47 protein-coding genes and 1 tRNA gene (2 of these 48 cut by a window edge) are annotated in these 57,671 nt (G+C 51.3%); 18 read left to right on the plus strand and 30 right to left on the minus strand.

Going from position 1 to position 57,671, the window contains the following annotated elements; all coding sequences use genetic code 11:
* A protein-coding gene (gene smrB, locus AC5JPW_RS19220; protein ID WP_494242717.1) for an endonuclease SmrB crosses the window boundary here: on the plus strand, nucleotides 1–348 show its 3' portion. 204 nt of this gene lie to the left of the window's left edge; the window shows 348 of its 552 coding nt (coding positions 205–552); its start codon lies beyond the left edge, outside the window; its stop codon occupies nucleotides 346–348.
* 61 nt (nucleotides 349–409) lie between these two features.
* Here smrB and sixA read toward each other — a convergent pair whose 3' ends face one another.
* The 4 genes from sixA to AC5JPW_RS19240 form a co-directional block, all read right to left on the minus strand.
* Entirely contained in the window at nucleotides 410–895 is a 486-nt protein-coding gene (gene sixA / locus AC5JPW_RS19225; RefSeq protein ID WP_494242718.1) for a phosphohistidine phosphatase SixA, read from the minus strand.
* 209 nt (nucleotides 896–1,104) lie between these two features.
* On the minus strand, nucleotides 1,105–3,252 hold the full coding sequence (fadJ, locus tag AC5JPW_RS19230) for a fatty acid oxidation complex subunit alpha FadJ (RefSeq protein ID WP_494242719.1): 2,148 nt from the start codon (nucleotides 3,250–3,252) through the stop codon (nucleotides 1,105–1,107).
* Nucleotides 3,252–4,562: an acetyl-CoA C-acyltransferase FadI gene (gene fadI / locus AC5JPW_RS19235; RefSeq protein ID WP_494242720.1), complete on the minus strand. Its 1,311-nt coding sequence runs from the start codon at nucleotides 4,560–4,562 to the stop codon at nucleotides 3,252–3,254. Before fadI ends, fadJ begins: the two co-directional genes overlap by 1 nt.
* Nucleotides 4,563–4,725: 163 nt before the next feature.
* A complete protein-coding gene (locus AC5JPW_RS19240; protein WP_485888904.1) occupies nucleotides 4,726–5,010 on the minus strand; it encodes a YfcZ/YiiS family protein in 285 nt (94 codons plus the stop codon).
* Nucleotides 5,011–5,376: 366 nt separating this feature from the next.
* Here AC5JPW_RS19240 and fadL point away from each other — a divergent pair, with 366 nt between their 5' ends.
* Nucleotides 5,377–6,738, plus strand: a complete 1,362-nt coding sequence (fadL, locus tag AC5JPW_RS19245; protein WP_494242721.1) for a long-chain fatty acid transporter FadL — start codon at nucleotides 5,377–5,379, stop codon at nucleotides 6,736–6,738.
* A 67-nt stretch (nucleotides 6,739–6,805) separates the two neighbouring features.
* On the opposite strand, the gene mlaA is transcribed toward fadL, so the two are convergent.
* Complete coding sequence (mlaA, locus tag AC5JPW_RS19250; protein WP_494242722.1) at nucleotides 6,806–7,558, minus strand: phospholipid-binding lipoprotein MlaA; 753 nt, start codon at nucleotides 7,556–7,558, stop codon at nucleotides 6,806–6,808.
* Nucleotides 7,559–7,865: 307 nt separating this feature from the next.
* Here mlaA and AC5JPW_RS19255 point away from each other — a divergent pair, with 307 nt between their 5' ends.
* Both AC5JPW_RS19255 and AC5JPW_RS19260 read left to right on the plus strand, forming a co-directional pair.
* Nucleotides 7,866–8,813, plus strand: a complete 948-nt coding sequence (locus AC5JPW_RS19255) for a formate/nitrite transporter family protein (protein WP_494242723.1) — start codon at nucleotides 7,866–7,868, stop codon at nucleotides 8,811–8,813.
* A gap of 68 nt (nucleotides 8,814–8,881) precedes the next feature.
* Nucleotides 8,882–8,956 (plus strand) — tRNA-Arg (locus tag AC5JPW_RS19260).
* A gap of 738 nt (nucleotides 8,957–9,694) precedes the next feature.
* Here the strand turns inward: AC5JPW_RS19260 and AC5JPW_RS19265 are convergent.
* The 9 genes from AC5JPW_RS19265 to AC5JPW_RS19305 form a co-directional block, all read right to left on the minus strand.
* Entirely contained in the window at nucleotides 9,695–10,555 is an 861-nt protein-coding gene (locus tag AC5JPW_RS19265) for a ribokinase (protein WP_494242724.1), read from the minus strand.
* Nucleotide 10,556: 1 nt separating this feature from the next.
* Complete coding sequence (locus tag AC5JPW_RS19270; protein ID WP_494242725.1) at nucleotides 10,557–11,414, minus strand: MurR/RpiR family transcriptional regulator; 858 nt, start codon at nucleotides 11,412–11,414, stop codon at nucleotides 10,557–10,559.
* A complete protein-coding gene (locus AC5JPW_RS19275; RefSeq protein ID WP_494242726.1) occupies nucleotides 11,414–12,385 on the minus strand; it encodes an ABC transporter permease in 972 nt (323 codons plus the stop codon). Before AC5JPW_RS19275 ends, AC5JPW_RS19270 begins: the two co-directional genes overlap by 1 nt.
* Before the next feature lie 30 nt (nucleotides 12,386–12,415).
* Nucleotides 12,416–13,918: a sugar ABC transporter ATP-binding protein gene (locus AC5JPW_RS19280; protein ID WP_494242727.1), complete on the minus strand. Its 1,503-nt coding sequence runs from the start codon at nucleotides 13,916–13,918 to the stop codon at nucleotides 12,416–12,418.
* A 20-nt stretch (nucleotides 13,919–13,938) separates the two neighbouring features.
* Nucleotides 13,939–14,979, minus strand: coding sequence for a sugar ABC transporter substrate-binding protein (locus AC5JPW_RS19285; RefSeq protein ID WP_494242728.1), 1,041 nt, complete (start codon nucleotides 14,977–14,979; stop codon nucleotides 13,939–13,941).
* 49 nt (nucleotides 14,980–15,028) lie between these two features.
* Nucleotides 15,029–16,009 carry a TIM barrel protein gene (locus AC5JPW_RS19290; RefSeq protein WP_494242729.1) on the minus strand — a complete coding sequence of 327 codons (981 nt, stop codon included), beginning with the start codon at nucleotides 16,007–16,009 and terminating at the stop codon, nucleotides 15,029–15,031.
* A gap of 884 nt (nucleotides 16,010–16,893) precedes the next feature.
* Nucleotides 16,894–17,784, minus strand: coding sequence for a GNAT family protein (locus tag AC5JPW_RS19295; RefSeq protein ID WP_494242730.1), 891 nt, complete (start codon nucleotides 17,782–17,784; stop codon nucleotides 16,894–16,896).
* A 376-nt stretch (nucleotides 17,785–18,160) separates the two neighbouring features.
* Nucleotides 18,161–21,268 (minus strand): multidrug efflux RND transporter permease subunit, encoded by a 3,108-nt coding sequence (locus AC5JPW_RS19300; RefSeq protein ID WP_494242731.1) that lies wholly within the window; start codon nucleotides 21,266–21,268, stop codon nucleotides 18,161–18,163.
* Between the two features lie 111 nt (nucleotides 21,269–21,379).
* Nucleotides 21,380–22,417: an efflux RND transporter periplasmic adaptor subunit gene (locus tag AC5JPW_RS19305; protein ID WP_494242732.1), complete on the minus strand. Its 1,038-nt coding sequence runs from the start codon at nucleotides 22,415–22,417 to the stop codon at nucleotides 21,380–21,382.
* Nucleotides 22,418–22,575: 158 nt separating this feature from the next.
* Here AC5JPW_RS19305 and AC5JPW_RS19310 point away from each other — a divergent pair, with 158 nt between their 5' ends.
* The 3 genes from AC5JPW_RS19310 (at nucleotide 22,576) to AC5JPW_RS19320 (ending at nucleotide 26,245) form a co-directional block, all read left to right on the plus strand.
* A complete protein-coding gene (locus AC5JPW_RS19310; protein WP_494242733.1) occupies nucleotides 22,576–23,274 on the plus strand; it encodes a response regulator in 699 nt (232 codons plus the stop codon).
* A complete protein-coding gene (locus AC5JPW_RS19315) occupies nucleotides 23,275–24,354 on the plus strand; it encodes an ATP-binding protein (protein ID WP_494242734.1) in 1,080 nt (359 codons plus the stop codon). It abuts the gene before it with no gap.
* Nucleotides 24,355–24,661: 307 nt separating this feature from the next.
* Nucleotides 24,662–26,245 carry a sensor domain-containing diguanylate cyclase gene (locus AC5JPW_RS19320; RefSeq protein ID WP_494242735.1) on the plus strand — a complete coding sequence of 528 codons (1,584 nt, stop codon included), beginning with the start codon at nucleotides 24,662–24,664 and terminating at the stop codon, nucleotides 26,243–26,245.
* A gap of 139 nt (nucleotides 26,246–26,384) precedes the next feature.
* On the opposite strand, the gene AC5JPW_RS19325 is transcribed toward AC5JPW_RS19320, so the two are convergent.
* Together AC5JPW_RS19325 and AC5JPW_RS19330 are read right to left on the minus strand one after the other, a co-directional pair.
* A complete protein-coding gene (locus tag AC5JPW_RS19325; protein ID WP_494242736.1) occupies nucleotides 26,385–26,777 on the minus strand; it encodes a VOC family protein in 393 nt (130 codons plus the stop codon).
* A gap of 163 nt (nucleotides 26,778–26,940) precedes the next feature.
* Nucleotides 26,941–27,693 (minus strand): type 1 glutamine amidotransferase, encoded by a 753-nt coding sequence (locus AC5JPW_RS19330; protein ID WP_494242737.1) that lies wholly within the window; start codon nucleotides 27,691–27,693, stop codon nucleotides 26,941–26,943.
* A gap of 117 nt (nucleotides 27,694–27,810) precedes the next feature.
* Here AC5JPW_RS19330 and AC5JPW_RS19335 point away from each other — a divergent pair, with 117 nt between their 5' ends.
* Entirely contained in the window at nucleotides 27,811–28,584 is a 774-nt protein-coding gene (locus tag AC5JPW_RS19335) for an AraC family transcriptional regulator (RefSeq protein WP_494242738.1), read from the plus strand.
* Between the two features lie 28 nt (nucleotides 28,585–28,612).
* Here the strand turns inward: AC5JPW_RS19335 and AC5JPW_RS19340 are convergent, their stop codons facing one another.
* Entirely contained in the window at nucleotides 28,613–29,530 is a 918-nt protein-coding gene (locus AC5JPW_RS19340; protein ID WP_494242739.1) for an alpha/beta fold hydrolase, read from the minus strand.
* Nucleotides 29,531–29,622: 92 nt separating this feature from the next.
* Between AC5JPW_RS19340 and AC5JPW_RS19345 the strand changes: the two genes are divergently transcribed.
* The 4 genes from AC5JPW_RS19345 (at nucleotide 29,623) to AC5JPW_RS19360 (ending at nucleotide 33,453) form a co-directional block, all read left to right on the plus strand.
* Entirely contained in the window at nucleotides 29,623–30,198 is a 576-nt protein-coding gene (locus AC5JPW_RS19345; protein WP_494242740.1) for a CGNR zinc finger domain-containing protein, read from the plus strand.
* A 498-nt stretch (nucleotides 30,199–30,696) separates the two neighbouring features.
* Complete coding sequence (locus AC5JPW_RS19350) at nucleotides 30,697–31,266, plus strand: TetR/AcrR family transcriptional regulator (RefSeq protein WP_494242741.1); 570 nt, start codon at nucleotides 30,697–30,699, stop codon at nucleotides 31,264–31,266.
* Nucleotides 31,267–31,780: 514 nt separating this feature from the next.
* Nucleotides 31,781–32,257, plus strand: coding sequence for a nuclear transport factor 2 family protein (locus AC5JPW_RS19355; protein ID WP_494242742.1), 477 nt, complete (start codon nucleotides 31,781–31,783; stop codon nucleotides 32,255–32,257).
* 188 nt (nucleotides 32,258–32,445) lie between these two features.
* Nucleotides 32,446–33,453 (plus strand): alpha/beta hydrolase, encoded by a 1,008-nt coding sequence (locus tag AC5JPW_RS19360; RefSeq protein ID WP_494242743.1) that lies wholly within the window; start codon nucleotides 32,446–32,448, stop codon nucleotides 33,451–33,453.
* A gap of 213 nt (nucleotides 33,454–33,666) precedes the next feature.
* On the opposite strand, the gene cynR is transcribed toward AC5JPW_RS19360, so the two are convergent.
* On the minus strand, nucleotides 33,667–34,554 hold the full coding sequence (cynR, locus tag AC5JPW_RS19365) for a transcriptional regulator CynR (RefSeq protein ID WP_494243878.1): 888 nt from the start codon (nucleotides 34,552–34,554) through the stop codon (nucleotides 33,667–33,669).
* A 109-nt stretch (nucleotides 34,555–34,663) separates the two neighbouring features.
* Between cynR and AC5JPW_RS19370 the strand changes: the two genes are divergently transcribed.
* Complete coding sequence (locus tag AC5JPW_RS19370) at nucleotides 34,664–35,323, plus strand: carbonic anhydrase (protein WP_494242744.1); 660 nt, start codon at nucleotides 34,664–34,666, stop codon at nucleotides 35,321–35,323.
* Nucleotides 35,324–35,351: 28 nt separating this feature from the next.
* Nucleotides 35,352–35,822: a cyanase gene (gene cynS, locus AC5JPW_RS19375; RefSeq protein ID WP_494242745.1), complete on the plus strand. Its 471-nt coding sequence runs from the start codon at nucleotides 35,352–35,354 to the stop codon at nucleotides 35,820–35,822.
* A 94-nt stretch (nucleotides 35,823–35,916) separates the two neighbouring features.
* Here the strand turns inward: cynS and AC5JPW_RS19380 are convergent, their stop codons facing one another.
* The 4 genes from AC5JPW_RS19380 to AC5JPW_RS19395 form a co-directional block, all read right to left on the minus strand.
* Nucleotides 35,917–36,774, minus strand: coding sequence for an ABC transporter permease (locus AC5JPW_RS19380; protein WP_494243880.1), 858 nt, complete (start codon nucleotides 36,772–36,774; stop codon nucleotides 35,917–35,919).
* Nucleotides 36,774–37,604, minus strand: coding sequence for an ABC transporter permease (locus tag AC5JPW_RS19385; RefSeq protein WP_494242746.1), 831 nt, complete (start codon nucleotides 37,602–37,604; stop codon nucleotides 36,774–36,776). Before AC5JPW_RS19385 ends, AC5JPW_RS19380 begins: the two co-directional genes overlap by 1 nt.
* 68 nt (nucleotides 37,605–37,672) lie before the next feature.
* Nucleotides 37,673–38,812 carry an ABC transporter substrate-binding protein gene (locus AC5JPW_RS19390; RefSeq protein WP_494242747.1) on the minus strand — a complete coding sequence of 380 codons (1,140 nt, stop codon included), beginning with the start codon at nucleotides 38,810–38,812 and terminating at the stop codon, nucleotides 37,673–37,675.
* A 29-nt stretch (nucleotides 38,813–38,841) separates the two neighbouring features.
* Entirely contained in the window at nucleotides 38,842–39,891 is a 1,050-nt protein-coding gene (locus tag AC5JPW_RS19395) for an ABC transporter ATP-binding protein (RefSeq protein WP_494242748.1), read from the minus strand.
* Nucleotides 39,892–40,053: 162 nt separating this feature from the next.
* Between AC5JPW_RS19395 and AC5JPW_RS19400 the strand changes: the two genes are divergently transcribed.
* From AC5JPW_RS19400 to AC5JPW_RS19410, 3 genes are read left to right on the plus strand one after another with little or no spacing between them, the layout of a single operon-like run.
* Nucleotides 40,054–40,824 carry an MBL fold metallo-hydrolase gene (locus AC5JPW_RS19400; RefSeq protein ID WP_494242749.1) on the plus strand — a complete coding sequence of 257 codons (771 nt, stop codon included), beginning with the start codon at nucleotides 40,054–40,056 and terminating at the stop codon, nucleotides 40,822–40,824.
* Nucleotides 40,821–41,840 (plus strand): LacI family DNA-binding transcriptional regulator, encoded by a 1,020-nt coding sequence (locus tag AC5JPW_RS19405; protein ID WP_494242750.1) that lies wholly within the window; start codon nucleotides 40,821–40,823, stop codon nucleotides 41,838–41,840. Before AC5JPW_RS19400 ends, AC5JPW_RS19405 begins: the two co-directional genes overlap by 4 nt.
* A gap of 9 nt (nucleotides 41,841–41,849) precedes the next feature.
* Nucleotides 41,850–42,614, plus strand: coding sequence for an inositol monophosphatase family protein (locus tag AC5JPW_RS19410; RefSeq protein WP_494242751.1), 765 nt, complete (start codon nucleotides 41,850–41,852; stop codon nucleotides 42,612–42,614).
* A gap of 460 nt (nucleotides 42,615–43,074) precedes the next feature.
* Here the strand turns inward: AC5JPW_RS19410 and AC5JPW_RS19415 are convergent, their stop codons facing one another.
* The 8 genes from AC5JPW_RS19415 to AC5JPW_RS19450 all read right to left on the minus strand — a co-directional run bounded on the left by AC5JPW_RS19415 (nucleotide 43,075) and on the right by AC5JPW_RS19450 (nucleotide 57,198).
* The gene (locus AC5JPW_RS19415; RefSeq protein WP_494243882.1) at nucleotides 43,075–44,412 is read right to left on the minus strand and encodes an HlyD family type I secretion periplasmic adaptor subunit; all 1,338 of its coding nucleotides are present in this window, start codon (nucleotides 44,410–44,412) and stop codon (nucleotides 43,075–43,077) included.
* A 13-nt stretch (nucleotides 44,413–44,425) separates the two neighbouring features.
* Nucleotides 44,426–46,609, minus strand: a complete 2,184-nt coding sequence (locus tag AC5JPW_RS19420; RefSeq protein WP_494242752.1) for a type I secretion system permease/ATPase — start codon at nucleotides 46,607–46,609, stop codon at nucleotides 44,426–44,428.
* Nucleotides 46,610–46,711: 102 nt separating this feature from the next.
* Complete coding sequence (locus AC5JPW_RS19425) at nucleotides 46,712–48,061, minus strand: TolC family outer membrane protein (protein WP_494242753.1); 1,350 nt, start codon at nucleotides 48,059–48,061, stop codon at nucleotides 46,712–46,714.
* 177 nt (nucleotides 48,062–48,238) lie between these two features.
* The gene (locus AC5JPW_RS19430) at nucleotides 48,239–52,174 is read right to left on the minus strand and encodes a retention module-containing protein (RefSeq protein WP_494242754.1); all 3,936 of its coding nucleotides are present in this window, start codon (nucleotides 52,172–52,174) and stop codon (nucleotides 48,239–48,241) included.
* A gap of 280 nt (nucleotides 52,175–52,454) precedes the next feature.
* A complete protein-coding gene (locus AC5JPW_RS19435; RefSeq protein ID WP_494242755.1) occupies nucleotides 52,455–52,796 on the minus strand; it encodes a tryptophan synthase subunit beta in 342 nt (113 codons plus the stop codon).
* Between the two features lie 26 nt (nucleotides 52,797–52,822).
* Entirely contained in the window at nucleotides 52,823–54,769 is a 1,947-nt protein-coding gene (lapD, locus tag AC5JPW_RS19440; protein ID WP_494242756.1) for a cyclic di-GMP receptor LapD, read from the minus strand.
* 9 nt (nucleotides 54,770–54,778) lie between these two features.
* Nucleotides 54,779–55,480 (minus strand): cysteine protease LapG, encoded by a 702-nt coding sequence (gene lapG / locus AC5JPW_RS19445; protein ID WP_494242757.1) that lies wholly within the window; start codon nucleotides 55,478–55,480, stop codon nucleotides 54,779–54,781.
* Between the two features lie 38 nt (nucleotides 55,481–55,518).
* Complete coding sequence (locus tag AC5JPW_RS19450; protein ID WP_494242758.1) at nucleotides 55,519–57,198, minus strand: Mur ligase; 1,680 nt, start codon at nucleotides 57,196–57,198, stop codon at nucleotides 55,519–55,521.
* Nucleotides 57,199–57,316: 118 nt separating this feature from the next.
* On the opposite strand from AC5JPW_RS19450, the gene AC5JPW_RS19455 reads away from it, so the two are divergent.
* Nucleotides 57,317–57,671, plus strand: the start of a protein-coding gene (locus AC5JPW_RS19455; protein ID WP_494242759.1) for an alpha/beta hydrolase family protein. It continues 539 nt past the right edge of the window; 355 of the gene's 894 nt are visible here — the first part of the coding sequence; the start codon lies at nucleotides 57,317–57,319; the stop codon falls past the right edge of the window.

Genomic DNA, 57,671 nt, shown 5'->3' on the forward strand with positions numbered 1-57,671 from the left:
GAAGGGCCGGTGAAATATGTTCGTGACGACGTCAGCCACTTTGAGCTGAAAAAAATTCGCCGTGGTGACTACTCCCCGGAGCTGTTTTTAGATTTGCACGGTCTGACGCAGATGCAGGCCAAACAGGAACTGGGCGCGCTGATTGCCGCATGCCGCCGCGAGCATGTATTTTGCGCCTGTGTGATGCACGGGCACGGTAAACACATCCTGAAGCAACAAACACCCCTATGGCTGGCGCAGCATCCACACGTGATGGCCTTCCATCAGGCACCTAAAGAGTACGGCGGAGATGCCGCAGTGCTGGTGTTGATTGAAGTGGAAGAGTGGCAGCCGCCAGAGCTCCCCTGAGTGAGCGTCAGAAAGTAAAAAAGCCGCACTTAATGGCGGCTTTTATTCACGGTCCGGCGAATCAGATAGCTTTAGCCATCTTCAGGTTGCAGGGACTCATTTGCCAGTTAAAGACACCTTTACCGCTTTCATCCAGCGTGACGCTGGCAATGGCGGAAGTGGTAAACATTGGCGGTGCTTCACCCGGACAGAGCTCGGACACCAGGTAGCCTACCAGCGGCAGGTGAGAAATCACCAGCACCGCAGCGGTACCTTCATTGGCCAGAGCCTGCAAATAGGCACTAACCAGACCAATATCACCGCACGGAGTCAGTTCCGGCAGGACATCCACGTTGTCAGGCAGGTTCATACATCCCCCCACCTCTTTCAGTGTTTGCTCAGCGCGCAAGAACGGGCTGACCAGAACACGGTCGACATCCACTTTTTGGCCTTTCAACCAGGTTGCCATTTGACGCGATTCGTCACAACCACACGGGGTTAAGGGACGAACAGAGTCGCTGGCTGCATCGAGGGCTGCATCGCCGTGACGCATGATAAAAACTTGCATATTGCACCGCTTTTGTTAACCAGAAGCATCAATATTCCCGCGTGAAACAGTTCCATTACGACGGAAATTATCAATGGCCGGGCATTGTGCCTTATCCATTCACTGAATGAAACGCTGTCTTTTACCCTAATGCCGTAAGTATAGTCAATCACTGTTTACTAATTGACCACGACAATTTCATTCAAAGCTGGATTTACCCTTTTTTGACCTTAACTTACAAAATCAGTTTCCTTTTTGACCCAAAAAGTTTCGCCCTGCTCAGCCATTTGTAACAAATGCTGACAAGGGGAGAAACGCGCCCCATAAAGCGCGGTCAGGCGCTGGAGGACAGCAACCACTTCACCCGCGCCAAGGGAATCCATATAGCGGAACGGGCCACCCAGAAACGGTGGAAAACCAATGCCAAATACGGCGCCAATATCGCCATCTCGCGGCGAACGAATGATCTTCTCGGCATGACAGCGTGCGGCCTCGTTAAGCATCATCATCACGCAGCGTTCAGCCATGCTTTCAGCTGACAATTTGCCTGCCCCGGGCGCCCCTACGAGCGAGTAAATTGCCGGGTCAGGCTGTTTGTTGCTTTTACGCCCTTTCTTACCGTAAAGATAGAAACCGCGACCATTTTTTCTGCCTTTGCGATCGTCATTCAGGATTGCCGAAACGACACTTGCAGGGGCACCAAATCGCTCGCCGTATGCGGCTTCGAGTACAGGGATAATTTTAGTCCCGGTATCAATTCCCACTTCATCCAAAAGTTGGATGGGGCCAACCGGGAAACCAAACTTCACCAGAGCTTTATCAATCTGTTCAATGCGTTCACCTTCACTGAGCAAACGCATAGCCTCGCTTATATAAGGTGCGAGAATACGGTTTACGTAAAAACCGGCTTTGTCAGCCACCACAATCGGTGTTTTGCCCTGCTTCTTCGCCAGCTTCACGACCGTCGAGATAGTCTGCTCTGACGTCCCGGCATGTGGAATGACTTCCACCAGTGGCATCTTCTCGACCGGACTGAAAAAATGTAATCCGATAACCTGTCCCGGCCGACTCGCTTTTGCGGCGATATCGCCGATAGGCAACGAAGAGGTGTTGGAGGCAAAGATGGTCGTAGGATCACACTGCGCTTCGACCTCAGCCACCATCTGCTGCTTGAGGGCTAAATCCTCAAACACCGCTTCTATTACAACGTCGCGATGGGCGAAGCCACGGTAATCCGTCGTGCCAGAAATGCGTGCTATCTGCGCATCACGTTCTGCAGGTTTAAGATGGCGGCGACGGACCTTTTTATCAAGCTCCTGCCAGCTATATTGCAGGGCATGATTGATCCCTTTCGGATTAATATCTTTTATGCGAACCGGCAGGCCGCCTTTCACGGCGGTGACATAGGCAATTCCCCCGCCCATCAGCCCGCCGCCCAGAATACCGACCGTGCGCAATGGGCCTGCTTCAACCTCGCCACCAGGGTCTTTTTTCACCTCGGTGCTGGCGAAGAAAATATGGCGCAGAGCGCGAGATTCTGGCGTCATCGCCAGTTCACCAAAAGCACGGGCCTCAGCCTCATAACCACTGCTGCTGCCCTGACCCAGGCCGGTTTCTATCACGCTCAGAATGTGTGAAGTGGCGGGATAATTTCCCTGCGTTTTTTGTTCGGTCTTTTTGCCAACCATACGAAATAGCACGGCCCGTCCCAGTGGGCTGGCAAGCACGCGTTCACGCACCGGCAGATGACGACTGGCAGGACGTCCCTGAGTGGCAAGTTCGACCGCCGCCTCAAGCAGAATTGACGCAGGTACCACCTCATCCACCAACCCGGCTTTAAGGGCCTGGCGGGCGCGCAATTGCTTACCGGTCAGAATCATCTCCAGCGCAGTACTCACCCCTATCAGGCGCGGCAAGCGTTGTGTGCCGCCGGAACCGGGCAGCAACCCCAGTTGCACTTCCGGCAAACCCAACACGGTTTTGGCATCATCAGTACAAACACGGCGATGACAGGCCAACGCCAGTTCCAGACCGCCGCCGAGACAGGGTCCATGAATGGCCGCGATCACCGGGATCGACAACCCATGAATCTCCGACATAATCTTTTGCCCCTGTCGGGCAAGATCTTCAGCCTCTTTCGCGTTCTGGCAGCGATCGATCATGTGGATGTCTGCCCCGGCTATAAAGTTGTCAGGTTTGCCAGAGATAAACACCACGCCACGGAGACTTTTATTCTCACGAATTTGCTTGAGAATAGCGCGCACCTGGGTGCCAAACTCGGCCTTCAGGGTATTCATTTTCTCGCCAGGCACGTCAACGGTGACGACAGCGACAAAATCAGGGCGAACGGTCAGGGTAAATGCCGACATCATTTCCATTATTCAGCCTCCAGAACCATAGCCGCACCCAGCCCACCTGCCGCACAGGCGGTGACAAGACCAAATCCTCCGCCACGGCGGCGAAGTTCATTGAGCGTTTGGGTGATCATACGTGCGCCGGTGGCAGCAAACGGATGACCGTAAGCAATCGAGCCCCCCAGCACGTTGAATTTGCTGTCATCCACATCCCCGGTTGCCTGCGAACGCCCCAGCACATCGCGGGCAAAACGTTCGCTTGCCATCAGCTTCAGGTTGGTCAGCGTCTGAGCAGCAAAGGCTTCATGCATATCAAACAGGGTCAGATCCGCAAGAGTCAGCCCGGCCCGATCAAGCGCCAGCGGTGTCGCCCAGGCTGGCCCCAACAACATGTCCTGCTGTACATCAATGGCAGTAAAAGCATAGCTGCGCAGATAGCCCAGCGGCTTCAGCCCCAGTTCGCGGGCACGGGATTCAGTCATCAGGATCACTGCCGCTGCACCGTCGGTCAGCGGCGTACTGTTCGCAGCGGTGACTGTGCCATGTTTGCGATCAAACGCCGGGCGCAGCTTCGCGTAGTCTGCCAGGCTGGAGTTTTGGCGCACATTATTATCCTGCACCAGCGGTTCGCGATAAGGCGGTGAATAGGCGGTCATCACCTCGTCGTTTAGCTTGCCCTCGGCCCAGGCCTGGGCGGCAAACTGGTGTGAGCGGTGAGCCAGTGCATCCTGCTCTTCGCGGGTAATAGAATAGCTTTTTGCCATCTGTTCGGCGGTATCGCCCATACGAAGACCCGTCGAGTATTCGACCACAGCGGGTGGTACGGGGAGCAGGTCATGTAAACGCAGACGAGAGAAAAGTTTGAGTTTTTGCCCCAACGTTCGTGCTTTATTAGCATCAACTAATGTGCGGGCCAGATTTTTACTGACGCCGATAGGCAGAACAGAAGAGGAATCAGCCCCACCGGCAATACCCGCTCTTATCGTTCCTGCCATCAGACTTTCGGCCACATTCGCCACTGCCTGAAAACTGGTCGCACAGGCACGGCTCACACTGTAGGCATCGGTGTGCACACTCATCCCGGTTCCCAGCACTATCTCACGGGCAATGTTAGGCGCTTCAGGCATTTGAACCACCTGACCAAACACCAGTTGTTCAATAATGTCTGGCGGAATTTCACTGCGAGCGAGCAGCTCTCCCACCACCATTTTTCCAAGCTCAATGGCCGGAACACCATGGAATGCTGTCGCCTGACGAGCAAATGGCGTGCGCAATCCACTGACAATAGCGATGCGGTCCCCCTGACGGGTGACAAGCGATAATGCCTGACTCATAACACTCCCCTGTTAACAGCATAACTCACAAAGTGGTCTGACCTGATAACAGTCTTAACTATTTTTTTACATTTAGCCAATCAGAGGGGAGAAAAATTGGGAGCTAAGCCACAGAGATTATTGAGAATAACGCTCCCGCAGGATGCAGGAGCGTAGGGGGAAATTAACGCAGGCCCAACTGGAAGATCAGGGTTTCAGCTTCACAGGCGAAGACAAAGTCAATGTCCAGACGCACACCCTGTGCTTCTTCTGTCCAGGTCGCGGTAATCTGGCAAGGATCAGATTCCACACCACGGGCTTTTGCGGTCAGTGCAGCCAGAGTTTCTTCCGCTTCAGCGCGGTTAGCAAAAACACGGCTATAGGAGGCGGTGCAGTCGGAGTTGTCCATGATGGTACCAACATCCATACAGCAGCAAACCGGGGTTTCATCAGCACTGCATTTACTCATTGTGATTTCCTCTGAATTCGCACCCAAGGTGCCAGATAACGTTGGACATATTTTACCCCCCGCATGGGTGCCTCTCCAGTTGATAATTTGCAGAAGGCCTTCAAGTGACCGAAATCACACTTAAAAATGATCTAAAACAAAAATCACCCGTTTTGATTAGCGACCCTGGCCGCAATTTTGCCACGCAGATCCCGTTTCGAAGATCATACTTGAAAATTTTTATATACAACCTTGCAACATTTCCTCTGGTCAGACCTATACTCTCGCCACTGGTCTGATTTCTAAGATGTACCGCAGACCCTACACTTGCGCCCCTGTTACGCCATGTAACATATTTAAATAAATATAATTGATGAGGTTTTGGTCATGAGCCAGAAAACCCTGTTTACGAAGTCTGCTCTCGCTGTTGCAGTGGCAATCGTCTCAACTCAAGCCTGGTCAGCAGGCTTTCAGCTCAACGAATTTTCTTCTTCTGGCCTTGGCCGTGCCTATTCTGGTGAAGGTGCAATTGCTGATGATGCAGGTAACGTCAGCCGTAACCCTGCATTGATCATGATGTTTGATCGTCCGACTTTCTCGGGCGGTGCTATTTTCGTTGATCCGGATGTAAATGTGTCTGGTCGTTCCTCTATAGGTAACGATGCAAGTCAGGACAATATCGCTCCAACGGCCTGGGTGCCTAACCTGCACTTTGTGACACCGATTAACGATCAGTTCGGTATGGGTGCGTCACTAACCTCCAACTACGGCCTGGCGACTGAATTTAACAACAGTTATGCAGCAGGTTCGATGGGCGGTAAAACCGACCTGGAAACCATTAACCTGAACCTGAGCGGTGCCTACCGCCTGGACAGCCACTGGAGCTTCGGTCTGGGCTTTGATGCCGTTTACGCGAAAGCAAAACTGGAGCGTTATGCAGGTGACCTGCCGCAAATCATCGGTTCTAACATCCCGGCATTGGTTCGCTCAGGCCAGTTGACTCCAGCTCAGGCTGCAGCCATTGGTTCGCAAGCAGGCGGTATCAGCCGTGATACCCAGATTGCTTACCTGAAAGGTGATGAGTGGGGCTTTGGCTGGAACGCCGGTATCCTGTATGAACTTGATAAAGACAACCGTTATGGTTTGACCTACCGCTCTGAAATTAAAGTCGACTTCGACGGCGATTATAAGAGCAGCCTGCCTACGTCATTGAACCCAATTAACGCCGCACTGGGCCTGGGTTTACCGTATGGAACAGGCGGCCAAACCACCAATGGTGCGTTGACCCTGAACCTGCCAGAAATGTGGGAAATTTCAGGTTACAACCGAGTGGCACCGCAGTGGGCGATTCACTACAGCCTGGCATACACCAGTTGGAGCCAGTTCCAGGAGCTGAAAGCCACCAGCAGCAACGGTCAGACACTTTTTAAGAAAGAAGAAGGCTTCAAAGATTCTTACCGCATTGCATTGGGTACCACCTACTATATGGATGATAACTGGACCTTCCGTACCGGTATTGCCTTCGATGACAGCCCGGTTCCGGCAGACAAACGTTCTATCTCCATTCCGGATCAGGACCGCTTCTGGCTGAGTGCAGGTACCACGTACGCCTTCAACAAAGATGCGTCAGTTGATCTGGGTGTTTCTTACATGCACGGTCAGAAAGTGGAATTCACCGAAGGCCCATACACCTTTAAATCTGAAGGTCGTGCCTGGCTGTATGGTGCGAACTTTAACTACGCGTTCTGATTTTTATCTGACATAAAAAAAGGTGAGCCAGATAATGCGCTCACCTTTTTTATTGCTCTGCATTTACTTATTCAGAGTCGATATCTTTTAAATCACCTTCGATCGCTTTCGCGTTCGGGTTTTCATCCGGCTTTAGCTTACCGCCGTTGGCGATGAAGTCGTGGCGCTGGAAGTAAGCTTCACGCACCAGGATGTACGGGTCAGAAGACTGACGCAGCAGGCCATCGGAATCCAGAAGTTGCGCACGTGACTCGATCCCTTCCACTGTCCATTTACCTACGGACAATGGCCAGGTCAGCCAGGAAAGCACCGGATAGAGCGTATCAGCCATATCGCCACCATCTTCACGCAGCGTAAAGCTGCCATAGAACGGCAGCTGCACGTATGGACCGTAACCGATCCCGTAATGACCCAGCGTGCTACCAAAGCGGTGTGGATCAACCCGTTGCAGTTTGTCATTTGACATGCCGGCGACATCCATAAAGCCGCCCATCCCCAGTAGGGTGTTCAGGAAGAAGCGCGTGAAGTGCACCATGCCCTGGTAGGGATCGCCCTGCAGGAAGAAGTTCACCATGATGGCTGGCTCTTCAAGGTTACTGGTAAAGTTGCTCAGGCCATTTCTCGCCGGTTGCGGCACATAGTCACGCCAGGCAACGGCAACAGGCCGCAAAACATACGGATCCAGTACGTTGAAGTTGAAGCTGTACATCGTGCGGTTAAACCCTTCAAGCGGATCAGAACGCCCCTGCTGATCCCCGGAACTGGCGCAGCCAGCCAGAAGGGTTGTCGCCAGCGCGAGCGCTGACAGGCGAAAATTCATAGATGTCTCCCTGAAGAAAATGGCTTTCGCGAAACGCCATCCCTTTGCGCGCAAATGCAGGCCGTGGTGAGTAGCGTCATAAGCATGCAACGCATTGTATCAGTACACGTTGTGATGTCTACGAAACGGGAAATCCTCATTTCAGCATAGCTGTAGTTTGGCCCCGTGTTTGCCGCCATAGTATATAAACTTTGCGCATTCGGTATCACCATAGCTGCCATTAACAATAAATTCGGACTGAACCGCCCTGAAGGGCTGATAAAAGCCGCTACGCTTATGGAATAAAACAATTTTTGGTAGAGCTATCATGGGCGACGTCGTGGAAGAAAAAATCGATAAACACACTGAAGAGATTCAAGTAGAGAGCGATGAGAAGCAGCGTGGCGAGAAGATTGAAGTCGATGAAGACCGGCTTCCCTCTCGTGCGATGGCGATTCATGAACACATCCGGCAGGATGGTGAGAAGGAGCTGGAACGCGACGCCATGGCGCTCTTCTGGTCTGCCATTGCCGCCGGCTTATCCATGAGCGCATCGCTGCTGGCAAAAGGGATTTTTCACGTTCAGCTTGACGGTATTCCGGGCGCGTTTGTGCTGGAAAACCTCGGTTATACCTTTGGCTTTATTATTGTCATTATGGCCCGTCAGCAACTCTTTACCGAAAATACCGTGACCGCTGTACTGCCCGTGATGCAGACCCCTTCGTGGGTGAATTTCGGCCTGATGATACGTCTCTGGAGCGTGGTGTTGTTGGGGAATCTGGTTGGCACAGGGGTTGCTGCCTGGGCGTTCGAATATATGCCCATTTTTGATGAAGAGACGCGGGGTGCGTTTGTAAAAATCGGTATGGACGTGATGAAAAATAGCCCTGCGGAGATGTTTTCCAACGCCATCATCTCCGGCTGGATTATTGCCACTATGGTCTGGATGTTCCCTTCTGCGGGTGCAGCGAAAATCGTAGTCATTATTCTGATGACCTGGCTTATTGCCCTCGCCGACACCACCCATATTGTCGTGGGCGCAGTCGAAATCTTTTATCTGATCTTTAATGGGACTATTCACTGGAGCGAATTCTTCTGGCCCTTCGCCCTTCCCACCCTCGCGGGTAACATTTGCGGCGGAACGCTCATCTTTGCCCTGCTGAGCCATGCGCAGATCCGCAACGATATGATTAATGCCCGCAAGGCGGAGGCTAAAGCCAAAGCAAAGGAACAGCAATCCCCCCAGGATTTTGCAGAAAAAGAGGCGAAACGGTGACACTTTAACCACTTGGGCGCAGGTACGCTTAACGCGCAGCCGGAATAACGTTATACTCCTGCCGCCTTGTCCCCTTAGTTAAATGGATATAACGAGCCCCTCCTAAGGGCTAGTTGCAGGTTCGATTCCTGCAGGGGACACCATTTCTTAATTACCCATCATTTCCCTCAATTACCAAAACACTAGATATCAATGCCGTTTAACCACGCCATCATTCCCGCACAGTAACTAACATGATTTAACTGCACCGAACTTTTGCGGGTATATTGTGGGCATACGGCAAAATGGCCACGGATTTATGCCCATATGCTCACGGTAAAGCAAATTGACACAGCCAAGCCTGCAAAAATTCTTCTCGCCTCGCTACTGCAGGAGGCCTTTTAGCGGCGATTAGTGCAACCTGAGTGAATGTGATGTGGCTGCAATGAATTTCCTTTGTCATGGATATCGTGATTTGTCGAAGCACTTAGTTCCGAGCTAACCCTGGACATTGTCAGTGCGCAAGCTAATGAATTGTCCGCTTCGTGCCATGAGTTCAACGGGTCGATGGAACACTGAGCTTCACATCTGCAAGATAGGTTAGATCTACAATATAACAAGATAAATTATATTTGGTTTGAAAAAGGCCGAATGGTGATTAATTTGTAAAACACTCTGCAGGCGGAAGTAGTACAAAACCACTTAATTCAGGCAGATTACTTATAAATAGAAAAGTATTCGGCAAACAGTCTCACTCATCATAACGACGTTGATCAAGACAGGGGGGAAGTACCGTGATTAAAGTGTTTTATACCCTCCAGGATATGGAAATGTTTGTTAAAGGCGTGTCGTTCCAGTCAAGAGATAGTGCGGTGGCCGCGATCGCCACCGCAATAGAATGACTAACTAATCCGTGAAACATGTTCAGCTGCAGCTTCATTCGCGCGTTGACAAGCTTGTGCGAGACTTTCGCCTCGAGAAAGCGCGTTGCACAACACCCCCACAAAGCAATCCCCTGCGCCGTGGGTACTCACCAGCATAACAGGAATAGCAGGCAGAGAACGGGCGGTCTCCCCTTTCATGCCAAACGCAACACCATGTTCACCCGCCGTCACAACGACGGCAGGAAAGCGTTCGCTAAGTTTGTCTGTTGCAGCGCGAGCAGAATCCAAATCCGTCACCTCAATGCCACTTAAATCCCGTGCTTCAACTCCGTTAACAACCAGAATATCAATGTTGCTTGCCAGTTCCTGACTTAACAATCGTGCGGGAGCTGCATTAAGACACACCCGAGCTTGATGACGATGAGCCGCCTGTGCGGCGTGAATATTTACCGATTCAGGGACTTCATTTTGCAGAATCAGCAGTTGAGTCTTGTCCCATAATGCTGCATCAGACAGAACATCCTCAGGGATATGGTTATTCGCGTTAGAAACCACCACAGCACCGTAGTCCCCTTCCGCATCGCTTATAGCAACACTCATCCCTGAAGGAACCTCTTCGAGAGTGGCCAGGCGACGGATATCAATCCCATTGCCGGTGAGAACATCCCGTAAAAATTCGCCGTTCGCATCAGCCCCGACCGCGCCCACAAAAGCAACCTGCGCGCCAGCCTGCGCGGCGGAAACGGCCTGATTGCCGCCTTTGCCGCCAAATTTAAAATGGCAACCACTGCCAATTACGGTCTCACCTTTTTCAGGGCGATGGTGCGCCTGTAACATAACGTCGTAATGCAGACTGCCAGCGACGACTATTTTGCTCATGCTAGTATTCTCTTAAGTCTTTGACCGCTTGCTGCGTTTTCATCAGGTTTTTCTCCGCTTTCTTCAAATCCTTTTTAGCAATAGCGACAAACAGCGCGTCCAGGATATTGAGTTGCGCAATGCGTGATGCAGCATTTTCCCCGAGCAGATGCGATCCCTGTGATGTTGAATTGAGCACCACATGCGAGTTTTGCGCGATGGGTGACTCAGCGTAGTTGGTAATGGCAATGGCTTTGGCGCCGCTACGGGTCGCCAGTTTAACCGGGTCATTCACGGCGCGCGTCGCGCCGGAGTGACTAATTGCAATAACCACATCATCGTCAGACAAAATTGCAGCGGACATTAGCATCGTATGGGCATCGTCATACACGGATGACTTGATGCCAATTTTCAGGAGCTTATGCGACAGATCGCGCGCGACAGTAGCGGAGCCACCGACGGCATACATATCGATGTAGCGCGCTTTGAACAGGAGTTCAGCCGCGCGATCGAATGCCGCAACATCAAGGATTGAACTCGTTTCCTCGATGGCCTGGATTGATGTCCGAAACACTTTTGCCAGGAGTTGTTCCGACGAGTCTTCAGGCTCAATTTCCTCATGCAGATTGGCCACTTCAGAATGGTTGTAGTAAATCAAACTGCTTCTGAAATCACGAAAACCGGAAAAGTTAAGTTTCTTGGCAAGTTTTACCACCATGGCTTCAGAAACATTATTCTCCTGTGCAATCTCTTTTAACGATGTTTGCTCAGAGAGATCGGTTTTAAGCGTGATTGACTCCACAACCTTTTTCTCCAGGGGAGTCAGATGGGGCAATCTCATTCGAATTTGAGCACCAATCGCTCGTGGATCCAGGTTCATTATTTGCCTCGTGTCGCTCTGTCAATCAACATCGCTATGATAATAATAAGCCCCGTAGCAAGCAATTGATAAAAAGCCTGGATATTCAGTAATGTCAACCCGTTACGTAATGCCCCAAGGATGATTGCTCCGATAATTGTACCGAGTACACTACCTTTACCTCCCATTAATGAAGCACCACCGATTGCCGCAGCAGCAATGGCATCAAGCTCCCATAAATTTCCTAATGTGGGTTCAGCCGCTCCCAACCTGCCAATTAAAATAAGAGCAGCAAGTGCGGCTAATAAACCGGAAAGAACATAGACAGTAACCTTAGTTCTTTTTACAGGCACGCCCGCGACTCGTGCCGCCTCTTCATTTCCTCCCACAGCAAGAATATATTCACCCAGCGGGGTTTTATTCATGACCACCCATAAAATCAGCGCAATAGCGACGACGATTAAAATCGGCACTGGGATCCCAAACACCATCCCATTGATTATATTTCGAAATTCCATTGGGATGCCAAATATTGGATTACCGTCGGTGAAAATCAGCGCCATAGCCCGAAACAGTGATAAACCACCCAGCGTGACAATAAACGGTTGTAAGCCAGCATAAGCCACAAGCGTGCCGCTAAATACGCCGCACAAGGCACCAATACTTAACGTGGCCATGACGGCTAAGGGAACAGGAACTCCGGCGACCATTAGCGTTGCCCCCAGTACTGCGGACAGCGCAGCCGCAGGCCCAACCGATAAATCAATTCCGCCTGAGATAATGACCAGCGTCATTCCGAGAGCAATAATGGCGTTGATTGACGATTGCTGTAAAATATTCAGTAAATTAGGTAACGTAAAAAACACCGGCGATAAAAAAGAAAAGGTAATGATAATAATTAATAGGCCAATCAGTGTGCCTGCATCGCGAACATTAAATTTAAAATGTGACACCACTGGTGCTGTTGGCTGGGTATTGCCTTGAGTTATCATAATAGTGACCTTATTTGTAAAAGGGAAAAGTTAAATTTTCGTTCCAGGTTCGTTAATGGCAAACCTGGCAATATTTTCCTCTGTGATATCGTCCCCGTGTAATTCAGTAGAAACCTTACCTTCACGCATAACAAGCACGCGATCTGAAATTCGGATGATTTCTGTCATTTCAGATGAGACGACGATTATCGCTTTTCCCTGCTGTGCAAGTTTTTCAATCAGATTATAAATTTCTGATTTTGCACCAATATCTATCCCGCGAGTGGGTTCATCAAAAAGGAAAACCCTGGTGTCAGCGGCAACCCAGCGGCCAATAATCACTTTCTGTTGATTGCCGCCACTGAGAGTGCCAATTGGCTTTTCAATATTCAACGGGCGTAACTTCAGGTCAGTCATGACATCCGTTGCTATCTGATTTAATTTATTTTTTTTAATTAACCCGCCAGCGGTAAAATTTGGCATTGACGGTAATGCCACATTCATTTTAACGGCGCGTTCTTTGATGATCCCTTCTTTTTTACGGTCTTCAGGCACGAGTCCGATTCCAGCACGAATGGCGCTGGCAATAGTCAGTTTCCCCAACACATTGCCCTCCACCGAAACCTGTCCACTTGTGGATTTGTCGATACCTGCAATCAGTTTCAACAGCTCGGTACGTCCAGCACCGACCAGACCGGCGATGCCCAATACCTCACCTGCGTTAACGGTAAAACTGGCATTTACAACCGCCTTATCCCGACTAAGGTTTTTGACTTCCAGTACCTGCTTTGTCGTCGCCCAGGAATTGTGCTTTACCTTCTCGATTTTACGTCCGACCATTTTGGTGACGATGGTTTCTTCCGTTTCATCGCAAATATTAACCACCCCGACCTGCTTACCATCGCGCATAATTGTCGCACGATCGCAGACTCTGAAAATCTCATTCATTTTGTGTGACACGTAAATCAGTGCCACATTCATGGATTTAAGATCGGAAATAAGCTCCGCCAGTCTGTCAAATTCGCGTGGTGTCAGGCTGGAAGTAGGTTCATCCATGGCGATTATCTTTGCGTCATCAAGCAAGGCACGGGCAATTTCCACAATTTGTTGCTGAGAAACCTTGAGGTTCTTAATTGGCTCATTGGGATCAATTGTTGGATCGAGACGCTTAAGGATCGTAACAGCCCGCGCATACTGCGCTTTCTTGTTTACGAATAACCCTTTGTAATGCGTCAATGGCCGCCCTAAAAACATATTCTGCGCAACGGAGAGTTCTGGAACATGCTGCAATTCCTGATGGATCATCGCAATTCCAGCATGACGAGCTGAGAGCGGGCTTTTCATCTGAATCACCTGACCTTCAACACAAATTTCACCGCTATCAGCCGCTCTGACCCCGGATAGGATATTGAGTAAGGTCGATTTTCCCGCACCGTTTTCGCCAATCAACGCATGAACTTCCCCACGCTTAACCGAAAAATCAACATCCTGAACGGCAATGGCATTACCATAGGTTTTGGTAATACTGCGCATCGTTAAACAAAACTGTTCCATACACCCTCCGTTGCCTCGCTTTATTGCTGTTTCAGCAGTTCACGCAGTTTGTCGTTATCTTTAGTGGAAAATGCGTCTGCATTTTCTTTGGTGATAAGTGCCTGCGGGGTCGAAACGACGCGAGAAATTTTCTGTCCATCAATCAAACGCAGCATCACTTCCATCGCTACTTCCCCCGTCAGTATCGGGAAGCTGTCTACCGTACCGGTTAACTCACCGCGCTTGATGGAGGCATAGGCATCGGAAATACCATCAGTACCGAAGACCGCGACCTGACCCGATTTATTGGCCGCACGAACGGCTTCAACCACCCCTAATGCCATACCATCGTTGTTAGCGTAAAAACCAATCAGATCAGGATGTTGTTGCAGAATGGTCGCAGCGGCATTGTAGGCACGCTCACGACTCCAGTTAGCCGGAATGCTGGCGACAAGCTTAAATTTGCCATTAGCGCTGATCGTTTCACGGAAACCGTTGGTGCGTTGGCCGGCAGCATATACGCCAGGCTGTCCTTCAATAATGGCAACTTTCCCGCCTTCAGGGTGGTGTTTGATAAACCAGTTCGCCACGCGAACACCGTTATCTTTCTGCACGTTACCCACATACCATGCCGCTGTTGGCATGACAGCATCATTCACATTGACGACCGGGATACCTTTGCTTTTTGCCGCTTCCCAGGCGGGTTGCAGATTGGCATCAGTTTGTGGTGACACGAGCAAGCCGTTAAAACCCTGTGAGAGAAGGGTTTCAGCAATGGAAAGCTGGCCCAACTGATCGTCTTCATTTGCAGCAGCCTGGTAAGCGAGGGTAAATCCATTCTTCTTTGCCACATTTTTGTAGCCGTCGCCTAACGAGCGCCAGTATTCATTGGTTAACGTTTTCGATACGCCACCAATTTTCAGCTGACTGTTGGCTGCAGGCATCGGGCCATACTTGGACGTCAGCTCTGTCCAGTCTGTCCTGTCGGGTTCGGTATCCGAATGCAGCGGCGGAAGTTCTGCTGCGTAAAGGCAAGAACTGACGAGCATAGAGGCGAGTACAGAGAGTAATTTTATTTTCATCTTATGACCTTCAATGTTTTTGTAGGGGTAAACACCGGTAGTTCATTTATTAGCGAGCCAGCATGATGTCATTCACGACTTGCTGTGAAGTAACAGCATCCTGCCGCGAGATGGCATCTGAGAGCTCTGGATTGTTATTGAGCTTTTCACTCAATTGTAAGAAGCGTTTGACGGTCGCAATATTAGTTTCCGCTTCGCGCACAGGGTCAAGACCGCTTGCGTCCGGGAAGGTATCGAAGTAATAGGCCCCCTGATAACCATCACGTTGCATCTGCCAGATAAATTCCAGTGTTGCGCGGGGATTGACTGAACCCACCATCAGGCCATCATCACGTTTGCCCCATCCATCGTTCAGATCCAGACCCAGTAAGCGTGAGCGGCGTGCAACCATCGCAGCTGCGTAAGCCGGGATCTCGTTAGCGAAGAGTACGTGAGCAAAATCAAGCGTAATACCAAGATTTGGAGACCCCGCTTCTTCAACGGCTAAGAGACACGTGGTCACGTTCGGGAAGATGCTGTATGCACGAGGTTCATTGGGCTTATATTCGATGCTAATATCCACATCCGGCGCGTACTCCGCGACTTCACGCACCGCAGATACAGCGTCTTCCCACATTTTTTTGTAGTCAGCCTGGAAGCAGTAATCAAAACCATCCTGCCCCATCCAGAGTGTCATTAAGCTCGCACCAAATTCACGCCCGGCATCAATACCTTGCTTCGTCAGGTCGATGGCTTTGCGGCGAATTTTTGCATCCGGGTGTGTAAAAGCACCAATTTTGAACTCCGGCGCATCCCAGCGCATTTGCATACCGTTAACCGCAAGCCCGGCGGCTTCAATCGCCTGACGCATCGTTTTCACGTCCGTGGTCATATGCTGGGGGTAATTCAGGTCCAGATGAGTCAGTCCTTTCACCGTGCCGGCACGTTCAATCATCTGCAGTACTGACGGTTTTCCCTGCAAATCCGGCCAGTAAAGATGCGGCCCGGAGGCAAAGGAGTTAAGGCGTGTGGCAAATTTCAATTCTGACATGGGAAGTCCTTCCTAAATTGATTCGTAAAGTACTTTCTTTCTTCACGATTATTTGTGAAGTAGTAATTTACTATCACTGAAGTAAAACTTCCGCAAGTTAATTGCGTGCTGAAAGACAGATAATGAGAGGCTATTCACGAAAAAAGGGGATATCTGACATTGAAGTCGATGATACGTTAGAGATCTCTGACTCGATTGAAGTCTAAAGTTGCCAAGGCTACAACTGCAGCCCTGGATACATAAATGGTCAACAGGTATCAAGGGATCGTTCTGGGTTTAGGTTTAGGCTTACTCTTGGGAAGTGAGCAAACTTAAGCAACATCCTCTGTACACATCATAAAAGACGGAAGCGGCAAGCCAGCTGTTTTCTTCCTGTTTACAGTCAACTCCCGGCTGGCAAAGGTAACAAGCGCCCAGTAATTCTGCGATGGACGTTTTAACAAATCAGTCTAACCAGACATGATGACAATACCATCAAGGATCACCCGCTCACGCTCATCCATCTCATCTGCAGCCGCCCAATAAAATAACGGCTAAAACAGCTCAGTAACCCGGCAAACACTGCACATATTGAAGCCAGCCTTGCATCGCTCTAACGAGGCGATTATGAGGAACTGGACATTTAATGAACGCCAAAGAATCCATACAAGATAAAGGTGATTTAGATTACTGGGCTAGAAGTGATTCACAAACGCATAGAACTGATTAGTGCGCCACGTAATGACATGAAACGATGATTTGCATAGCTACTGAAAATAACTATTAACCCTCGCAGACCAGTCACACGCCGAGCCATAAGACAAGGAGCCTACTATCAAATTTCAACCCCAAAGCAATGCGGCTTGCCGAAGCAAACCGCACCATAAAAGCAGCCTCAGAACGACTTAAATCAGCGCTCTGCCCAGCGGCACAATATCGCACCACTGCTTTTTATATGACCAGTGTTCCTTATAGATCCCAAGAGAAAACTTGAATTCTTTCTGCTGCTCCTGACACAAGGCTCTTGCTTTCTGGATGTTAGCCCATAACAAGATGGTGCCGAGATTATATTCAGGATATAAACTAGAGTAGCCGCCATTGATATCATCAAAATAGATAAAATCATTAGCCTCTGATTTAAATATAATATCTAACGCACATACCTCGCCATTTTTTACCAGCACACAACCAAACAAGAGGTGTTGCAGACTTGTCAATGTTTCACACAAGTCACTATAACTGAAACATTTCAATTTATTCTGCCATCTGTCCTTGAATAAGCTTATGTATAGCGAAGCGATCTCTTCAATGGTGAACGCATTGATATCTTTAACCTCTCCGCCTTCCCTCAGGAATTTGTTAAGCTCACCGTTCCTTTTTTTCTCAGTAGACTTAGAAAAACTATGTTTAATGTACGCGATTTTATGTTTCAGGTGGCAGGAGTGAACGACGTTAAAAAAGTTCCCCTTATGAGCTGGTGATAATCGTTTTGTATTAAAGGGCAGAAATCCTCCGCCGTCTTCCGAAAAAGGAAAAAAAACATCATCAAAAACAACGGGAAATCTTTTGTCCTGTAATGATAGATTGCCTTTAACTGAGTAGCAGGCACCCGCGACTCTCCCCTGCGACATTTTGCAATAAAACTCAAGCACGACGCCGGATGCCCTGCTTAAAAACTGCAACACATCCGGATGGGTACATACAGAGCCGCCATAGAGATTATAAGCCAACTTGTAGGTTTCAAAATTCGATCTCTGCCATTTTGAAAAATATAACTTTATATTTTGTAAGTTCATGACCAGCCTTAACAATTCCATAAAGGTAAGTATTATTTTAGTTATGACTTGAATGAATAAACCCTACCACTACTTTCTTGATGGAACATTAATACGTCAGATAATACACATGCCTAACCGCCATCTGCGGCTCAATGAGTTTTCGCTAAAAAAAATATAAAACTAGCGCATGCACAATGGTAACTTTGTGCACTGCCATTATTAAATAATTATGACAATAAATAAGCCTATCCGTTCCAGGCAACAAATCCGGGGACAAATTTGTTAACACAATTTCCTTCGGGCAAAGGGACGCTATTTATGGTTCCCCTTGCTACATCATAATACGAAGGCCTCAAAAAATTTGCTATAAACCATCATTAAACGAAGTTAACTTTTAAAGTGCTGACTTCTGTTTCCTGATCTTTTTTATCATTGCCGCAACGCTAACGAAAAATACCGGCACAAAGAATACCGATAAGAGCGTACCGGTAATCATCCCCCCAAATACTCCCGTCCCAATGGCATGCTGCGTGGTAGCACTTGCCCCGGTCGCAACCATAAGAGGAACCACACCAAGGGTGAAGGCCAGCGACGTCATCACAATCGGGCGCAAACGCATTTTCGCCGCCTTGATCGTGGCAAACACAATGTTCTCCCCTTGCTCGTGAAGCTGTTTAGCAAACTCGATAATCAAAATGGCATTTTTAGCAGAGAGCCCAATGAGGGTAATCAGACCGACTTTAAAGAAAACGTCATTCGACAAATCCCGCATGATGACAGCCACTACCGCCCCCAGAATGCCTAACGGGACGACCATCAGCACCGAGAGTGGAATCGACCAGCTTTCATAAAGCGCAGCCAGCACAAGGAACACAACCAGCAGCGAAAGCGCGACCAGCATCGGAGCCTGCGAACCGGATTGCTGCTCCTGTAACGACTGGCCTGTCCATTCAATGGCAAAACCGGCCGGTAGCTTACGGGCTAATGTCTCCATTTCCGCCATTGCCTCGCCCGTGGAGTAGCCCTGAGCCGCCGACCCGGTAATGCGCATCGCGGGATACCCCTGATAGCGATTCAACTGTAAGGGAGACGTTTGCCAGTTAGCATGAACAAACTCAGACAAAGGAACCGCGCCCCCGGTTTTGTTACGCACATACATGGACAAAATCTCCTGTATGTTCATGCGATAGCGCGCATCTGCCTGCACAATGACCTGCTGAAGTCGACCCTCATTAGGGAAATCATTCACATAGGTCGAGCCCATCGCGCCCGACAAGGTTTGGTTAATATCGCTGAATGAAACCCCCATGGTTTCAGCTTTCTGACGGTCAATTGTCAGACCAATACTGGGGCCATCCGGCATACCATCCAGGTAAACCCCGCTCACAATCTTGCTCTGCCCGGCAAGAGTTAACAGCGTATTCAGCGCGTCATGTAGCGCAGCACTTCCTTTACCCGCCCGGTCTTCCAGGCGCAAACTGAAGCCAGACGAGGTACCCAGTTCAGAAATAGGCGGGGGCAAAAGGCTCATGACGGTCGCATCAGCGACATGGCTCATGGCGTTTTGAGCATACTCCGCCTCTTCCTGAGCAGAAGTACCAGTACGTTCATTCCAGTCTTTCAGGACGGTAAACGCGAGCGCAGCATTCGAACCAGAACCTGAGAAGCTAAACCCCAAAACGGACAGGTTATGATTCACATCAGGCCGTTTGGCTAATGCGCTTTCAAACTCTTTAACCACCTCCTCGGTGCGCTCGGTTGTCGCATCCGCAGGCAGTTGCAGCATGGTCATAAAGTAGCCTTGATCTTCTTCCGGAAGGAAAGAGGAAGGCAGGTTTTTAAACGCCACAAAAAGCGCGAGGCAAAGGCTGATATAAAGCAGCATCATCCTGCCCATTTTGGTTAACGCTTTTTGTACCCCCGTCTCATATTTCGCAGTAAGGCGTTCAAAGCCATTATTAAACTTACGGAAGAACCACGCTTTTTTATGCCCTTCTGGTGGTAATGGCTTTAATAGCGTCGCACATAAAGCTGGTGTCAGACTTAAGGCTAAAAATGCAGAGAAAAGGATGGATACCGCCATCGAGAGCGTAAACTGGCGATAAATCACCCCAACCGAACCAGACGCTAATCCCATTGGAATAAATACCGCCGTGAGCACCAGCGTAATACCCACCACGGCACCGGTAATCTCCCGCATGGCTTTTATTGTTGCATCACGTGGCGACAACCCCTCTTCTGCCATTAATCGTTCGACGTTCTCGACGACAACGATGGCGTCATCAACAATAATGCCAATCGCCAGCACCATACCAAACATGGTCAGAACATTAATGGAATATCCAGCGGCCATCATGACGGCAAATGTACCCAGCAAAGCCACGGGCGCAACGATGGCGGGAATAAAGGTGTAGCGGACATTTTGCAGAAAAAGATACATCACAATGAAGACGAGTATCATGGCTTCAATAAAAGTATGGATCACCTTTTCGATAGACACTTTTACGAAAGGAGCAGTATCAAACGGAATGGAATAGACCATGCCCTCCGGCATTGCCTTTGATAACTCTGCCATCCGGTCTTGCACCACATCAGAGGTCTTAACCGCGTTCGCACCAGGTGAAAGCTGAATAGCCACCGCAGTTGAAGGTTGTCCATTCTCGCGGGTCGCAAAAGAGTAGCTTTGCAGGCCCACTTCCACCCTGGCGACATCCCCCAGTAAAACTTTTGACCCGTCTGAGTTGGCCTTCAGGACAATCTGGCGAAACGCCTCAGGGCTGACCAACTGCCCGCTAACAGTGAGCGGGAATGCCGAGCGTTGGCCTGCAATGGCGGGAGAATCCCCCACTTTACCGGGCGCTATCTGGGCATTCTGTTGCGTAATCGCAGTCTCAACATCGCTGACGGTCAGGTGGTAAGAAACCAGCTTTGCCGTATCCAGCCAGATACGCATGGCTTTTTCTGCCCCGAATGCCTGGACCTTGCCCACACCGTCAATTCTGCGCAACTCTTCCGTGATGTTTCGCGCCATATAGTCACTCAGATCGGCTTCGCTGAATGTGCCAGCCGCCGATCGCAGGCCGACCATCATCAGAAAGCCTGATGATGCGGCCTCAACATTGATTCCGTTCTGGCGAACCGCCTGCGGCAAACGTGGCTCAACAATTTTAATCTGATTCTGAACATCCACCTGGGCAAGCTTGATATCTTTTCCAGGCTTAAAGGTCACGGTGATGGTCGCTGAACCCGACACATCACTGGATGATTCGAAATAGAGCAGATCGTCAACCCCGGAAAGCTCGCGCTCGATCAACGAGACCACAGAATCATTTAAGGTCTGCGGGGTCGCGCCCGGGTAGCTCACCGAAATAGACAAGCTCGGCGGAGCCACCGAAGGATATTGCGCAACCGGTAATTGAGGGATCGCAATTAATCCAAAAAGAATAATAAATAAGGCAATCACCCAGGCAAAGATCGGGCGCTGTATAAAAAACTGCGACATCAGGATGTCCTTTCGTCAAAAATAAAGAGAGCTTTTTCAGGTTTTATTTCAGCCATTGTTAATTACTGCTATCCCTTCCTGAAGTTTATCCTGACCCTCTACAACAATATTCTAACCCGCTTTAAGACCACCTTTAATAATAAAATGCTGGCCGGTCTGCTCCCCAAGCTGAATCTTTTTCTGGTATGCCATGCCCTTGCTGTCCACATACCAGGCAAAGGCTTCCCCCTGCTTGCGTTGCACCGATTCAACCGGGATCAGCAAGCCATTTTTATTAATGATCTGGGTGATTTTGAGGCGCACATACATGCCAGGAATCAGTTTTTTACCTGGGTTATTGGTGACCGCTCTTAAAACGACATCTCCGGTTTCATTATTGACGTTGATACCGGAGAACAAAATAGTCGGCTTAACACCATAGGACTGCCCATTATCATCAAGCAGAGTCAACACCCTGTTGTCTGCCGATGCATCCTGCATGAGTTTATTCACTTCCATTGCCGGAAGTCGGGCATCAATGTAAACATCATTGATTTGCTGAACGGTTGCCAGCGCCTGAGTATTACCGGCGCTCACCAGCGCGCCTTCGGTGACAAACTCCTGATCGATACGACCATCAATGGGTGCTCTCACGGTGGTGTACGCCAGATCGAGTTTCTTTCTGTTCAACGCAGCGGTCGCCTCTGCAACGCTGGCCGCAGCCTGAGTGGCATTGGCTTTTGCATCGTCAATGTCCTGGCGGCTCACCGCCCCGGAAGACTGAAGCTGGGACAGGCGCGCTGCGCGCAACTGGAGCTGATGGTAAGCGGCCTGCGCTTTAGTAAGTACTGCTGTAGCCATTTCGACATCCGCCTTAAACGGCGCTTCATCGAGTTGAAACAAAGGCTGATTAGCGCGCACCTCCGAACCCTGAACGAAGAGCCGGGATTTGATGATGCCGCCGACCTGAGGTCTAATCTCCGCTGTTCTGTTAGCACTTACCCGCGCAGGCCACGTCTGTTCTAAAATAATATCTGTCGGCTGAAGTTTAATTGTCCGAACAGTTTGCTGCGCTGGCTGCTGTGTGAGTTCATCCTGTGGGTTCGAATCACACCCGACGGACAACGCCAAAGCGAATGTAATAAATAAGATGTAAATTTTATTACTCATAAAAACCTATCCGGGTCAAAGCACGCGATGCATAATAAAAATGCAAACTAACTCATGATGATTAAGATTTGTTGCCGGTTTTGTGGAGATCAGATGGAGAGCAAAAATATAATTTTTCTCCTTAACAAAGAGGCTGTTTTCGATCAGGATAGGCAGTTATGAATAAGATACCGCTCGTTTTAGTTGTAGAAGATGATGCTGAGATTGCAGATATTGTTATGGCTTACCTGCGTCGCGATGGTTTAGAGGCTATCCATGCCAATACCGGCGCATTGGCGATAAATTATCACGCTCAACATGCACCGTCATTAATCGTCCTTGATATTCGTATGCCAGGAATGGATGGCTGGAGTGTGCTTACGGAAATCCGTAAAAAAAGCAACACACCCATTATCATGTTAACGGCCAATGATGATGATGCTGATAAATTATCAGCTTTAAGAATTGGTGCTGATGATTATGTTGTTAAACCGTTTAACCCTGCAGAACTGGTGGCAAGAATACGTGCTGTTTTACGCCGCACATTGTTTAACGATATTCCGACTAAACCCTCCGCCTATAAAACGGACTATCTTGAAGTTCAATTAGATGAACACCGAGTTATTCTCTCTGGTTCGGAAATAGATATTGGTCATGAACTAACCACCACCGAATTCAAGCTGCTGGTACATATGATAAAACAACCCAGAAAGGTGTTCAGTCGTCAGGAACTGATGGAGGCCTGTTTTACAGAAAGAGATGCCCTTGAGCGAACCGTCGATAGCCATATCAGCAAATTACGAAAAAAACTCGAAATGGCGGGACTGGCGGGTGTTCCTGAAAGCGTACGAGGTTTTGGTTACAGGTTAGGGAAATAAATGAGACAGTCGAGACTCAACAGCGCGCTGGCTATTTTGATGTTGAAGGTGACCCTCTATTCAACAGCGATTTCATTTTTTGTCTACTTTGTTACCACATGGATACTAGTCAACTGGCTGGGCCAGAAAGATCTTTATGATGACTACACCATGACCGGTTATGACTGGCTGCAATTCGCGTTGGGTACCTTTTTTTCTCTGTTTGCCTCTATTCTCACGGCCTTTAAGTTTTCGAAACATTTGCTCCATCCATTGATTTCGCTTGCTGACACCACCCGAAAAATCGCCAGCGGTACGCTGAGCGCAAGGGCCAATGTCGGTGAAGTTAAAATAAAAGAAGCCGCGTCACTGATTAATGACTTCAATACCATGGCAGAGCGACTGGAAACCACCTCTGGTGAAATAAAGACGTGGAATGCAGCGATTGCACATGAGCTCAGAACACCGATAACCATCCTTCATGGGCGCTTACAAGGGCTGGCAGATGGTCTGTTCCAGCCAGAACCCGCGCTATTTATGAATTTACTCAAACAGACCGACGGATTAATGCGGCTGATCGAAGATCTCCGCACCATCAGTCTTGCCGACAGTGGTTATCTGACCCTGCGTAAGGAAATTGTCGATCTCAGCCAGGAAATCACAGCAATTACCGAGATAATCACCCCTTCACTGAATGAAAGAAAGATAACCCCGGTCTTACGCCTGGACGATGTCTATTTGTCAGGTGATGCTATGAGAATCCGCCAGGCCATGCTTGCATTAATGGACAATACCCGTCGATACGCGGTATCCGGGATAGTGATGATTGCCTGCTACGCCGAGAACGATAACGCCATTATTACCCTTGAAGATGAGGGACCGGGTGTGCCCGATACACTCATAGACTCCCTGTTCGACCCCTTTAAACGTGCCGATGATTCCCGCTCCAGGGAGCATGGGGGTTCAGGACTGGGCCTTGCGGTCGTTAACTCTATCGTCAATGCGCATCAGGGTTCGATTGTCTATTTCCCAAGTAAACTGGGTGGTGCCGGGTTCAAAATTTCACTTCCCTTTCAATATAAAGATGCAAATGTTCCGTAAGGTTCAGCATGAACGAACACCGGGGCTCTGTACTATCAGGCTTCTGGCTGGCTTTGCAAACGAAGGGAAAACCGAAGAGAAACAGCCTATGCGATAGACATCACATTCACACCTTGTAATCACTTATCATTAGTCTCATATTTAGAGGGGTTATCCATTTTAACGTCTAAAATAATTGGCAACGACTTTGTCGAAATCAACTAATGTTATGATTGCTAGTGTTTTTTGTATGATGACGGTTTAAAACGCTTACCATAATGGCATTCAGATTTACTCAAGGAACCATCCCACAAGAGTCTGGTAAATCATGGAAAACAAAAAAATTCGTTTAAGAACAATCCTGACTTCTCTGACTGTAACAGCAGTAATGCTTACCGCTATTTTCCTGTTGGTTGCCCTGAGTATTTTTCAAAAATCAAACATTCAAAACAGTCTAATTCAAAACAATATAGCGTATGCAAGAAAGCTGGCTGACACGACGGATCATTACCTCACCATTAGCGAAAATGAACTCAAGTGGAGTGCAACTCAAATCAAAGATCTGGATTATAAAGATCAACTGGCTAATGAATCTGAACGTGTCAGGCTTCAATCTGGATTTTTTAATTCTGTTGTAATTGTCGACAAAAATAGAATAGTCAGAGCGACATCACCTGATAGCCTTAACTTGACGGGAAAAAAACTAACTTCTGGCGCCAGTTTACTCGCAGTAACTAAGCAAGTCCCTTTTATTTCTGAGCCATTCATTTCTGCCACTGGGAATGATGTTATCTTCATCTCCCACCCGATATTCTCCAATCAAAATGAATTCATAGGTTATATTGGAGGCACGATTTATCTCAAAAAACACAGCATTTTAAGCGAGATATTAACTCAGCATTTTCAATCTGGTAGCTCAGAGATGAAAATAATAGACCATAACGGAACAGTAATTTACAGTTACGACCCCGACATGGTGGGTTCACAAAACACATTCACATACACCACAACGAATCAATTTAATGAAAATAAAAATGGTATACTTACCGTTTTTGAAGATGGAGAAGAACACCAGGCTGCCTATGCAAAACTGAATAAAACCGACTGGAGCATTTTTATATTTGATGACGAAAACGAAGTTTTTAAAATACTTATTCAGATAGCAAAAGAAACAATCCTTTATATCATTGTCATTATCTTGCTTATTGGGTTTTTAATGGTGTTTCTTGGACGTCGTGTTGCAATGCCTATCGAAAAACTTGCTAATATAATGCGTGACAGTAATATTCATGACAGCAGCGACCGCTTTCTTAATTCAGTTCAGGTATGGTATTTCGAAGCAGATAAACTCAAAGATGCAGTTAAGCAGCATTTGCAGAAAACTCATTTACAGGTAAACGAACTTACAGATGTAGCTATGAAAGACCCACTGACTGGTATTTTTAACAGACGTGGCTTCAACAGCGTGTTAAAAAAACTTCCACATGATAAATTCATGAGTGTGATAGCTATTGATATTGATCATTTTAAAAATGTTAATGACCAATACGGGCATGATGCTGGAGATGCCGTTCTCGTCATGCTTTCAGACATCATAAGAAAGGCTTGCCGTGAGGGCGATGTCCCGAGCCGGTTTGGTGGGGAAGAATTCATCATTCTCCTGCCTGGGCTTTCAAGCAACGAAGCGGTCATTATCGCGGAGCGATTACGTTTAACAATCAGTTCTTCCATTTTTCCTCACGTGGGAAATCTGACAGTCTCAGCAGGAGTATCTTGTCTGTCAGATAACAATGGCGATATAACACTCACTTTGCGTCGTGCGGATGAAGCGTTATATCATGCTAAAGAGTCTGGTCGTAACATGGTCGTTCTTGCAACAGATAATGCGTTTTTATGCTATAAGAAACCTTAAGCATGGCAATAAAACAGATTATTAACAGTTGGGTTATAAAAACACGTTATGATGCGTTTGCCTTTCACAACCATTACTCCCTGACCCTTTCATCATGAAAATCAATCACTGCCTCAGGGTGGCGAATGAAAAAAACAGTCTACTCGGAATAATGGAACTCAATTCTTATACCACTTGGATCATAACACATCATGTGCATTGACGGCCCCTCTCTAATCAATGTTGGTTCAAATTCTATTTCAATTTGATTAGCCTTCAACACATCAAGAAGCTGAAACAAAATCTCTTTACTTTTAACCCGCAAAGCTAAGTGATGGAGTCCCACATTCATTTTGCGATCAAATTTAATGAACTCTTCTGTTTGCGTTTTCCAAAGCGTTATCATGAGTGCATCATCTTTCACAAAAATGGCGGGATAATCTTCGCGTCTTTTAACTTCCTTCCAACCCAATAATTTAGTGAAGAACTCGGCACTTTCTTCAAGATTTGATACAGCTAAACCAATATGGTGCACACCCGTAGTCACTGACATTGTTAATTTTCTCCTGCGAAAAGTTATTTAACCCACGTTTGAATCGCTAATTAGAACGAGCTTGTGGGATGTCATATATTTAAATTCCACGCGGACAGCTACGCCTTGCGTTTCATCATTTGAAGCAAAAGCCAGGCGCAGGCTATTTCGTGCCAAAGGCAAATTATTCAAGTGATGTGCTATTAAATCGTCCCGATGTTGATGAATGGTAGCAAGCCTGTAGTTTGTCCAGAAAAGTGAACAACACATCGTTCATTTCACTATAGTCATGCGCACGAAGCGCTTCGGGAGTGTTAACGAAGCGATATTCTGCAGCCCGGCTCAAATCGTTTTCTGAATGGGCAATAAGCCCCTCGACGACATCTGACGTTAACTCCATATGACACTGGAACCCATAAACCAGATCCGAGTAAGCCACTATCTGGCGCGGACAACCTTCACTGTACGCGATGATTTTTGCATCAGACGTAAGGCCCGGCATATCGTTGTGCCAGTGACCGACTTCAAGCCCATTGCCAAAATGAGAGAACATCTCATTTTCCTTTCCGGATTCTGTCAGGGTAATCGGGAACTTACCGATCTCTTTCTCCGGACTGTGAGTAAATGGAGCACCAAGCGCTTCGCCGATGAGCTGCGAACCTAAACAAATACCAATCACAGCTTTACCAGCGTGTATTGCACAAGCGATAACAGCCTGCTCCCGTCTGGAATCAAAATGAGGACACTCTTCAACGGTGATGCCCGGATCCTGCGGTCCGCCCATAACAATCAAGAAATCCACCGCCTTCACATCCTCTGGCAGCTTTTCAGCTGCATAAACACGTGAAAAAGTGACCTCATGCCCACGTGACCTTGCCCATGTTTCATACGCGCCAGGGGCTTCAAAACTTTCATGTACGATAAAGTGAACTCGCATTAGGATAGGCTCCTGTAAAACTGATGATAATCCTGATGTTGAATACATCCCCCTCCCGGTTGGTCATACCCGGGTGGTTCCGATTTCGCTATCATAATTGCAGGAGCTAAATCTGAAATGCCAGGTAGTATAGATAAAGCGCCAAGACATGATGAGTTAACAGGGTGGTCTGGCACTGCAATCCGCTATGAGCGCGGAGAGTCAGACCCTCCGCATCACCACATCGAAGGGCAGCTTTTATTCGCTACCAGGGGCGTAATGCTGGTCGAAACAGAGGGCCAGCGGTGGGTAATACCTCCTCAGCGTGCATTATGGATACCCCCTCTTCAGATCCACAGTTATAACCTTTTGTCACAAACAGACCTGCGGGCCGTCTACTTCAGCAACAGCCTGATTGCGGAATGCACGAGCTTTACAAAAAATAATCATGTCCACGTGATAGGAGCAACCGCGCTGGTAAAAGAGCTGATAGCCGGTTTATTCAGTGAGGTCTACAGCAGACCCAATCAACGTAAAATGGCCCTGTTGCTGCTGGATATTCTAAATGAGGCTTCCCCATTATCTGCAGAGCTTCCGGTCCCGAATGATGAGCGCTTATTCTCTGCGATAAGGGAGTTGCTGGTCAGCCATCGATGGGAAACATCTCTCACTGACCTGGCATTTATCGCCTCTATGTCTGAACGTACATTCTCACGTCTGTTTATTAAGGACACGGGCTTCAGCTTCAGAACATGGAAACAAAGAGCCAGGATTTGTGCATCCCTGGATCTTCTTGCCAATGGCATTCCCGTCAAGCAGGTTGCTTACCAGCTCGGTTTCTCGTGCCCGGCAGCGTTCACAGCGGCCTTCCGTTCCATTTTGGGTTCTACGCCACGCCATTTTTTGCCGTGATCTGCCGACTAACCTGACGGAGAAGCAACTAACGGATATTCCGGGCAAGAAATTCGCGAACAACATGATGAATTTCGTCGCAATGGGTTTCCAGTGCAAAATGCCCGGTATCAAAGAAATGAATGTCAGCACCTGGAATATCACGCCTCCAGGCTTCTGCCCCCGCAGGCAGGAAAAACGGGTCATTTTTTCCCCATACGGCTAAAAACGGCGGCTGATACTCACGGAAATAGCGCTGGAAGAGAGGGTACATCTGCACATTCGAGGCGTAATCCAGCAACAGATCAAGCTGAATCTCCGCATTGCCAGGCTGCATTATCTGCATCCCTTCAAGCGTATAGCCATCCGGTGAAACCATGCTCTGATCGGCAACGCCTTCCAGATACTGCCACTTAATAGCGGCCGGTGTCGGAAATTCGCGGAGTGCATTGCGGTTTTCAGGGGTCGGTTCGCGCCAGTATTGCCGGATAGGTGCCCAGGCCTCACCCAGTCCCTCTTCATAAGCGTTCCCATTCTGGGAAATGATGGCAGTCACCCGCTGCGGGTGCGCCAGTGCCAGACGCCAGCCAACGGGGGCACCGTAGTCGTGCACCATCAGAGCATAGCTATCAAGCTTCAGTTCTTCAGTGAACTGCCCAATCGTCAGCGCAAGCTGGTCGAAGGTGTAGGCATATTCGCCTCTCCCCGGCGCCTCGGTAAAACCAAAAGCAGGTAAATCCGGCGCAATCAGATGATAACGATCGGATAACCGGGAAATAAGGTCACGAAACATGAAGGATGAGCCTGCAAAGCCGTGAAGCATAAGCAACGTAGGCGCTTGTGGATCTCCTGCCTCACGGTAGAAAACCTTAGCATTGCCCGCTTGTTTGTAGCGGTAGTGAATCTTTGCAGACAGAGGGAAAGCTGTTTCACCAGCAATGCCTAATCCAGATGTAGAAGATGACATGAAAACCCCTATGTAACCGTTAAAATGACAGATTGAAGGTTACACATAATTTTGGTAACCTGTCAAAATTAATTTGTCGGTTACGGACTGCCATGGATATTCAACAACGTTCTTCTCAGCCTCTCTTTCTCGCGGATAACCTCGCGCTGGATTTCATTAACACGGAATACGGGACAGGAGACGCCAGACATGATTGTTTTGAAGACGATCTCAGCGTCATAGACTGGCTCAAAACAGTGGAAATTGTTTCAAAGGGTACAGAGCCACCAGAGGGATTATTAGCGGAAGCTCGCCAGCTCCGTGATGCGTCCAGAGCTGTCGTGCACGCTGCGATGAACGCTGTTGCGGTTGATTTGGGTGTGATTAACAGGATTCTTGAGAAAGGGCATCCCCTGACGAGATTACAGTGGGATCAGGATGCGCAGCACTATCATGTTGATGTTCACCCCGTCACCAATAGCCCCGAAAGCCTTCTCTGGCCCATTGCTGATGCGCTGGTGAAACTGGTCACTGGCAATAAATTTGAATTCGTGCGCCAGTGTGAAGCACACGACTGCATTTTACTGTTCCACGATCTGAGCAAATCACACCGCCGCCGCTGGTGCAGTATGGCGACCTGTGGCAATCGCATGAAAGTGGCGGCCTTCAGAAACAGAACACGATCTTAACGATTTTGGGCGTTCTTATCAGTGGAACAGACCAGGAATAACCGCATATCGTCTCCTCAGTGCAGGAAAAGGTAGCGTTTGCGGATAGGTAGACAGACTTAGCTCACCGTGCGTGAATCGAGGTTCAACGTGAACTGGCTTTTATACAAAGGACAATGGTATTTGATATCCCCATTAGCATTGAATGGCGAATTCAGGTTAACTGTGCCCGGTGAGCGAAGCAGCATCATTCTCAACAGACAGCAGTTGGAACGAGCGGTAAAAGAGAGCCTGGCTTTATCGGGCAGACCCTCGGCCCCAGGTACTGTTCGGAGTTGAATCCCAGAGCTCCCGAAAGGCCACCAAACCCCGATGCTTTCGTTTCTGCTCGCTACATCGCCAGAGAAAGTGGCTACAGCGCTTAAGGCAAATTTGATGTTGTCTATGGGCACGCCTTAACATTAAATCATATGCTGCCGAATACTTGACCAAGGAGAACGTCTGTTCTACCATTATTCTATGAACAAAAATACGACTAACACACGTGAAAAAATCCTCGCGACCGCCGAGCAACTTATCTATCAGAACGGCATTCATGCCACCGGTATGGATCTTCTGGTGAAGACCTCAGGCGTTGCCCGGAAAAGTATTTATCGCTATTTCGCGAATAAAGACGAAGTGGCGGCTGCCGCGCTGAATGCGCGGGATATACGCTGGATGGAGTGGTTCAGGACGGAATGCGACAAAGCGGATACCCCGCAGGAACGTATCCTGAATATTTTCACCGTGCTCAAAAGCTGGTTTGAGTCCGAGGGATATCGCGGATGTGCGTTTATCAATACAGCAGGTGAAGTGGGAGACAGTGCCGACCCTGTTCGCCTGATAGCCAAACAGCATAAACAAAAATTACTGGATTACACGCTTGAGCTTACCGGGCAGTTGAATGTTGAACCATCTCTCCCCCTGGCCAGAAAGCTGCTGATACTGGTAGAAGGCGCTATCACCATGTCATGTGTGATGGGTGATTACAGCGCCGCCGACGACGCCAGGGATATTGCGAAACTGTTACTGGAACAGGTATCGCAATAAGCATCTGGGTATGCGTTTTAAAATTCTCTTAAAGAAGAATCCCCATTTATTGAGCTAATTGGGGATTTTTTTGCATGCCATTAACTGGCGGAATCGTCATTTACTGCGGCAGTAGTGTTCAAACTCTCGAATTAAAATCATTTCTGTCTGACTTATCAGGACCTCCCTTTGTGCTCGCACAGCGGGGGTGAATTCATTCACCCCATTATTTCGTTATCCGCCCCCCCTCCCTCTTGCTCAAACAAACTGCATTCTGATTATTTTTATCATCTTTTTAACAAGCCTCTTGACGAAGGTAGAACGATCGTTCTACCATTAACCCATGGACAAAGAGCTACACCTCTGGCCAGACGGTTGTTAACGCAGTGGGGAGTACTATCGCCGGGTCGGATGAGACAGGCGAATGCCGCTCCGACCTTAGCGTAAGAGACGTTGTGGGGCAGTGGTTGAAACCTGAAGTCTGAGTACCCTGAACCCGGTTTACGGGTGCATCCAAATACACAGGAGTCTTAACATGTCTCATACAGAAATTCGTCCGCCGCTGCCTCCTTTCACCCGTGAATCAGCGATTGAGAAAGTGCGCCTCGCTGAAGATGGCTGGAACAGTCGTGATGCGCATAAGGTATCGCTGGCGTACTCACTGGACACCAAATGGCGTAACCGCGCCGAATTCGCGACCAATCGTGAAGAAGCTGAAGGCTTCCTCGCACGCAAGTGGAATAAAGAACTTGAGTATCGTCTGATAAAAGAATTGTGGGCGTTTACTGACAACCGCATTGCCGTTCGTTACGCCTATGAATGGCGCGATGATGCCGGTAACTGGTTCCGTTCTTACGGCAACGAAAACTGGGAATTTGGCGAAGATGGACTGATGCATCATCGCTACGCATGTATCAATGACATGCCGATTAAAGAAAGCGAACGCAAGTTCCACTGGCCGCTGGGGCGCCGTCCGGATGACCATCCAGGTTTATCTGAGCTGGGGCTTTAACTCTCTGCGTTTCTCATGATGGGCCCCCGGCTACTGTCCTGGTCGGGTGCCTGTTTCAGTGATGTGATACGGGATGGGATTCACACGAGAGGAGAGATGAATTCTTGTTAAGCTATTGATATATATTATTTTTTAACCATATAAGTAGTGCGCTATATAATCGTAAATAACTTAAATAAGGTAACACAATGAATATCAAATCTGCATTACTGTCTGCCGCGATGGCAGCCGTTTCAGTCAACTGTTTTGCTGATGCATCCACACCAGAACGCCATGTTCAGCAATTCCTGGATGCATTAAACGGCGGCGGGGGAAAACCCATTGAACAATTGTCTCCACAGGCCGCACGTCAAGTGTTGATCGATGCGCAGAAAGGAGCCACGTTGCCAGCGGCGGATGTCAGCGAAAAAACGATCAGTATTGATGGCCAGCATATTACGCTGAAAATTGTGAAGCCTCATAACGCACAAGGCACTCTGCCTGTTTTCATGTTCTTCCACGGCGGCGGCTGGATTCTGGGCGATTTCCAGACACATGAGCGCCTGATTCGTGACCTGGTCAGTCAGTCCGGTGCTGCAGCGGTCTATGTCAACTACACACCGTCGCCAGAAGCGCACTTCCCTGTGGCTATCAACCAGGCTTATGCCGCTACCCGCTGGGTGGCCGAACACGGCAGCGAAATTGGTGTAGACGGAAAACGTTTAGCCCTTGTGGGTAACAGCGTGGGCGGAAACATGGTTGCCGCCGTAGCGCTTCAGGCAAAACAACATAAGTCCCCTGCCATTCGCTACGATGTCATGCTGTGGCCTGTCACTGACGCGAATTTCGATACCGGTTCTTATAATCAGTACCAAAACGGCTATTTCCTGTCACGGAACATGATGAAGTGGTTCTGGGATGCCTATACGACTAAAGAGAGTGAGCGTAATAATATTCTCGCCTCACCACTGCGTGCGACACGAGAGCAACTGCAGGGATTACCACCCACACTGATCCAGACCGCCGAGTTTGACGTACTTCGTGATGAGGGTGAAGCCTTTGGGCGTAAACTCGACGCAGCGGGAGTGGATGTGACGGTGACCCGCTATAACGGCTTGATCCATGATTTTGGTTTGCTGAATGCGCTAAGTGACGTTCCTGCCGTAAGGGCAGCCATAGGTCAGGCTGCTGACCAGTTGAAAGAACATCTGAAATAACGGATGAGTGGCCGGCCGGTTTCTCCGGCTGGTCGCTGCCACCCTCAGCCACCTGCTTGTCTTCCTGATGAGGTTCCGGATTTGCCGGGACTGCGCCTTTAATCATTTTCAGTTTTCCCCCGACAGGCATGCGAGTGCCCGCTGCCCCGGGGGCTTTTTCCCGCTTCATCCTAATCGGGTTTGTTGAGAAAACTGAATAAACGCCTGTTCATTTCACATTTCTAATCGAGCGGATACGTCTATAGCCAGTTCAGTAAAAATCCGAGCAGCGGAGCTCTGATAGGCATTCTTTCGCCACATGATGACAGCGGTGCGCTGTAGGCGCTCGGGCTCAAGTGTAATCGCCACCAGATCATCATGCGCGAAGGCCGTCTTCGTGGGCAGCAATGTAGACAACGGTGTCCTGCGAACGATTTCAATCACCGCACCGAGGGCATTGGCCTCCATCAGCACCAGAGGGTGGATTCCGTGTTTACTGCAGTAACGATCAATCTGCCCGCGAGTCGCAAACTCCGCGCTAAGCAAAACAAGCGACTCGTCGTTCAGGGCCTGTAATCCAATAGACTTTTCATTTGCCAGTGGGTGTTTGTGGCTGACCACCAATGCCAGGGTTTCGTCCAGCAACGGAACCGCCTCGATGTCCGGGTTAAGGACATCCAGGAAAGCAATCCCCACATCCAGCTCTCCCTCAAGCAGCAAATCCTCTATAACTTCCTGCGAGATTTCGCGCACGTTAAAGGTAATTTTCGGATATCGGGAATGAAATGCCTCGATCAGCGGGCCTACCAGATACGTTGTGAAGGTTGGCGTCACGGCCACACGCAGCGACCCACGACTGAGATCGCTCACGTTATGGAGCGCGCGCGTGGCTTCCCGCAATTCCTGAGAAGCACGGTTGGCATACTGGAGATAGACGCCACCAGCATCCGTGAGGCGTGTCGTACGGCCAGACCGGTCGAATAACTGAACGCCAAGGCTTTCTTCCAGCAGCTTCACCTGCTGCGAAAGGGCTGGCTGAGATACGTGCAGCACTGCTGCAGCTTTCGTGAAGCTAAGATGTTCCGCTACCGCAAGGAAATACTGAATGTGTCGCGCAAGCATAACCTGACTCATAATATTATCTAATAAGGTTCATAATAAATGAGTCTTTTACCTTATACCGTGAGTTGCTTAATCTTTGCGTCATCCTCTCAAGATCGAGACAGCAGCCATGAAAGAGATTATTGATGGTTTTCTGAAGTTCCAGAAGAACGCCTTTCCCGAGCGGGCCAGTCTGTTCAAGAACCTGGCCAACCAGCAAAGCCCGAGGGCATTATTTATTTCTTGCTCTGACAGTCGACTGGTGCCTGAACTGGTTACCCAGCGAGAGCCAGGCGATCTTTTCGTGATCCGCAATGCGGGCAACATTGTGCCGTCATATGGTCCAGAACCGGGTGGTGTTTCAGCCTCTGTCGAATACGCCGTCGCCGCGCTTAAGGTCGCCGATATCGTTATCTGTGGTCACTCGGACTGCGGCGCGATGACGGCTATTGCCACCTGCAAATGTCTGGATCATATGCCTGCTGTGGCCAGTTGGCTGCGCTATGCCGACTCTGCCCGGGTGGTGAACGAGGCACGTCAGCACCCGGATCAACAGAGCAAAGTCACAGCCATGGTGCGCGAAAATGTCATTGCGCAGCTGGCCAATATCCAGACACACCCGTCCGTTCGCCTGGCTCTCGAAGAAGGCCGTGTGGCGCTGCATGGCTGGATATATGACATTGAAAGTGGGCGTATAGATGCCTTCGATGGCAGTACGGGGGGCTTTGTATCCCTCGCCAACAACCCCGCCGTTTACGCCGTTTCCCCACAAACCCGGCACATTGGCTGAAGGCTGTGCCTACCCAGGAGATAACATCATGACCCAGATACAAGTCACCCAGACCGCTCGCCAGGCCCTCACCGAAACCATCATATTATCTAAAGCCCGTAAGGGACTCTCGTTTGCCGAAATCGTTGACGGCACCGGCCTGTCCGAAGTTTACGTCACCGCAGCGCTGCTAGGGCAACACCCTCTGCCCGCCAGCGCCGCGATAATCGTGGGCGAAAAGCTCGACCTGGATGCGGATGACATTGCTTTGTTGCAGTCAATCCCCGTTCGCGGAAGCTTTGTTAACGCGGTACCAACAGACCCAACCCTTTACCGTTTTTACGAGATGATGTCGGTATACGGCACCACACTCAAAGTGCTGGTTCACGAGAAGTTTGGCGATGGGATTATCAGCGCCATCAACTTTAAACTGGACATCAAAAAAGTCGAAGATCCGGACGGTGGCCATCGCGCCGTTATTACCCTGGACGGCAAGTATCTGCCCACTGTGCCTTTCTGACCTCATACCTGGCTGGCCCGGGGGCTGAGAGTCACCGGGCTACGCCGAAAACTCCTCAATGGCTGATTCATACCTCTGTGCCAGCCCTCCTTCATCATTTGCCCAGCTTCGACAGCATCTCCGGGCGCATAAACTTATGGATGACCAGCATAAACAGCAATGACGGCACCAGCAAAATCAGGGCGGTAATGGATGACACCTGATAGTTGCCCGACATGCTGGCGTTATAGAGCAGAAGCGGTAGCGTGGAGATGTCCGGTGCGCCGACGAAAAAGGTGCCGGTAAACTCATCCAGCGATTCAAGGAAGACAAAAATACTGGCAGCGATAATCCCCGGCGAGGCCTGCGGCAACACAATATGCCAGAAAGTATAAATCGGCCCAGCACCGAGGTTACGAGAAGCCCTCGCCAGCAGCGGATCAACAGCGGAAAAGGCCGCCACGCAGATCCATACCGAGTACATCAGGCCGTGTACGCTGTGCACCAGCACCACGCCCGCTATTGTACCGTTCAGCCCCCACTGGTAGAACAGCCGGGCAATGTTCATGTACACCGTCAGGTTCGGAAACGCCTGCGGAATCAAAAACAGCAGCATAAACAGCACCCGCAGCGGCATCCCCCGCCGTGACAGCGCATAACCTGCCGGTACCGAAATTAACAGGCACACCACCACCGACAACACCGCAATCAGCACGCTGGTGATCAGTGAACCGGAAACATCACTGTAGGGACTGAACACCTGATACCAGTATTTCAGCCCCCACTGGCTGGGCAACGTATGAGGGAAAAACCAGCTCTCCGCCACCGTCCAGATGAGCAGGTTCAGCAGTGGCCCAAACATCACCAGCAGCATAAAAATCAACAGCAGCGTTTGTAGCGGCAGACTGACGCTCAGTTTTCTGCGTCCTTTCTCCAGCCACGTTTCCGGTAATGACATACTTTCCTCTTTCATCATTCGCCTCCCTTCTGTTGCAGGCTATGGCGCAAGTAGAACCACGACAGCGCACCGCAAATCAGCAGTGACACGACACCCAGCGCATTCGCAACCGCATAGTCGCCATAGGAGTTGACGCGGAACGCCATATCCACGGTCATCATCGTCGGTGTGCCAACCCCTATCATCAGCGGTACGGAGAGCACCGACATCATGGTCACGGTAGAGAGCACCAGTGCCACGCCAATCGCGGGCAGTACCTGCGGCAGAATAATGTCGAACAGAATGCGCGGGCGCGAAGCCCCGAGATTGCGTGCCGCCAGGATTTGCGACTGCTCAAGCGCCGCCATCGCGCCGCAGATAAGCAGCGTGGCGAAGGCCAGTTGTTTCCAGACAAAAGTGATAATGATCCCTTTCCAGCCCAGCCAGGAAACCGTCTCCATCGGCGTAAACAGATCGGTTGCCACCAGCGCATTGTTCATCAGGCCGTTTTTAGCCAGAAAGGTCCGCATCATCTGCGCGGCCACAATAAACGGGATAAACAGCGGCAGGCGGTACAAAAAACCCAGCATGCGCACGATCGGTCGGCAAGGTGACAGGGTGATCACCGCCGAGAGGGTAATGGAAATCACCGCCAGCAGCGCCACGGAAATCAGCACAATCACCACCGTGAACACAATATCGCTGGAATAGAGGGCGTAGATCTTACTGAAATGCGCAAAGGTCAGTTGCCGCGCATCATTGGTAAACGCCGCAATCAGCGAGAACCCCAGCGGGTACAAAAAGAGGATGGCGATCATCAGCGCGGCGGGCGCAACCAGTAACAGATATTTCAGCGAACGGCGCATAGCAAACCTGGTGTCAGCAAAAGAAAAGCTCAGGGCGGCGTCATGCCGCACCTGAGCATTGGTGATAATTAATTGGCGACCTGGCTTTCATAGCCTTCTTTAATGTCGTCAAAGTAAGGGGTAATCGGGAAACTTTTGCCGAAGTCTGCCAGGGCTTTTGGCGAGATTTCCGCGAACAATTTCTGCCAGGTTGCCGGATCCAGCTTCGGCTTCACATGCTCAGCATCAATACCCGGGTACCAGTTGAACTGTTTCACAATCCCCTGCGCCTGCACCTCCGGGCTGGTTGCCAGCTCAATGAATTCACGCGCCAGTTGCGGATTTGCCGCCTTCGCCGGTGTCACGTAGTACATCGGTTGACCTGGCATACCCGGCGACAGCAGCGCCAATTTGATTGACGGTGGCAGCTTGCCCTGATCTTTCCAGCTATAGAACATATCCACCCACACCGGCCCCATGGTGATTTCGCCACGGCTGAGCATATCGAGCGTCCCGGCATTGCCCGGCGTAAAGGTCACGTTCTTATTGAAGGCCTTCAGTTTCTCGAACGCCTGGTTCCAGTTTTTCTCTACGCTTTTATCGTAAGGCAACGCAGACAGACGCTGGGCATCAGTACCGTAGGCGTAGATCCAACCCACCACAAAGCTCACGCCGGACATGCCATTTTTAATGCCGTTATAGCCGAAAGCCTGCGGGTTTTTCTGCGCCCAGCTCACCAGTTCATCGTAAGACGCCGGTGGCGTTTTGATCGCCTCGCTGTTCCAGGCGATGGCGGTCTGGCTTAAAAACATCGGCATCACGTAGCCATCAACGTTCACACCGAGGGCATTCTTCGCGTTATCCGCGCTGACCATGCTGCCGGTTTTAATTTGCTGGCGGTATTTCTCCAGCAGCCCCTTTTCCACCAGTTCGCCACCGGCTTTCTGATGAACGACCGCCACATCAATATCCCAGGTCTTCGCGCCACTCTCTTTTTGTGCGCTCAGTTTCTCGATAATTTTATTTGAGCCAGCATCCCCTGGACCGGTGCCCACCACCTGCACTTTCACGCCCGGATGTGCCGCTTCGAACTTCGGCCCCAGCCAGGTTTTCACGTAATCCACCATATTCTGATCGCCGGCTGTGGCAACGTTCAGGATGGTGTCGGCCTGTGCGCCGTAGCTCAGAAACAATGCAGTCACTACCGCAGCTTTCGTTTTAGTAAACATGGTCTATCCCCAAAATGAACACGATGAAGTCAACTTGCTTGAGACGATGGAAAAATATGTAACGCGGTGGCCGGAACGTGCAGTCGGACGGATGACTGCGCGGGCCAGCACTGGGTTGAATCCGCCAGTAACACACGGTCACGACAGCGCACGCTGTGGCGGTATAAATTGCCCAGAAAAGCACTTTGTTCGACCACGCCATTAAGGGTTAAGCCCTCGTCAGGCGTACCGGTAGTTAATGCACTGAGCGCCGTATCGGCACTACGAAAATAAAGAGTACGGTCGCGAAAATCGTCGGCGGAATATCTCCCTTGTGCGCGCAGGGAAATATCCTGAGCGGCAAAGAGTTCGTTGGCAGAAATTTTATTGTCTGCACCCATAAAATCAGCAACAAATGGCGTTGCAGGACGCTGATAAATATCTTCCGGCGTTCCTATTTGCTCAATGTGACCATTATTTAACACGGCGATACGGTCAGCCATAACCAGCGCTTCCTGCTGATCGTGGGTCACAATTAATGACGTAAAACCGAGGCGTTTTTGCAGGTTTTTAATTTCATGGCGCACGTTAAGACGCACTTTAGCATCGAGGTTTGACAGCGGTTCATCCAGTACCAGTACATCCGGCTCGATTGCCAGTGCCCGCGCCAGGGCGACACGCTGGCGCTGTCCGCCGGAAAGTTCCGTCACCTTCACATCTGCAAGACCGGTAAGATTGACGATATCCAGCAGTTCCGCAACGCGGCGGTCAATATCGTCGCGACGCCATTTGCGCAGCTTCAGACCGTAGCCAATATTCCGTGCTACCGTCAGATGCGGCCACAGCGCGTAACTCTGGAATACCATGGTGATATTGCGCTGCTCCGGCGCACTGTGGGTAATATCACGGTGGGCAACGGTAATCTCCCCGGTGTTGACCGGAATAAAACCGCAAAGCGCATTTAATAGTGTTGTTTTTCCGCAGCCAGAGGGCCCCAACAGGGCAATCATTTCCCCTTTTTCGACATGCAGATCGATATTATGCAGCACGACCTTTTCGCCATAGCTAATTTGAAGCCCGGAGATCTGTAAATAACTCATATTCATTACCCAAAAATCGCTGCGTTGATTTTTTTTACTGCAATGAACACGTGTTCATTTGAGTGTAAAAAAAATGCAATGTTGACTCGACATTATGTGAGCCTACTTTGTCGGGTATTTGTGACAATTTAATTAAGACTCAAAAATTTTGGGTGAGGGAAAATGAAAATAGATGTTCTGGGCTGCGGAAGTGCCTTCTCCCGCGAACAAAATACCTCTGCGCTGCGGGTCATCGATGAGGCAAATCGCCAGTGGCTCATTGACTGCGGCCCCACGATTCCCCGGGCATTGTGGCAGCGCGAGGGGGATGTTAATGATATCGACGTCCTCTATTTTACCCACGTCCACCCGGATCACTGTACCGGGCTGACGGCGCTGCTGAACTACTGGAAAAGCTTCTCGCGCCAGAAAGCACTGGTGATTTATAGCCAGCCGCAGCAGCGTACTGTCCTGATGCAACTGGCCGCACTCGCCAACTGGCCGCAGACCACACTCTCTTTTGAGCTCGACTGGCGCGACACCACTGACGCATGGACATGGCACGACTGGCATATCCAGACCGCCGAAACGCAGCATGAACTCACCAACCGCGCGATCCGTATCACCCAGGGCGAACAGACGCTGTTCTACAGCGGTGACGGTCGCCCGACGGCAGAATCCGTCGCGCTAATGGGAGGGGCCAGTCTCGCTTTTCAGGAGTGTGCATCACTGACGGCACTCAGCGACGAGGCGTCCCACGGCGATTTTCCTTCCTGCCTGGCACTTTTTCAGCAGCTGAATCTCCCGGCGCTGGGACTCTATCACTGCAACGACGTGATCCTGCATGACCTGAAGACAGCCTGCCAGCCGTGGAACGGGTTATTCGTCAGCTATGACGGCCTGCAATACACGCTCTATGCATCGCCGATTTCCGGTGAGGAACGTCCGGCATGAGTTCCGTTCCCCGTAAGCAGAGCGTCACCGCACAGGATGTTGCCCACCGGGCGGGAGTTTCCCGGGCGGTAGTCTCACGCGCTCTGAGCAACAACGGCAGTATCTCCCCCGATACCCGGGAGCGTGTCCTGCGCGCGGCTGAAGAGCTCGGTTATCAGGTTAACTTTCTCGCACAGGGGCTGAACCGACGCCGTAGCCATCTGATTGGCGTGATTGTCTCGCGCATCAGCGATCCTTTTCGCAGCAGCCTGCTGGATGCCCTGCTCAGCGAGATCCAGCGGCGGGGCTTTCAGGCACTGGTGAGTGAAATTCGCAGCGAGCCGGACCTTGCCCGTACGCTGCGCCGTTTTGCCCAGTTTCGGGTTTCCGGGGTTATAGTGACCTCGGGCCAGCCGCCGGAATCACTGGTAAACGAATGCGTGTCACAGCAGATCCCGGTGGTGGGCATCAACCGCCAGCCGGAGATCCCCTTCGTGGATTACGTTAGCTCAGACAATGTCTACGGCGCGACACTCGCAGCCGGTCAACTGGTGCGCAATGGCTGCCGTCGCTTCGGCTGGCTCAATATCGCGCACTCCACCTGGGCCGGACGAATGCGTGGCGATGCCTTTTATCAGGCCTTGCAGACACTCGGCGTGGACACCACGCGCAATCTGCAGGCGATTATCGCCCCCGCCGAAGGCTATGACGGCGGGTTTCAGGCCGCCACTGAGGCAGATGAGGTCCTTGAGGGCATCTTCTGCGCCAATGCGCAGCTCGCCTGCGGGTTTCTTGACGGGATGCGCCAGCGTGGCAGGCACAGCCCGGATGATTTTCAGATCATCGGTTTTGACAATACGCCGCAAACGGCGCAATACAGTTACCAGCTCACCACCCTGCATCAGGACGTTGAGGAGATTTCCCGTCAGGCCTTAACCCGCCTGCTGGAACGCGCTGACGATCCGTTACAACCCTCACGGACAACATGGGTGGATGTGCAGCTTATTTCCCGGCGCACGTCGCCATCACCTCAATAAGAGCAGGCCATGACGGAAGAACAACAGCAGTCACTATGTGCATTGATTCGCCAGTTGGGCGCAAAGGCGCAGGAATTACGTAATGCCGGGCTACAGGTGGATAAAAAAGCCCGCCAGGATTTTGTCTCCCACGCCGACCTGTTTGTGGAAAAAGAGATCAAAAGCTGGCTCAACACCCACTGCCCGCAGGATGGTTTTCTCGGGGAAGAGAGCGGCCTGCAGGCCGGTGAACAAGGTACCTGGGTGCTGGATCCTATCGACGGGACGACCAACTATATTCAGGGGATGGATTACTGGTGCATCTCGCTGGCTTACGTTCGCCAGAACACCACGGAACTGGGGATTGTCTACGCCCCGGACCGCAATGAGTTTTTCATTGCCCGCCGTGGCAACGGCGCTTTTCTTAACGACCAGCGCCTGACATTACGCGAACCGGACCCGGAAACGGTGATTATTGGTATGGGGCGTTCCAGCCGTGCGCCGGTGGAAAACTACACCCGTACCGTTGCCCGCGTGCTCACTGGCGGAATGGAGTATCGCCGCTTTGGTGCCGGAGCGTTAATGCTTGCCCACGTAGCCAGCGGGCAGGTACATGCCTATTACGAGGAGCATATGAACAGTTGGGACGCGCTGGCCGGGATGTTGCTCATCGTCGAAGCAGGCGGTGCCAGCAATGACTTTCTTGCCGACGACGGTCTGTTAAAGGGCAATCTGGTGCTGGCAGGATGTGTCGATGTGCAGGTGCGTCTGGCAGATCTGCTGGTGAACCATTAAGCGTTAGGGCAATGCGCTAACGCCGGCTTTCGCAGTGAGGGAGCTCCAGCAATATTACGTTTTACAGCGATAGCACCGCACAATGGGAATAAAACAGTTACAGCGATGACAGGGTCCGGCTGAAAATCGATGAGGCGTTGGCGGCTGACCGGGGCCGCCCGCAGGGAAGCGGGCGGAGGGGATAGCCTACAAGGATGTAGGCTGGTCCCCGACCCGAAAGTCAGACGACATAAGACGAATGCACCGCGCCAGCGGCGATTTTCGTGGCCGGGAGCCCGGGTCGCCAGGGTGGTGGCGATGAGCCACCCTGGCACGTTCACGGGTTCTGGTGTGACAGAGAAGCAAGGAACATGAGGTGAACGGAATGACCCTCAGAGTCGCATGCCCCCCTCACCCTGGCCCTCTCCCTCAGGGAGAGGGGACCTGACGTGCGTTCGCTGCTTCCGCAGACTTCCCACTATTACCGCTCCCTGAACGCCTCGGCTTTCGCCCTTAAAATCGGCTTAAGCAAATACGCCAGAATCGTTTTCTTGCCGGTAATAATATCCACCGACGCGACCATGCCCGGAATGATCAGCAGCGGCTTCTCATCCGTCCCAAGGTGGTTTTTATCCGTACGCAGGCGAATGATATAAAAACTCTTGCCGTCTTTGTCAGTCACCGTGTCCGGGCTTATCTGCTCAAGCTTGCCCCTCAGACCACCGTAAATGGTGTAGTCATAGGCAGTGAATTTCACCGTCACTTCCTGCCCCGGACGTAAAAAGGCGATGTCCTGCGGGCGAATTTTCGCTTCCACCAGCAGCGTGTCGTCCAGTGGCACAATCTCCACCAGGTCATTACCCGGCTGGATCACGCCACCAATGGTATTGACCAGCAACTGCTGAACCACACCGCGCACCGGGGAGGTAACCAACGTACGGTTGACCCGGTCTGTGATCGCTTTGCCCGAGGCTTCAATTTTGCTGAGATCGGTACGCGCCTGGTTAAGCTGCCCCAGTGCATCGCTACGGTAACGCCCCCGTGTTTCTCCTACCTTGCTCTCAATCTCCTTGATGGCGGCCTCGGCGCGTGGAATGGCGAGAATAACGGAATCCAGTTGACCTTGTGTCTCAACCCCGGCACGGCGCAGACGCAGCATCTCAACTTTAGAGATGGCCCCTTTCGCCACCAGTGGTTCAGACATGCTGATTTCCTGCTGTTGCAACGCAAGACTGCGGCGGTACTGGACTAATTTTCCCTGAAAATCGAGCAGTTCCTGTTTCTTCTGCACCAGTTGCTCGTTGAGTCCGTTAATTTCACTCTGAATGCGTTTATTGACGCTGGAAAACAGCTCCATCTCGCCACTGGCGATATCTGGTGCCTGTTGGATGATTTCCGGTGACAGCGTCAGCTCCGTTGCCCCATCAAGCTGGGCGGTCAGACGCTGGATACGTGCATCCAGTGCCAACCGGTCAGCCTCGCTCTCTCCGGCATTGGAGCGAAAACGGGTATCGTCCAGACGCAAAAGCGGTGCCCCGGCTTTCACCACCTCACCTTCATGCACAAAGACCTCGGCAATAATCCCGCCTTCCAGGTTCTGAATTTTTTGCAAACGAGATGACGGAATCGCACGCCCTTCACCACGGGTCACTTCGTCTATTTCAGCCAGCGAAGCCCAGATAATCATGGCGATAAAGAAGGCAAGAATGGCCCACAAAGTCACGCGAACGACCCGAGGTGCATCATCTAACAAGGCTTTATTCACCTCGTTGGTGGTGAACGCGCTCTGCTGTTTACCGCCTGAAAGCCAGCTCATCATGCGGCTCAGTGCATCAACGATTCGCATGAATTTGTCCCTTTTTCAGTGCACTCATGACGCTCTCTTTCGGGCCGTCAGCAATGATTTTGCCGTTATCGACAATGATCAGACGGTCAACCAGCGACAGCAGCGAAGCACGGTGCGTGACTAACAGCAGCGTCTTATTGCTGATAACCGGGGCCAGCGCTTTCTTAATCAAATCTTCGCTGGTGTTATCCATTGAACTGGTAGGCTCGTCCATCAATAGCACTGGGGGATCGAGTAACAGAGCTCGTGCCAGCGTGACGGCCTGGCGCTGCCCGCCAGAAAGGCTTAGCCCCCGTTCACCCACCTGCATGTTGTAACCTGACGGATGGCGACGGGCGAAGTCGTGCACCCCGGTCAGGTTTGCAACCCGCAGCATGGTCTCATCGTCAACGTAGCTGGCACCGTACAGCAGATTTTCCCGCAGCGTACCGTTGAACAAATGGATATCCTGCGGGGCATAGCCGATGTTATGACGCAGGTCGTGCACATCAATCTGGCGCGCATCAATGCCATCAATCAGCACGCTGCCGCTGTCCGGCTGATAAAAGCCGACCAGCAATTTCGCCAGTGAGCTTTTACCGGAGCCACTGCGTCCGATAATCCCCACCTTCTCACCCGGCTGAATGGTCAGCGATACGTTGCTGAGGGAGGCAAACTGATTGCCGGGGTAGCAAAAGGTCACGTCGCGCAGTTCAATCGCCCCCGAAAGCGTCTCGCGCTTAAGTGGCACTTCGTCGTCTTCGACTTCCTGCTCCAGCCCCATCATTCTGTCGATGGTTGCTTTAGTCATACGCGCACGCTGGTAACGGGTGATCAGGCTGCACAACTGACCGACAGGCATCATGGCGCGACGGTGCAGCAGGTAGCAGGCAATCAGCCCCCCCATACTCAGGTTGCCAGCAATAATGATGTACACTCCGGCGACAATCATCGCCACGCCGCTGGCCTGTTGCAGCCAGGCGGTAAAGTTGACGGCCACATAAGAGAGCGATTTAACCCGCAGTTCCAGCTTGCTAAGCTGGCTGGTCAGGTTCTCCCATTGGTACTGGCGCTCACTCTGGGCGTTGTTAATTTTTATGGCATCAAGGCCAGTAAGCGTCTCCACGAGCATCGCCTGACGCTCGTTGGACAACTGATAGGTTTTTTGTACCCGCGACATCAACGGGCGCTGGATTAACCAGCTCACCAGTAATGCCAGTGGGTAGCAAAGTAACGGGATCAACACCAGTGGGCCACCGATAACACCAATGACCAGCAGGATCAGCAGCGTGAACGGAAAATCGATAAACGCCGTCAACGTCAGCGACGAAAGGAAGTCACGAATTGACTGGAACTCCTGGAAGTTCTGCGCAAAGCTCCCTACCCGTTTCGGGCGGAGCTTCATCTTCATGCCCAGCAGGCGTTCAAACAGCGCAGAGGAGACCACCAGGTCGGTCTTCTTACCCGCCAGGTCGAGGCAAATGCCGCGCAGAACCTTCAGCACAAAATCGAAGATAAACGCAATGCTGACGCCGATCGCCAGCACCCAGAGCGTCGCAGTCGCCTGGTTAGGGACCACCCGGTCATAGACGTTCATGACAAATAGCGGCGAACTGAGCGCTACCAGGTTGACGAGGAAACTGGCGACCACCGCATCAAGGTAGAGATATTTCGACAGTTTCAGCGTGTCTTTAAACCACGCGGTGGTACGCGGTAAGGTGGCAGTCGGCTGGGCGTCAAATTCATGCTCGGGCGAGATAAAAATCGCCCCGCCGTTGTAATGCTCCGCCAACGCCTCTCGCGACAGCGTAATCTCCCCACCTTCGGTTTCGCTGGGCAACAGACGCGCCTGCTGCTCATCCCAGCCAACCAGCACCGCTGTCTGATTATTTTTCAGCAACAGAATGGCGGGCAGTGAGAGCGCGGTAATCTTTTCCAGCGGACGCTGCACGACACGTGCCTTCAGCCCGGCACGGCCTGCGGCACGTGGGAAGGCTTCAAGCGTCAGTGTGTGTGACTCCAGCGGCAACCCAGTGGTCAATACGGTACGGCTGGTGGCGATGTTATGCAGCTTACAGATGATCATCAAAGCATCCAGCAACGGATCATCATGGCGTTGCCGGGGGTCCTGTCTGACTGACGCCTGCGGGGGCGTATCAGTCTGTTCAGGCGTGCCAATATCAGGCCTCATTCTCTGTCTCGATGTTCTGCAGACTTATGCCGCAGTTAAAAAAGAGAGGGTGATTGCCGGTTTTTATGCCGGAAATATCCCCCATCAACCGTCAATGCTGTCTTACTTCAGATCAGGAAGATCAGGCTGAGTACGTTGTGCCTGATCGAGCGGCTGAGAAGCTGAAGGTGCCTGAATATTCATGTTCTTAAGCAGTTCACCGGTACGCGCACTGATGCGGTAAGTGGTGAACATGTCGACATACTTCAGCTCAACGTAACGACGCTGGGCACTGAACACTTCATTTTCACTGTCCAGCATATCAAGCAGCGTACGGTCACCGAGACTGAACTGCTCTTGATATGCACTACGCACCGTCACACTGCGATCGGCATATTCTTTGGCAATCGGCACCTGCTGAGCGGCGTTGTTCAGCGCATTCCATGCAAGACGTAACTCTTCATTCGACTGACGCAGGGCGTTATTTTTCACATCCTGCGCCTCCTGCATTTTGTACGCATAGGAGGTGAGAGTGGCCTGATCGCTGCCACCGTTGTACAGGTTGTAGCGCATGCGCACCATCGCCTGCCACTCCTGGTTATGTCCGCGAGTGCCATCGATGTTGTTGTCCATCGTGCGACCCACTTCCACATTCACATTCGGGTAAAAACGAGATTTCGCCGCTTCGTACTGCTGGCGGGTCGCTTCCACATCCGCATCCGCTTGTTTCAGCAGCGGGCTGTTCGTCAGCATGACTGCGCGAGCAGCGGCCAGCGAGTCCGGGATCTTAATCTTTCCTGGCATCACCAGCGTGTCAGCGTCTTTGCCGGTGACGCTTTCATAGTTAGCGCGTGAATCTTCGAGATTGGTTTGCTCCGTAATCAGGTTATTACGCGCCTGAGCAAGTCGGGCTTCCGCCTGATCGAAATCGGCCTGGCGGCCTACACCCTGCTGTGTGCGCAGATTGATCTGATCAAATACGCGCTCATGATTCTTCAGGTTATCTTCCGCCAGCTTCACCATCTCTTCGCGCATCAGCACATCAAGATAGCTCTGGATTGCCTGTAACGCAGTGGCTTCGCTGGTATTCAACACTGTCCAAGCACGGGAATTCACCGTCGCTTTCTGGCGCGCTACTTCACTGGTGGTCGCAAAACCATTAAAGACGTTTTGTGTGAGATTGATGGCGGATTCACTGCGATTCAGGTTGCGCTGATGCTGGCCTGCCGCACGGGTAGTGGCGTTATCGGTTTGCTCCCAGCCCGTTCCGGCCGTGAGATCCAGCGAAGGCAGATAACCCCCTTTCGCGGCGCGAAGATCCTGATCGGCTGAATAACGACTGTTCGCCGAGGCGTTAACCTGCGGATGCCATAACAGGCTCTCTTTGACCGCCTGCTCAAGCGTCGTGGCCTGGCTTTGCGTCGCGCACAGCGTCAGTGCTGCACCCATAAAAATCTGGCTACCATATTTCATTTTGTCGTCCTTTTCGTCATGTCTCTGATAGCGCATTAACATCTACCAGAGAAAATGCCACGAGAGCGAGGGAGTGAATGCATCCAGGCTTATTTGCGATCGGACGGTATCCCTCGTCAGATCTGAATTCATGTCAGGATCGTTTGCCGCGCAACCCTTTTGCTACGCGGCGGCCTGTCAGGAAACTTCTTCCGGTTTCGCGATCAGACTCTCTACCATCGCTTCGTGGCCGGCATCGTAACTTTCCGCGCCCGCAGTCGAACCGCCTTCAGCAGGAACATGTTCAACCTCTGTCGCACCCTGCGCGGCTTCGCTTTGCGGGCCCGCCTGAATCAAACTACTGAGGTCGTTATGCTCCTCGTCATGGATGATGTCGCTGAAATTCAGCGTGTCATCATGACCCGCACTGGTACTCAGTGCGCTTTCGGTGGTCGGCGTGGCCGGTTCGGTCGAGGCCATATCGGTATGTTCATCCCCGGAGAGAGGATTCACGGCATTATCAGCCGTTGTCGTTGGGGTCTCAGCGCTGCCCGGGGCGTTATCGGCACCCTGTGGACTGAGCATTAGGCTCGACTCATCAATTAATGATGCGCTGTGCGCCTCAGTGGTCACACTGTGGTCGGTTTCTGAAGCCGACGTCTCTTCAACGGCACTGCTGGCAAGCGTCAGCTTATCGCTTTCGCTTTCATTGCTGCTGAGGGTCCTGGCTTCGTTGTCCGTGTCGACAGGGTTGTCTTCGGCAATGTGGCTGTCGGTTGTATGACTTTCGTCAACGGCATCAGGGTGATAGTCGGCAGTGCTGGCATCATGACTATGGCTGTCGCTGACATGCTGACCGCCCTCTTCACCGTCAAAGTCAAAATGGGTGTCATGGTGCTCAGACGCCGTCGTATCCACATCCAGCGTGATATCACCGAGTGTGCTCTTACCGTCGGGTAAATCCACGCTGACCTGCCCGGAGTAGTGCGTCGTGTGGCTGTCAAATGTCATGACATAGACCTTATTGGCCGCGTCATAACTGACGTTGACGTAGTTACCCGTGAAGGTGGCATTTTCCGGAATACCGTTAAAGGTGACCGTGTTCAGGTGGTCGTTGCTGTCGGAACTTTCGAGATTCACGTCCAGATTTAGCGTCACCTTGTAGCTGACGTCGGTACTGCCGCCATGGGTAGACGATGGTCCATTACCAAAAACAACGCCTTCAATGTGGTTCGCATTTTCATAAGGATGGCTGCCATCCTTATTGGTAATCTGGAGATTATCGATATCGTTGTTCTGGTGGTTTTGCGGATGCGGCACCCCCGTTACGGTGTAGTCCGCACTGTTACCCTGAACAAAAATATAGTCTTTTCCGACATCGCCTTCCGTCACGCCACCGTTCCCGGTTATGCCCTTCAGAGAGACGAAATTGTATTTGGTATTCGGCCAGTCGCTCTGCTGGTAATAACCACCAGTGTGATCGCCGACCACAAAGATATCGGTGTGCCCTTTACCACTATCGTCCGTATTGGCGTTGCCGCTGCTGGTGTAATAGTGAATCTGTGACGCACTGGCCGCCGTCGGCACAAAGTCGCCCTTGATAGCGCCATCCGGGTTGTCCGGCGTTAACCAGACATGGACGTTACTGCCGATCGCTACGATCACCCCATTCTGGACATCGTATCCGTTCGGGTTTCCGCTGCCGCCATTGATGTGAGTGACGGTGTTATCGGACGTATCAGCGGTCTTCGATCCTGGCGTGACCGTTACTGTCAGCTTCACATCAACATCAGAGTCGGAATCGGCATCGGCATCGGCATCGGCGTCTGCATCTGAATCGGCATCCGCGTCGGCGTCTGCATCAGAATCCGCATCGGCATCTGCATCTGCATCTGCATCTGCATCAGCGTCCGCATCAGCGTCTGCATCGGCATCTGCATCGGCATCTGCATCAGCATCAGCGTCCGCATCGGCATCAGCATCAGCATCAGCATCAGCATCAGCGTCGGCGTCTGCGTCTGCGTCTGCATCGGCATCTGCATCTGCATCTGCATCTGCATCTGCATCTGCATCTGAATCGGCATCCGCGTCTGCATCGGCATCGGCATCTGCATCTGCATCTGCATCTGCATCTGCATCTGCATCTGCATCTGCATCGGCGTCAGAATCGGCATCAGCGTCTGCATCAGCGTCTGCATCGGCGTCAGAATCGGCATCAGCATCGGCATCAGCGTCTGCATCGGCATCTGCATCTGCATCGGCGTCGGCGTCGGCATCTGCATCAGCGTCTGCATCAGAATCCGCATCTGCATCTGCATCGGCATCTGCGTCCGCATCAGCGTCTGCATCGGCATCGGCATCGGCATCTGAATCGGCATCTGCATCAGCGTCTGCATCTGCATCGGCGTCTGCATCTGCATCTGCATCCGCATCGGCATCAGCGTCAGAATCGGCATCCGCGTCGGCATCCGCATCGGCGTCGGCGTCGGCGTCAGAATCTGCATCCGCATCTGAATCCGCATCTGCGTCCGCATCGGCATCGGCGTCGGCATCTGCATCTGCATCTGCATCCGCATCGGCATCTGCATCGGCGTCAGCATCCGCATCCGCATCCGCATCCGCGTCGGCATCGGCGTCTGCATCCGCATCGGCATCCGCATCTGCATCTGCATCGGCATCAGCATCCGCGTCGGCATCGGTATCCGCATCGGCATCGGCATCGGCATCGGCATCGGCGTCGGAATCAGAATCGGCGTCGGCGTCGGCATCTGCATCGGCGTCGGCATCTGCATCGGCGTCGGCATCTGCATCCGCATCGGAGTCAGAATCGGCATCCGCGTCGGCATCAGCGTCGGCATCAGCATCAGCATCAGCATCAGCATCTGCATCTGCATCTGCATCTGCATCTGCATCTGCATCTGCATCTGCATCTGCATCTGCATCAGAATCCGCATCGGCGTCTGCATCAGAATCCGCATCGGCATCGGCATCGGCATCTGCATCGGCATCGGCATCGGCGTCTGCATCTGCATCGGCGTCTGCGTCTGAATCGGCGTCAGAATCGGCATCAGCATCGGCATCGGCATCTGCATCTGCATCTGCATCGGCGTCCGCATCGGCGTCTGCGTCTGCATCGGCATCTGCATCAGCGTCGGCATCAGAATCAGCATCAGCATCAGCATCAGCATCAGCATCAGCATCAGCATCAGCATCGGCGTCTGCATCTGAATCGGCATCAGCGTCTGCATCGGCATCTGCATCTGCATCTGCATCAGCGTCGGCATCAGCATCAGCATCGGCATCAGCATCGGCATCAGCGTCGGCGTCTGCGTCCGCATCGGCATCAGCGTCCGCATCGGCATCAGCGTCTGCATCGGCATCTGCATCTGCATCAGCGTCTGCATCGGCATCGGCGTCTGCATCAGAATCCGCATCTGCATCGGCATCTGAATCGGCATCTGCGTCCGCATCAGCGTCTGCGTCTGCATCTGCGTCCGCATCAGCGTCTGCATCCGCATCAGAATCCGCATCTGCATCGGAATCGTCAGGAGGGGTTACCGTGCCGCCGCCAGGTGTGGTCGGTGTAGTCGGCGTCGTCCCGGTACCCGCATCTGCCGCAGCGGCATTGGCAGTGGCAGTGGCAGGATCGAGAAGGGTTAATTCTTGAGGTCTTTCAGCATCGGGGAAATCCAGTCCCGTTGTTGGGTAGCCCGCTGTCGGGTCAACCACTTCGCCAGTGAGATCGAGTACCACATGAGTGTGAGAGCCACCGCCCCCACCACCACCGCCATCCCCACCGCCGCCACCGGCCTGAGGACCCGCAGCAGTCGCTTCGAGCGTTTTGGTCGGATCCTGACCGTCTGCGATAGCCTGTTGTAAGGCTGCAACATCCTGCTGTTGGGCGGCCGAGGGTTCAGCGGCCACAGTACCGGTGCTGTCCCAGTGGCTATCGCGACCGAGATCCAGTTGTTTACCATCCGCCGTCGAAAGGGTAATAGCGCCAGAAGACCCTGTCTGGACTTGTTCGCCCTCAAGGATCCTGTCGCCTTCAACCAATAAACGTCTGCTTCCATCAGGGCTTACTGCAAACACCTGACCAATTACCGCTTTGACGATCCCAGATACGCCGCTCATGTGTAGTTTCCCTCGATCTTTTTCTCGCCCAACTCATCCATGATTCAGGCATAGAATGCTAAAAGAGAATTTAATTAGAATGGGTAATGCAATACGTGAAAAAAGGCTAAAACGTGTTACGGCAGAGAATTTATTGATGCCGCTTCGCTTAAAGACCTTATATTAATAGATGGCGTGAATGAATAGTAGTGCGCGAAGCCGTTTTAGAATAAAAAAAAGGGACTTTGTCAAGAGCCCCTGTTTCGTACATGATATATATCGTGTCATAAAAGATGACGAGCTAAATAAGGCCCTCATCATCATCAGCGATTAATCCTTCCAGACCACTTAATGAAAGACGTGCCTGGGCACGGTTAGTCAGTTTATTTTGTGCAACCAGAGGAAGATCGGTAATGCTGATCACACCTTTACTCATCAGCACTTCAATTAAATCTTCCAGTACGCGAACCATCTCAAGGTCGCTCTGGCGCAGTTGTAGCAGAGACGCTTCTCGAATATCACGTTGCCTAAACCACTCATCGATCTCAGCTGTACTGGCTGCAGTCTGTTCTGTCATCGCGTGAAAAGATGTCATTGCCACCTGAATAATGCGTCCCTGCGCATCACGTTCTATGTAGTACATATTCAGCCTCTTTCATGTACGACCGGTTAAATTCCGACCAGCGTGCTGGCGTCCGCAAAATAGCGTCCCATTGCCCCATGCAAACCAATTTTTTCAAGAATCGCTAATTCACCCGCCGTTTCCACACGTTCAGCAATCAATGGCAAATTAATTTGGCGGGTCGCCCAATAGATAGCTTCAATAAACAGTTTTTTATCTTCTTCGCTATCAATATTACGAATGTAACTTCCATCGACTTTAATCCAGGCAAGACCCCATTGTGGCAAATTGCCGATAAGATGGAATCGTCCCCCAAAGTGCTGGATACCCAGACGGCAGCCCAATTCCTGGAGCCGGCTGACAAGGATATTTACCCGCTCAGCATCGGGAAGTTCATTTTCATCAAGTTCCAGGGTCAGACGGGAAGCCAAATGTGGCACACCTTTCAGCGGTTGCAGTAGTGCATGGAGGCTCTGATCATCCGCCACGCTGGCACCACTGATGCTTAGCGCGAACGGCTTATTTGATTTTTCCATCTCGCGCAGCGTCTGTTGCAACATCACAATGTCCATTCGACGGCTCAGATCAAGGCGGTGGATCCACGGCATGAAACGCCCTGCGGGTACCAGTTCCCCCTCCTGCGTTCTTATACGGGCGAGAATCTTATGGTGCAGAACAACATGCGCATTGTTGCATCGATAAACCGGCTGAGAAAAAAGCTCGAATGCGCCGTCGGTCAGCACCTTGTCCAGACGGGTATACCAGCTATGATGATCTTCTTCATTCTCGCTGGCTGCTGCGCTATCAAGGCTGGCAAAAACGCCCATTTCGGTTTCTGCCATCGCCAGTGCCTGATCCGCCTGCATTAGCACCGTCTGCGGTTTATCACCCACATGGAAGGGAACCAGGGCAAAATGTGCCACCGGGGTGACGTCACTCATGCCCGTTTCCGACAACGCTTTAAGCTGCGTACTGAGGGTATTGCTCAGATTGTCGAGTTCCTGCGACAAGATCTGCGGGGCAATAATGGCAAATTCCCCCCCGCGTACACGCGCGAGGAAGCCTTCGTTCTGAAAATAATGGCTTTGTAAGCCGGTCAGAATGTCGGCCACCGCCGTCAGTAACTGGTCGGTTTTTGCGCCACCCAAACGCTGGTTCATCCCCATCAGATCCTGCACACGCAAGAGCATCAAATGGCCTGACGCATTTTCTTCATCACTCAAACGCGACTGCAACTGCATATCAAACGCACGGCGATTATTCAGGCCTGTCAGGCTATCATGATAGGCTTCCTGGCGCAGAGATTCACTGCGCGATGCCTGCTCGCTGAACAACACTTTAAGTTGGGTGACCATCAGGTTGGTCGCTTCAACGACCCTGCGCAGTTCAGGGGTTTTCGGCAGCGCAGACACATTCAGGAATTCGCGACGGCAGATGGCCATTGCCTGGCCCACGATATAATTCAGTGGTCGCAGAAGACGACGCAGCAGCAGAGTCACACCCAGCACACAAAGCAAGCTACACCCCGTTAGCCACAAAAAACTGGCGACCATGCTGTCCCATAACCGAGCCAACGCGAACATCGGATGGCTGACCACCTCAACGCGTGCCACCTGCGTCCAGCCATGCGTCACAATGGCATCACCTTGACCCGGACTAAGATTCACCAGGCGCACAAACCATTGCGGTACACGCGCACTTTGCGGAATATCGCTGCGCTCAATAATGGGTTTATTCGTTTTAATATCGACCACTCGAATACGATAAAAATAACCGCTGTCAAAAATGGAATTCACCATCAATTCGGTCATTGTCGGATCGTCAATATTGGTTGTCAGCGACAGTCCTAATGCCGTTGCTGCATCCTGCGCATGCGCACTGAGCTGGTTACGATACTGGTCGCGCGAACTTTCCAGGGTAACAAAAAAGTTGCCGCAGAAAATGACGAGCGTAAATAAACAGATGCCGATCAGTAGCTGCTTATAAAGAGACATGTCCACATCCTATTCATTAATTACAAATCCTTCTGCACGCATTTTGGTGAGAAGATCCTGCCAGCGGGAGAGTCGTTTACTGTCACCCACGCGTTTATTGCCGCCGGTTTGCGGCAGCCACAGCCCCTCCCCGTTAAAAGCGTAAACCGGGAGCAAGTCAGTACGCTGTGTCGCAGGCAAGATGGCAGTTTTCAGGTTATCCAGCACCAGCGGAACGGCATCGGGCGTGGCATACCAGGTGACAACCATGTGCGCCTGATTCAGTTGAAGCGCTTTAACGTAGGTAATACGCAACTGGTTAGCGGGCACCCCCATTTCGCGCAACGTGAAATACTTCGCCAGCGCAAAATCTTCGCAGTCACCTGCCCCTTTACGTAAAAATTCGATCGGTGTTGCCCAGTAATCCTGCTGTTTCCAGACGACAATATCATCCTTAAAGGCCATTCTTGCGTTAAAAAACCGGTTAACCAGGTTTAATTTGTCCTGGATGTTGGCCGGAGGTGGGTTTTTCAGTAACGCTGCCCACTCATCAATCCGCTGCCGGGCGGCGGGTGATGCCGGACCGTACAGTTTTTCAGTGCTGATAGTAATAGCGTTGAAATCCCACCCAGCCCCGATCCCAGGCGAAATCACCAATAGCACCACCAGCCAGAACGATAACCATCGCTGGCAAGTTGCAGAAAGGAAGGAGAAAGAGAGTCGCCAGGTCATGGGTTAGCCTGTCCGGGCAAAGTTGCTAACGAGTATAGTCAGTTGCATAGCACCTGCTCACTTTTCCCCGCCCCTTCTCGCCAGCGTTTGCGGTAGGCAACATAGCCCGAAAGGTAGTGTTCAACATCGTCGATCCGTACGCGATAACTGTGGTGACGAATAAAGAAACTGCCCACAATACGCGGAGGATTTTTGAAAAACATCGCCAGTTCCGGCCAGAAAAAGCCATTTGCCAGGTAGCGGGCGCGGGTCTCCAGCGCCTGGTTAAACACATCCATATCAAAGTCATCGAGCAGGTACTTATGCGGCGAAGTGACAAGGCGCTCAATCATACGTGACGCCGCCATCATCAGCTCCAGTAATGTGGGATAAGTGGTGATACGTTCCTGAACAAACTCCAGATGATCGCGAACGTTATCCAGCCCAAACTGGTAATAGCGCGCTTCGGGCCGGTACAGCGTCAGTTCGTTTACGCAGTAACTGAGCCAGTGATCGTGCGCCTGCCAGTGCTTTTGCTCGATGAAAAAGTCCATCGCCCGTTCCACCCTCGCCAGACATTCAGGCGCTTTCGTCAGACCATAGAGCCGCATCAGGGCAAACGCGGCTTCGCCATCGTAATAGATGATACGATGCGCCGCTTTCAGAGACAGATCCCCGGCATTGAGCACATGAACAAAACCGCCACTCTGCGGGTCCTGCATAAAGCCAATGCCGTTTGCCAGCCGGGCCATCTGCGCCAGATAGCGGCTGTCATCCGTTAATTCGGTATATTTCGCCATCGCCAGAATGCACACCGCGTTGCCACCCAGCTTAATTTCATCGCCGGTATCCACCAGGAAATCGGCTTCACTGCCGTCTGGCAACGTGTAAGTACGGATAAACGTGGTGCAAAGTGCGCCCAGTGCACGCTCGATTGCGGCGAAGTGCGCCGGATTTTGCGTCACTTCCCATCCTTCGAGCAGCGCATAGGTCGAGCTGGCATGGCGCAACGCGTTATAGGTGGGAATGGCGCGATCAAAGCACGGAAACCAGCCGTAGTGATAACGTCCGGACTCCGTCACCTGGCGGGCCAGATAATCGGTCGAGGAGGCAATCATGGGTTCAAGCGCCTTCTCCTGCCAGTCAGGCAACTGGCGATAGCCGCTGTTGCGCCCGTCCGATTCAATGTGCAGCACCTGCTCACCGTCACAAAACAGTGCGCGGGTGGTAAATCGCCACAGGGTTTGATCCGGCTGCGCGGGCCACTCCACCCGCGCCCCGAAGCGACGGCGGGAAAAATGGGCAAGGTTTTTGGGATTGGGAGTGGCAACGCCGATATCACCGTTATAGAGCAGCGCATTGGCGGCAATTTCCTGTTCCAGCATCGCGTAACGAAATGCCGGATCCAGGCTCAGCCCGAAGCGAAAATAGTTACGCTTGGTGTTCGCTAACCGGGCCTGCAACGCGTCCCAAGGCAACGCTTCTATTTTGTCGACGACATCCACCCGTAGCCAACGAGCCCGAACGCTGCTTTTTTTACGCCACAATTGTAATGCCTGCGTCCCCTGCTGCCAGGCGAGATCAAACGTCTTACCGCTGCCCTGCACAACATGGGCCCGGCTTTTGCCGTCAGAAACACTAAAGAAGAGGACCCAGGACGGGCAAAGGGGGGGATTTGACGCGCTCTCCAGCGTTTCGATAACCGGGCGGGTTTGCGCAAGTAAGTGGCTGAGCGACATGTGACTCCTTCATTGCACCCGGGAATTCCCAGTCCGAAAAATCCTTTTATCATCTTAACATTATGAATGCTTGGTTGTGTATTCTGTATGTCTATATCTTTGCCCCTGAGGCGGTGCCGTGAGGCGATATTACACACTTATTTTTCTGCTGCTGGTGGGCGTTTTTGCCCATGCCGAAACGCCGCTATTGTGGAACCAGGCCAGCATCAGGCATAACTGCCCGGTCAGTGACGATGCCACATGGGTAACGTACAGCAGCGGTAAAGCCTGCATTCGCTACTTTAGTGCAGGCGAACTGCATAACGCCCCGCAGGTGCTGGTGGTATTTAAGGGGGACAGAGTCTCGCTAATTAAGCGCGCGCCGGAAACCATCCCCGCCAATACCGGGGATGCGCAACGTCAACAGGCTCAGGCGATGATGCAAAAGAGCGGATTACCGACGGTGATCATTGCCCGGCCCGGCACGTATGGCT

This window comes from Phytobacter sp., assembly GCF_059074235.1.

What these genes read in the sequence shown, in the direction of transcription:
- cynS (WP_494242745.1), top strand. Translation starts at nt 35,352, where the DNA reads ATGACCCAGATACAAGTCACCCAGACCGCTCGCCAGGCCCTCACCGAA.
- fadL (WP_494242721.1), top strand. Translation starts at nt 5,377, where the DNA reads ATGAGCCAGAAAACCCTGTTTACGAAGTCTGCTCTCGCTGTTGCAGTG.
- AC5JPW_RS19435 (WP_494242755.1), bottom strand. Translation starts at nt 52,796, where the DNA reads ATGTACTACATAGAACGTGATGCGCAGGGACGCATTATTCAGGTGGCA.
- AC5JPW_RS19415 (WP_494243882.1), bottom strand. Translation starts at nt 44,412, where the DNA reads ATGATGAGCTGGCTTTCAGGCGGTAAACAGCAGAGCGCGTTCACCACC.
- mlaA (WP_494242722.1), bottom strand. Translation starts at nt 7,558, where the DNA reads ATGAATTTTCGCCTGTCAGCGCTCGCGCTGGCGACAACCCTTCTGGCT.
- AC5JPW_RS19430 (WP_494242754.1), bottom strand. Translation starts at nt 52,174, where the DNA reads ATGAGCGGCGTATCTGGGATCGTCAAAGCGGTAATTGGTCAGGTGTTT.
- AC5JPW_RS19270 (WP_494242725.1), bottom strand. Translation starts at nt 11,414, where the DNA reads ATGAACCTGGATCCACGAGCGATTGGTGCTCAAATTCGAATGAGATTG.
- AC5JPW_RS19300 (WP_494242731.1), bottom strand. Translation starts at nt 21,268, where the DNA reads ATGTCGCAGTTTTTTATACAGCGCCCGATCTTTGCCTGGGTGATTGCC.
- AC5JPW_RS19255 (WP_494242723.1), top strand. Translation starts at nt 7,866, where the DNA reads ATGGGCGACGTCGTGGAAGAAAAAATCGATAAACACACTGAAGAGATT.
- AC5JPW_RS19265 (WP_494242724.1), bottom strand. Translation starts at nt 10,555, where the DNA reads ATGAGCAAAATAGTCGTCGCTGGCAGTCTGCATTACGACGTTATGTTA.
- AC5JPW_RS19395 (WP_494242748.1), bottom strand. Translation starts at nt 39,891, where the DNA reads ATGAGTTATTTACAGATCTCCGGGCTTCAAATTAGCTATGGCGAAAAG.
- AC5JPW_RS19360 (WP_494242743.1), top strand. Translation starts at nt 32,446, where the DNA reads ATGAATATCAAATCTGCATTACTGTCTGCCGCGATGGCAGCCGTTTCA.
- AC5JPW_RS19390 (WP_494242747.1), bottom strand. Translation starts at nt 38,812, where the DNA reads ATGTTTACTAAAACGAAAGCTGCGGTAGTGACTGCATTGTTTCTGAGC.
- AC5JPW_RS19295 (WP_494242730.1), bottom strand. Translation starts at nt 17,784, where the DNA reads ATGAACTTACAAAATATAAAGTTATATTTTTCAAAATGGCAGAGATCG.
- AC5JPW_RS19355 (WP_494242742.1), top strand. Translation starts at nt 31,781, where the DNA reads ATGTCTCATACAGAAATTCGTCCGCCGCTGCCTCCTTTCACCCGTGAA.
- AC5JPW_RS19305 (WP_494242732.1), bottom strand. Translation starts at nt 22,417, where the DNA reads ATGAGTAATAAAATTTACATCTTATTTATTACATTCGCTTTGGCGTTG.
- AC5JPW_RS19345 (WP_494242740.1), top strand. Translation starts at nt 29,623, where the DNA reads ATGGATATTCAACAACGTTCTTCTCAGCCTCTCTTTCTCGCGGATAAC.
- AC5JPW_RS19275 (WP_494242726.1), bottom strand. Translation starts at nt 12,385, where the DNA reads ATGATAACTCAAGGCAATACCCAGCCAACAGCACCAGTGGTGTCACAT.
- AC5JPW_RS19350 (WP_494242741.1), top strand. Translation starts at nt 30,697, where the DNA reads ATGAACAAAAATACGACTAACACACGTGAAAAAATCCTCGCGACCGCC.
- AC5JPW_RS19320 (WP_494242735.1), top strand. Translation starts at nt 24,662, where the DNA reads ATGGAAAACAAAAAAATTCGTTTAAGAACAATCCTGACTTCTCTGACT.
- AC5JPW_RS19290 (WP_494242729.1), bottom strand. Translation starts at nt 16,009, where the DNA reads ATGTCAGAATTGAAATTTGCCACACGCCTTAACTCCTTTGCCTCCGGG.
- sixA (WP_494242718.1), bottom strand. Translation starts at nt 895, where the DNA reads ATGCAAGTTTTTATCATGCGTCACGGCGATGCAGCCCTCGATGCAGCC.
- AC5JPW_RS19335 (WP_494242738.1), top strand. Translation starts at nt 27,811, where the DNA reads ATGCCAGGTAGTATAGATAAAGCGCCAAGACATGATGAGTTAACAGGG.
- AC5JPW_RS19280 (WP_494242727.1), bottom strand. Translation starts at nt 13,918, where the DNA reads ATGGAACAGTTTTGTTTAACGATGCGCAGTATTACCAAAACCTATGGT.
- AC5JPW_RS19380 (WP_494243880.1), bottom strand. Translation starts at nt 36,774, where the DNA reads ATGAAAGAGGAAAGTATGTCATTACCGGAAACGTGGCTGGAGAAAGGA.
- AC5JPW_RS19385 (WP_494242746.1), bottom strand. Translation starts at nt 37,604, where the DNA reads ATGCGCCGTTCGCTGAAATATCTGTTACTGGTTGCGCCCGCCGCGCTG.
- AC5JPW_RS19370 (WP_494242744.1), top strand. Translation starts at nt 34,664, where the DNA reads ATGAAAGAGATTATTGATGGTTTTCTGAAGTTCCAGAAGAACGCCTTT.
- lapG (WP_494242757.1), bottom strand. Translation starts at nt 55,480, where the DNA reads ATGACCTGGCGACTCTCTTTCTCCTTCCTTTCTGCAACTTGCCAGCGA.
- AC5JPW_RS19450 (WP_494242758.1), bottom strand. Translation starts at nt 57,198, where the DNA reads ATGTCGCTCAGCCACTTACTTGCGCAAACCCGCCCGGTTATCGAAACG.
- AC5JPW_RS19240 (WP_485888904.1), bottom strand. Translation starts at nt 5,010, where the DNA reads ATGAGTAAATGCAGTGCTGATGAAACCCCGGTTTGCTGCTGTATGGAT.
- lapD (WP_494242756.1), bottom strand. Translation starts at nt 54,769, where the DNA reads ATGTCTCTTTATAAGCAGCTACTGATCGGCATCTGTTTATTTACGCTC.
- AC5JPW_RS19340 (WP_494242739.1), bottom strand. Translation starts at nt 29,530, where the DNA reads ATGTCATCTTCTACATCTGGATTAGGCATTGCTGGTGAAACAGCTTTC.
- AC5JPW_RS19330 (WP_494242737.1), bottom strand. Translation starts at nt 27,693, where the DNA reads ATGCGAGTTCACTTTATCGTACATGAAAGTTTTGAAGCCCCTGGCGCG.
- AC5JPW_RS19420 (WP_494242752.1), bottom strand. Translation starts at nt 46,609, where the DNA reads ATGAGGCCTGATATTGGCACGCCTGAACAGACTGATACGCCCCCGCAG.
- AC5JPW_RS19310 (WP_494242733.1), top strand. Translation starts at nt 22,576, where the DNA reads ATGAATAAGATACCGCTCGTTTTAGTTGTAGAAGATGATGCTGAGATT.
- AC5JPW_RS19325 (WP_494242736.1), bottom strand. Translation starts at nt 26,777, where the DNA reads ATGTCAGTGACTACGGGTGTGCACCATATTGGTTTAGCTGTATCAAAT.
- AC5JPW_RS19405 (WP_494242750.1), top strand. Translation starts at nt 40,821, where the DNA reads ATGAGTTCCGTTCCCCGTAAGCAGAGCGTCACCGCACAGGATGTTGCC.
- fadI (WP_494242720.1), bottom strand. Translation starts at nt 4,562, where the DNA reads ATGAGTCAGGCATTATCGCTTGTCACCCGTCAGGGGGACCGCATCGCT.
- AC5JPW_RS19410 (WP_494242751.1), top strand. Translation starts at nt 41,850, where the DNA reads ATGACGGAAGAACAACAGCAGTCACTATGTGCATTGATTCGCCAGTTG.
- fadJ (WP_494242719.1), bottom strand. Translation starts at nt 3,252, where the DNA reads ATGGAAATGATGTCGGCATTTACCCTGACCGTTCGCCCTGATTTTGTC.
- AC5JPW_RS19400 (WP_494242749.1), top strand. Translation starts at nt 40,054, where the DNA reads ATGAAAATAGATGTTCTGGGCTGCGGAAGTGCCTTCTCCCGCGAACAA.
- AC5JPW_RS19425 (WP_494242753.1), bottom strand. Translation starts at nt 48,061, where the DNA reads ATGAAATATGGTAGCCAGATTTTTATGGGTGCAGCACTGACGCTGTGC.
- AC5JPW_RS19315 (WP_494242734.1), top strand. Translation starts at nt 23,275, where the DNA reads ATGAGACAGTCGAGACTCAACAGCGCGCTGGCTATTTTGATGTTGAAG.
- cynR (WP_494243878.1), bottom strand. Translation starts at nt 34,554, where the DNA reads ATGCTTGCGCGACACATTCAGTATTTCCTTGCGGTAGCGGAACATCTT.
- AC5JPW_RS19285 (WP_494242728.1), bottom strand. Translation starts at nt 14,979, where the DNA reads ATGAAAATAAAATTACTCTCTGTACTCGCCTCTATGCTCGTCAGTTCT.